Origin of the sequence: Paenibacillus mangrovi, assembly GCF_022898935.1 — a bacterium.
GTDB classification, from domain to species: Bacteria; Bacillota; Bacilli; order Paenibacillales; family Paenibacillaceae; genus Paenibacillus_AQ; species Paenibacillus_AQ mangrovi.
Map to the genome: position 1 here is coordinate 230,687 of NZ_JALIRP010000001.1, position 57,671 is coordinate 288,357.

Genomic DNA, 57,671 nt, shown 5'->3' on the forward strand with positions numbered 1-57,671 from the left:
GATAGTTCACGAGTGCATAGATCTTGCCATCTACTTTAACGCCTTCCCACAGTCCTTCAGGGATACGAGCATAAGTTTGCGGTGCATATTTAGGAATGAGATCAGTCAAGTCAGCATAAGCGCCTTTGGCGGCGTTTTCAAAGAAGTTAATGCCACCCCAGTTAGCAGTGAAGCTGAGATCCCAGTCGTCGCCGGAATTGATCATCAGGTTCATTTTCTCGGCATAAGTACTGCTGTCTACAAGAATTAGATTCAGTTTCGCATTAATTTCCTTGCCAATAATTTCGTTGGCTTTCTTCATGACGCGGTCAAAATCATTGACGGGGCTGTTCATCATGTAGAAGTTGAGCTCAGTCATTTCTTCCTTAGCCGGGTCGGCAGCAGGATCGTTGGTAGAGCCTGCGTCTTTTTTCTGTCCACAGCCAGCCAGCAAGGCAGACAGCATGGTTACGGACAACAGAAGTACTAAAAATTTTTTCATAGTTGTTCCCCCTGGAATTTATTTAATTTTCCGGTTAGTTTCCCGGTGAAATTACTCTTTTACTGCGCCTATTGTCAAGCCTTTTTCGAAGTATTTCTGTAGCAGCGGATACAGCAAAATGATCGGGCCGATGGCGAGTACGCAGGTTGCCATGCGCGCGCCTTCACTAGGCAGCATGCCGAGAGCTGACTCCATCGACTGTGAAGCTTGTGCGTTCGCCTGCAAATATCCGATATTATTCATTAAAGATTGGAGCAGATATTGCAGAGGGCGCAGTTTTGGTGATTCAATGTACAATGAGGCGGTCATCCAGTCATTCCAGTATGCAATGGCTACAAACAAACCGATGGTCGCCAGCGATGGTTTAGAAAGCGGAAGAGCAATCTTGAAAAACGTACGGATTTCACCTGAGCCATCGATTCGCGCTGACTCAATTAATGAATCCGGAATCGTGCGGAAGAAGTTTTTCATAATCAGCACGTTAACCGTCGACACCAGATAGACGATAATCAGCACCCAGATGGTATCTTTCAGATGCAGGATGCGCGTCAGCAAAATGTATTGCGGAACAAGACCGCCGTTGAACAGAACCGGAAGATACACGAAGAAAGTGAGTGCTTTGCGGTGAGTCACTTCGGGACGTGTCAACGAATACGACAGCATGGAAGTAATCAGCAAATGCAAAAGTGTACCAACAACAGTCACAAAAATCGTAACTCCATATGCATTTAGAATAGAGCTTGCTCCGCTGAATACATACTTGTAAGCTGCTGTGCTGAACTCTTGGGGCCAGAAATGATATCCATTTAGCATGAGCGATTGCTCGCCAGTAAACGATATGGATACAACCAAAAGCAGCGGAACAATGCAGGCTAGGCTGAGTGCAATGAAAATGAGATGAATCACTATTTTTGAAAAATGTAGCTTTCTCAGAAGCATGTATTTCCCTCCCATGTACATAAATTGAACTAAAGGCGAATGGTTAAACTTTAGTTCAATTTATATAGAAACGGCGTTAAGTCTTTTTTCAAGACATCATCCGTTTCTGCAGATCGATCAGATCGTGCGAATTCTATCCTTTTTGATCGATTAAAATAGTGCGCTGTCGGGATCTTTCTTTTTAATGATATAATTCGAGATCAACACAAGGAAGAAACCAACTACCGATTGATATAAACCAACTGCTGACGCCATACCGTAGTCATTTAGCTTCTTCAGCGAGCGGAATACAAGTGTGTCGATAACATCTGTTGCTGGGTACAGAGCACCCGAATCATTCGGAAGCGTGTAGAACCCGTTCCAGTCGCCTAGACCACCATTGAACAATTTACCAACCCATAGCAGTGAAAGAACAATGATGGTCGGTTTCAACAGTGGCAATGTGATGTGCTTAATTCGTTGCCAATTTGAAGCACCATCCAATTGGGCAGCTTCATAATAATCGGGATTAATCCCTGCTATCGCCGCAACATACAGCACCGAATAGTAACCGACATTCTTCCATAGGTAGGCAATTGGCATGATGATGCGCCAGTAAGACGGCTCACTGTACCAGTAAACGGCTTCTCCGCCATTTCCGGTAATCACGTTGTTGACAATACCACGGTCAACACTGAGCATGCTGAAAAGAATATACTGGATCACAATCCATGAGAGAAAGGTTGGCAGCAAAATCGAACCTTTATAGGTAGCAGAAACAACTTTGTTTTTTACTTCACTTAATAGAATAGCCAGTGCCAACGCGCAAAGCGTAACGGTAATAGCTTCTAGTAGATTGTAAAAAAGCGTATTGAAGGTAACCGTTCTTGCTGCTTCGGATTTAAAGAAAAACTCAAAGTTTTTGAACAGTGGATCCATCCACGGACTTCCGAAAATACCATCGCGTGGATTGTAATCTTTGAAGGCAATGATAACACCGGCCATCGGAATGTAAAATAAAATTGTAATAAAAATCAAACCAGGTGCCATCATGAAATAGAAAGGTGCCTGACGGCGAGCGCTGCGCAATGCTCTGTAAGACTTGCCGTGATTAGATGGTTTCGTAATCGCCTTCATTTCGTTCACCCCTTTCTTTGCATCATTTGTTTGTCTGTCATCATTGTAGTTAGGAGGATTTTCTTGCTCAACAAACAAATATGTTGTTCTTTTCGTTTTTCAACACAAGGAATCTCTAAAAACTAACGATTTCTACAAAGTGTTATAAATCGTTGAGCCATAATTTACTTAACACTATAATAAAAATGAGTATAATACATAGGAAGATAATACTAGGATGTCCCATTACTAGGAGGTCGCAATGAAGCTCTTAAATCAAAAGACTAATCGTACGAGCTTTCAGCGTAAATCATTTATTTCTTTTTTAGTTATCACCATCATTATTACGGTTTTACTTACGTTTTTTCTAACGATAACTTATTTGCGGACCACGATTACGATGGTTAATCGGTATAATGACAGATTGATAGCGCAATCGAATTATAGTATTACCTATCTTGACGAGACCGCAAAAAAATTAGGCAATGCCCTTTATAGCGACAAAGATATCATTCAATTTCTAAACATGAATGAAAATGATGAGCGCGTGGCTATTTTAACAAGTAAGGTCATTGACAAGCACTTTCTAACACTGAACAACATCGATAGTGTGTATCTTTACAATGCGGGGTTGGATTTGTTTTATTCCTCACGGACCGGTGAACGTAAATCAGCATCTGCATTTTCAGATCAGTCGATTGTCAAGTTGTTAACAGACAAAAATTTTGTAGCAGAGTATCGTGGTCGCCCCATTGTGGCATCTGTAGATGAAGCAACACAATCAGCAAATGTATGCTCATATATATTATTTGAACCTGGTGCCACGGCAGCTGGTTTGAAAAATGCCATTGTTGTCAACATTCAAACGAAAGCGCTTACGGATTCCATCCAAGCCATCAATGGCCATGATCCTGTACAGGAAACGTCTTTTTTTGTGGTAGACACAAACGGTTCTATATTAAGTATGGCACTCTCACCGGAGTTCGGTCATGATATAAGTAAAGTGCGCGCATTAACCCAGAAAGCACAGGAACTGGACGGCAGCATCAATCAGGTGCAAAAAATTGACGGAATCCGCTACCTTGTTTCGAGCAGCAAAAGTAATGCAAACAACTGGTACATCACGGGCGTTACACCCGTTAAAAAAATATTCAAAGATGTCATTACTGCATCCATTGTTGCTACAGGTATAGTAGTAGCCGTATTCATTATTAGTGCGGTGATTTGTCTGTTTTTGGCACGCAGGCTGAACAGTCCTATTCAAGCCATTACTAAAATTATAAATGGGGAAGCCTCCGAACGTAGCGATGCACTTGTGTCTGAAACGGAAGAATTCCAGGCTATTCTATCTGTATTTGAATCCATGAAGGAGCAAAATTTTCAGCTCGATAAAATCATGCGTGAAACAGGCTATGCTGCTAAACAAGATTTTCTAAATGCTCTGTTAAGCGAAAGCACAACCTACTCAATGGCAACAGTACAGGGAAAACTGCATGACTTGAATCTGGATTATATCGTCTCCAATCAGCTGTGTATGTGCCTGTTTAAAATTGACAATTACAGTCAGTTTATGTCCCAAAATAGTCAGAAGGAACGTTGGGCATTGCGCTATGCTATTGTGAATATCGCAACAGAGCTTGCTGAGAATTACGGTAATTGCGAAATTTTCAGCTGTGATTCCGATAAATTTGTGATGCTTATGGACTGTGACACCGTATCGCAATATAAAATGCTGCAGGATAAAGTCGAACGTTTATTACGTGAAATACAGTGGAATACGCAAAAGTTTCTGCATATTTCGCTGTCTATGGCGTACAGCACCATGTTCCAGGGGTTAGAACATTTGCCGAGCATGTATAACAATATGAAGGGCTCGATTCTATTAAAAATGCGCTATGGCCATGGCTCTATCATCACTCCCTATATGATGGATGAAATCAATACCGATGAATTCCACGTTTCAGTCAAAAAGGAGGAACAGCTGATCGAAACAGTGCTGGAGGGTGACGATGAAGAAGCTAGTAGGATCTATCAGTCTATTAGTACACTACTATATCAATATACTTACAATGAGATTTTGTTCTGCATTGTACATTTGATTCACAGAATCTATTCTGGTGTGCTCAGTAAGATGCCCGCTATAAAGGACAATCAGGATCTAACGATGCAGGAGTTTTTGCAAGATATACAACATGCAGAAGTGGGTACAGATATTGATATTTTGATGAATGCGTTTTTACAAAAGCTCTGCAATAAGGTAACCATGCTCAAGAGCACATCGAGTAGCAACGACCTTCTGATGCAGCGCATTATTGAAATTGTGGAACAGGAATATCCAAACGCTGACTTATGCCTCAGTTCCATTGCCGAAAAATTGCGTCTGTCACCGAATTATATTGGCCATTTGTTCAAAACAGCTTACGGGCAGTCGATTGCACAATACATCATTGATTTGCGCATGCAAAAGCTGGATGCATACATGCGTAACTCCAAACTGTCTTTGTCGACCATTATCGAAAAGGTTGGTCTTGAAAAAAACAATTATTTTTATACGCGATTTAAAAAGCATTTTGGCATGTCCCTCAGTGAGTACAAGCTGCAGCTTGGACGAGAAATCGATGGTGATTAACAGCTAATTACCATAATAAACAGCCTTTTTTCCTTATGGAAACTAGGCTGTTTTTTTGTTGGCTAGAAGAAATTAGAGAATGTATTAAAAATATGAGTTACAACACAAAATTTTGAGTAGTAGAAAAAGCAAAAAACATCAAATACTACAGTTTTTGAGATTGCTGATCTAAGATTAGCAGCGCTACAATGCAAGTAACTTAGCTGCATATTTTGACTAATCATAGATTTAATTTAATCAAAAGAATGCAGCCTTAACTAAGGGGGGGATTAATGAATAGGATAAATGCCAGCATCGCCTTTATGAACGTTTAAAAAAGTCAGCCTGAAAAAATGTAAGCGCTACACTCTCGGTTGAATATTCACCAGGCGTATCTAGTAAAGCTGTTAGATACCGAGAAACAAAATACAACAAGAAAGGAAAGGTATGATTATGGCTAAGAAGAAATTCTTTAGTTACATGCTTGTGTTGTGTATGGTATGCACTTCATTATTTGGTTCTACGCAAAATGTTCAAGCAGCAGAAGGGGAAGAAAGTTCTCATAACAGAATACAAGCCGAGTTCTTTGTTTCACCAGAAGGAAAAGATAAAAACGATGGCTCGTATGATAAGCCATTTGCAACTCTGCAAGCGGCAAGAGACGCGGTTCGAAAGATCAATCAGAATATGACAGGTGATATTTACGTATTTATTTCAGAAGGTAAATATTATCTTAATGAAACGATTACTTTCGACGAAAGAGACTCTGGTACGAATGGTTATAAAATCATCTATAAAAACTTAGGTGAATTAGCTAGTGCTGAGATGATCGGCGGTAAGGTTGTTGACACACCATGGAAATTAGTTAAAAGAACCGGTGCTGATGCTGACTTACCAGCTGCTGCAGAAGGTAAAGTATACAAAACTCACGTTGGTACGGATGTTATTTTTGATACTCTTTATGTAAATGATAGACGCGCTACATTAGCACGTACTCAAAATTTAAATAAGTATGAAGATTTCCCATCTGCTTTAACTCCATACATGAAAAGTGCAGGTGGCGGAATTGGTGACTTGATTTATAGAGATGGTGATCTTGATCAAGAGTCAATAAACGGTATCGTAAACGCCCAAGTACGTGGAGACTTGGATGCCTCTGTATATATGTGGGACGGTGGATACTGGGATTGGATGACAGATACGATTCCTATTTCTGCGATTGATCCTGCAAGTCGTAAGCTTGTATACAAGACTGTTGCAGGAAAACCGGAAATATACAGACCTAAATATGAAACAGGTACAAATGCAAGATATTTTGTTCAAGGAAATTTAGGCTTCCTGGACGTTCCAGGTGAATACTATTTTAATAAAACGACTGGTGATTTGTATTATTATCCAGAAGGAAAGATAAAGGATAATGAAATTATCATTCCAACTGTCAAAGAAGTGATCCGTGTTGAAGGTTCAGATCGGGATCATATGGTTTCAAATATTGAATTCAGCGGCTTGCAATTCAAGGACACCAATACGACGGATTGGTATGCATATGGTTGGAACTGGGGAGATGCAGGAGCTGGTCTAGGTTTTTATCCTCCAGAAGCTAAAGGAAGTACGCAACCATCCTATGCCGAGCAATCCGAAAGAATAGAGTTCCAATACGGTGTGATTACACTTACGAATACGAAGAACATTACGATTTCCAAAGCACATATCAAAAATTCAGGCATGTTTGGAATTAATCTCTATTTGGCTAACCAAAACACAGTGATCAAGGATAGCCTTATTGAATATACAGGTCATGGAGGTATAAACGTAGAAGGCGGCTACCCTGGTGTGGCTGGAGATAAAAACGGAGATGGCTATAGCAGAGATAATACGATAACGAACACGATTGTTCATGATATTGGTGAGCTCATTGGTCAGGCTTCAGGGATCACGATTCAGCAGTCAAGCTATAATACGGTATCTCATGTAGAGGTCTATAATTCGCCAAGAAGAGGCATTTTTCTAACTGCCGGACATAGTCGTAATCCGAATGTATCCTTCCCAAATGGTGATAAAGATTTCAATATGATGAGGGATATGTACACTCACCATAATAAATTTGAATATGTATATTTGCATGATGCTCAACAAGATGGTGGAGATGATGGAGCTTTCTTTGCATGTTATTTATACAAGGGTTCACAAAATTACAAGCCTAACTACTTAAACCAAGCTCTTATTGATAACACAGGTCCGAACCCTAGCATGGCCGATTTTGGTCCTAACGACATGAACCTGGATATGGGAGCCTCAGGCATGGAGTTAAGCAATGTTAAAGCAACTAATCCAATGAACTTTAACATCGAAGTGAATACGATTCTTCAATATGGTGATGTCATAAAGTTTGATAATACGAATGTTAATTATGGAAAGATTGCAAATCATATTAAGGAATTTGACGACTCCAAGATGGAGTATGACAAAATTGGAGTAACATCAGATTATCCTGAAGAATACTTGACAGACAGAGATCTGATTACAGAACCAGAAGATATTTATTTTAAAGAAAACTTTGAAAATGGACTAGATGACACGGTTTGGTCAACTCAAAACGATCAAGCAAAAATTTCAACAGAATTTATGTCTGAAGGACCTGTAAACGGAAAACAAAGTCTGGAACTGCTAGATAAATCTCAAGTATTCAAGAATTTCCCGGAAATGCTGAATAAAGTCGTTACGGTCAAGATGTTTGACAGACAGAATAATAATCTGGCTTCGTACGATTCAGGGCATCAGAATTCGGCTAAGGTTACATCCATTGCCCGAGCTGATGATGGTGAGAACATCATTGGTATGGGTCTCGATTATAATACTGCAGATAAATATATCATCCAGATTGGAGATCAAAAGCAAGCTACTGACATCGTTAGAACTTTTGGTTGGCATGAGCTGAAGTTTGACTATACATCAGGCACCGATGTCAAGCTCTATATTGATGATCAACTCGTCAACACCTTGCCTGCAACCGGATTTGATTATATATCTCTTGGTTCTGCGGACGGCAGAGGGCAAGCCTTCTATGATGAGCTTTATGTGTTTGGCGGGAAATCAGCGACATTGCCAATCCCTCCATCCAATATACCAGCACCTCCAGCATATGATGGATCAGATGTGAATAAGCAACAGCTTAAGCTGGATTTTGAGGATGGACAAGTTCCTGCTTTTGACAAAATAGGTGGTATGCCATCTGTAACAAGTGTTGTATATGATACCGGAAATCATGTTTTAAAGGATGAGATCAGAGACGGCAGCGATTTCTATGCGCTCAATGCCCCTTGGAATAATTATCTGGTCAATTTGAGATGGAAATTTGAAGGATGGGGTACAACAGATGTTCTTGGTGGTGCCTATGATAACTTTACGATTTATGTAATGGCATCTAATGAAGGTTTAGCCCCTGGTAAAGCTCCGTTATCCTATCAAGTCGTGTATCGAAGAAATAAAAATGGAACGGCCGGTTTTACTCCTGGTACTCCGTATTTTGAAATATCGAAACATACCACCAGCTCAGATACATCGTTAGGTAAAGTAGGGGTGCCAGAAGGATTTAATGCGAATGAGTGGCATGATCTGCAGATTCAAACCTTTGATGGGAAGATCGGTTTCATTGTGGATGGACAAGAATTGATATCTGTTGATGATGGTCAATTAAAATCAGGTGGATTTGGCTTTGGAGGAATTAATGCAAATGTTTACCTGGATGATATTGAGATCATATCCAATCCGAAATATGTAGATTATGAGGATGATCTCGGACTAGGCAATGCGGTATTAAACGGTAAATTTAACCCGGATTATTATACTTACTATGCCGCCATAACTGATTTTGATAAGCCGGTTACCATTAAAAAACCGAATATCGTACTTGATGGTGTAGAGATCAAACTACAGTTGAATGGTGAAGAAATTCAATTTGTAGGTGACAGTGCATCGATTTCACCAGATCAATTGGTTAATGGAAAGAATGTTTTAGTCTTGTCAGAAATCACTTCAGCAGGAAGTAAAGACTATACCATTTATATGAATAAGGATTATGAGATCATTTCCATAGAAGGTATAGAAGATAATATATCTACTACTGTTGATCATGCTCCAAATTTACCAAAAGAGGTTACAGTTACATTCAAAAATGGTGGTTCTCAGGTGGCTAAAGTGAACTGGGATACAGTGAATCCATCATTGTATAAAAAACCAGGTACGTTTACAGTAAAAGGTCAGCTTGCAGATCTAAAAGGAGCATTAAGCACATTTAACGTCAATGTAACCGTAGATGGTATCAAATCAATAGATAAGCTGGGCAGTGTTACTACGTTATCTGGTGCGGCACCTGAATTGGCTACAACCGTTAAGGCACAGTACTTAAATGATACGAGAGAGCTGCCACTTACTTTTGCAGAATTGGATCCTTCCTTATATGCACAAAAAGGAACCATTATAGCGGTTGGTACTGCTGAAGGATATGCGGGAGATATTTTGCAGGTCGTAGAGGTAAAGGCTAAATAAGATCCGAGCAAATCTGGTTCAAAACATTAGAAGTTTAAAAAGTGAAATCTATACCATTGATATGTGTATAGATTTCACTTTTCTAACAAGATAAGTTTGTAGAGGAGAGGGAGAAAAACCATGAGCAAAACAAAGACAGGATATATCATCGCCCACACGCACTGGGACCGAGAATGGCGTTACCCTATATGGGAAAATAGATTATACCTTGTTAAGCTAATGGACGAATTAATCGAGACCTTAGAAAATAATCCCGATTATAAAACATTTCTTCTAGACGGACAGGTTATTCCTATTTTGGATTACTTACAGGTAAGGCCAGAAAACAGAGATAAACTTGTCCAATTGATTAAGGATGGAAGAATCGATGTAGGCCCATGGTATACCTTGCCTGACTTATATCCAATCAGTGGGGAATCCATCGTACGTAATCTTTTAAAGGGAAGAAGAGAGGCAGAAAAACTAGGAAATTGTTTGGATATCGGCTATGAGTCCTTCGGATGGGGACAGCCATCACAGCTTCCACAGATCTATAAGGGCTTTGGAATAGATACGGTCATCGTATCCAAAAATGTAGACAAGAAACGAGCTCCAAACTGTGAATTCAAGTGGACAGGCAAGGATGGCACAAGCGTCTATGCAACAAGATTAGGTGAAGATGCTAGAGCCAACTTTTTTATGAATGCCTATATTCATATTATGAACGGTGTAGCCTATAAGTCGGATGAGTACAATTTTGACATGGGCAATTATGGTCAAGTCTATCATCAGGCGGATAGCGAGAACTACATACAAGACTATTTCAAGATTGAGGATACAGAAAAAATACACCCAGAGGTTATAAAAGAAGCAGTTACTAGAGCCTGGAATGGTATGAAGGATACTCTCATGCCAGATGATAGAGCGATGATGGATGGTACGGATTCCACAACGGCTCAGCCTCAATTAATGAATCTGATCGAGGCGATAAATGAGCAATTTGACGACATCGAGTTTAAGAGCTCCTCATTAAAAGAATATGTTGATATTCTCAAAGAAAAGCTGGGCTTGGATGAATTGATTGAGATCAAGGATGAGATGAGAGATGGTCCAACAACCTCGTTGTCTGGAAATGCTCTAATGACAAGACCACATATTAAAACACTGAATAAAAAGGTTCAAAACAGCTTATTTAATCAGGCGGAACCTCTATCCGTAGCTCATATGATGACAGGTGGCAAGTATGATGGGGCATTTTTACAATTAGCATTAGACTACATGTTATTATCCCATGCGCATGACTCCATCAATGGAGTAACCCAGGATAAAACGGTAGATGATGTACTTTATCGATTAAATCAAGCTCTGGAAATATCAAATGCCGTATACAATAAAAGCTGCCAGGATCTTATTAAGCAAATGGATCTGTCTCAGTATAATAGCGATGATATTATTCTTGTGGTGTTCAATCCATATGCGAAGCCAAGAAATGAAATGGTAAAGGCCTATATTGATACCCCGCAAGCTCAAAATATATGGGAGTTTGACATTGTGGACTGTGATGGAAATGTATGTGACATACAGCATATATCCAGAACAGAGGTCACATCGCCAGTGGTACAGCTTCAGACTAGACCGTTCCCTTATTACTCCGACCGTCATTGTGTCGTATTTAATACGGGAGAAATACCAGCAGGCGGTTATAAGGTATATAAATTGTGCAATAAAGTAGAGTTCAGTAGAAAAACAGAATTTTGGGCGAAGACGAGAACAACGGATGGAAAAGAAATCGCTACATCTTCTACCTGTTTGCAAAATAAGTATATCAAGGTTGAAGTGAATCCGAATGGAACCATTTCTATTCTGGATAAAGAAAATGGAAACTACTACGAAAATCTCAACTACTTTGAAAGTACGGGAGATGTAGGCGATTATTGGATGTACTATCCTCCATATCATAATCGGACCTACAATAGTAAAGGCAGTAATGCCAGCATTTTCTTAATGGAGAATGGTAATCTTCAAGCGACGATTGGCGTTAAGCTCATCATGGAATTACCTAAATATGCTTATCGCCCAGACAATTATTTAAGAGGCAAGAGTGAGCGGTCAGAACAAACGGAACAACTGACAATCATGACTTATTATACGCTAAAGAAAGACGCTAAAAATGTAGAAGTTAAGGTTGAGATCGATAATAACTGTAAAGACCACCTTATGAGTGTTCTATTTGATACCGGAATCCGAGCGACTAATGCCAATGCACAAGGGCATTTTACAGTAGACAACCGAGATGTTACGCCACTGAAGGATGACAAAGGTCACTATTATAATGAACTACTCACCCAGCCTCTACAGAATTTTGTAAGTATAGCAGATGATCAAAAAGGCTTTGGTATTGTTACCGATTGCTTAGGAGAATACAGTGTATCTCCGGATTGTGAACATAAAGACGGTGGAGATGGAACGCTGTCCATGACGCTGTTTAGAGCTGTGAAAAATATTATCTGTACCGAATGGAGAAGTGCAGGGGTGTTCCCGAATCAAGAGGGTGGACAATTGCAACAAAAGCTGGTGTACAACTATGCAATTTGCCCTATGAATTCAAGTTGGGAAAATAGTGATCTATGCGGAATGGCCGACCGCTTCAATATTCCGTTAAAGCCTGTTCAGACATGTGTGCCAGTGGCGCCAATCGAGAAGACCGAAGTTACGCTGCCACTTAAACATAGCTTCTATCAAGTAACAGGTAAGTTAAGCGTATCCTGTATCAAAAAGGCGGAGGATAGTGACAGCATCATTGTACGTGTGTTCAATCCACATCCTACGGAGCAGAGTGGAAGGATTATTTTTGGATGTGATGTACAAAAGGTGTGCATGACGAATCTGAATGAGGAAGAAGAAGCTGATTCAAACGTAACGATGACAGGTAACAACGTAGAACTGCATGTAAAGCCGAATAAGATCATAACTCTGAAGTTTGATCTGGCGGAAGTTAAAAACGGATGAACGAGAGGTAATGACCATGCTGTTAACGTATGATATGAAGGATGAATTAACGGGCTTTGCCCATCTGGAAACGGGCGGAGATGGACTATTTCAAGTTGGCAAGGATGGAGTTCAAGAAATATTAACTCCCCTGGACAAGAAAGTAGAATTTATTGTATTTGAAGATAAAACCTTATGTTACGTAAAATCTGCAATGGGCTACCCAGCGATATATCCAGTAAATAAGCCAAAATATGAAGGAAATGCAAAGGCAATACTGATGGACTTGGACGGTACGAGCGTGCATAGCGAAAGCTTTTGGATGTGGATTATAGAACAGACTGTAGCAAGGCTGACCAAAAATATTAAATTTACATTAGAAGCTAGTGATGAGCCCCATGTTTCGGGTCATTCGGTATCCGAGCATTTGCAATACTGCATAGACAAATATTGCCCTGATCAAACTGTTGAAGAGGCAAGAAAACACTATTTTGCCATCACTGAATATGAGATGAATGAGATCCTGCATGGCAGAGGAAAGATGAATGCATTTACACCTGCTCCAGGACTCAAAGATTTCTTATACGAGCTAAAGGCCAAAAATATAAAAATTGGTTTAGTAACCTCAGGCTTATATAATAAAGCAATGCCTGAGATCATATCGGCCTTCAAAACGCTGGGAATGGGAGATCCGCTAGATTTTTATGATGCGATCATTACAGCAGGGCAAGCATTGGTAAAGGGACAGGCTGGAACCATGGGCGAGTTGGCACCAAAGCCTCATCCATGGCTATACTCGGAGACTGCAAGAGTTGGACTTGGGCTAACGGAAGAAGATAAGGGACATGTATTAGGATTTGAAGATTCATCAGCGGGTGTTGTATCCATTCGGTTGGCTGGTTTTTCAGCTATTGGAATTAATGGAGGAAATATCAGAAAGAGTGGAGTACAATCCTTGTGCTTAAAAGAATATGATAATCTTTGTGATGCGCTACCATTGATTTTAGCCAAAACATTTTCATGATTTTGGGAATGAATTCCCGTATCCAAACTTTTACCTTTTTTGTCCATATTTATGATAAGATAGTGGTGGTATTTGGATATTAAAAACAGGGGAAGTGTGGGAGACGTGGAACAAACCTTTTTTGTAAACAACCGTCAAAAGTTGATCCAAGCGTTGGCTGACGATTCTATTGTCGTCTTGTTCGCCGGGGAGGCCCCCCATAAATCTGCGGATTGCAAGTATCCTTTCAAGCCGAATTGCCATTATTATTACCTCACTGGATTAACGAAGCCTAGCTCCATCCTGGTAATTACAAAGCAAGGTGCCAAAGTCGAAGAGACGCTCTTTATTGAAAAAGTCGATCCGGTACAGGAAAAATGGACAGGCAAGATGATGACCGTAGAAGAAGCGAAGTTGATCAGCGGCATCGGTAAGGTGCAAAACCTCGATAGCTTCGAACATTTCTTCCATGCGGCCGTGACGAACTATGACTACAAGAGTGTTTCATTCGACCTCGAACGCCGAGGGTTTCATGAGCTTCCGAGCCAAGTGGAGCTGTTTGCGCGCAAAGTGCGGGAGCAATACCCGTGGCTCGCAGTACATAATCTGTACCGGCTGGTCAGCCGCCTGCGCATGTTTAAATCGCAAGAGGAAATCGCGAAAATGAAGCGCGCCATCGAAATTACGAAGGACGGCATCGAGCGCATGGCTTCTCATATGCGTCCAGGAATCAACGAGGCGGAGCTGGAAGCTCACTTCTCGTTCAACCTGCGCGTGTCGGGCGCGAAACATTATGCCTTTGACCCCATTGTGGCCGGCGGTGCCCGTGCGACCGTGCTCCACTATGAAGACAACGACCATGTCGTGCAGGACGGCGAGCTTGTGCTGATCGACATCGGCGCGGAGTTCGACCATTACAACGCGGACATCACCCGGACGTTCCCGGTCAACGGTACGTTCAGCGAGCGTCAGAAGTCAATTTACAACCTGGTGCTGAAGGCTGAGTTGGAAATCATTAAAGCGATCAAGCCGGGCATTCCGTTCGGTAATCTGAACGAGATCGCCAAACAAGTGTTGGCCGAAGGTTGCAAGGAACTAGGCGTAATCGGGAACGATGAAGAGCTGGCCAACGTCTACTACCACGGGGTCAGCCACAGCCTTGGACTCGACACGCACGATGTCGGCGATTTCAAGGGGCTGGAGTTGCAGCCAGGTATGGTGTTGACCGTGGAGCCGGGACTTTACCTTTCCGAGGAAGGCATCGGAATCCGCATCGAGGACGACGTGCTTGTCACGGCTAACGGCTGCGAAGTGCTCTCAGAAGGCATTCTGAAGACGGTCGATGAGATCGAAGCGTTCATGGCGAAAGCTAAGGCGGCAAAATAAAGTACAAACGTAGTCCAATAAAAGGGTTCGACAATCTGTAATGATTATCGAACCCTTTGACTTTAATCTTGATACACTATATGTTTTGAAATTATTGTGCTTGTACGAATTCAGCCGATTTCAAACCAGATTGGCGGCCGAAAATAATAATCTCCGCAACGGAGTTGCCGCCGATCCGGTTTTGACCGTGCAAGCCGCCTGTAACTTCGCCTGCTGCAAACAGTCCCGGAATAGGTTTGTTGTCTTTATTCAACACTTCCGTGTTCGTGTTGATTTTCACGCCGCCCATGGTGTAGTGAATCCCTGGGCCGATTTTGATTGCATAGTATGGCTCGCTGGACAAGTCGTTGTCCATTCCTGTGGTTCTGCCGAATTCGGCGTCCTTTTTATTCTTTACCGCGGCGTTCCATGTATCGAGCGTGGTTTTTAGCTGATCTGCCGGAACACCCATTTCTTTGGCTAAAGCCTCGATCGAATCCCCTTGAAGGACAAAGCCCATTTTTTCATATTGATCAATCGCTTTAACGCGGGATTTTACGCCGGAATCAAAAACAAGATAAGCTGATTTTTCAGGAAGTTTATTGATTGCGGCGGTGACATGGTCACGAGTATCCAGCTCGTTTGTGAAACGTTTGCCTTCACTGGAAACGAGGAGTGCCCCTTCTCCGCGAACAGCTTCCCCAATGAGGTAGGATTTGTCTTGCTGCACCGTTGGGTGAACTTGGATTTGATCCATATCTACCGTTACGCCGCCGAGTTTTTCAATCATCTTAATGCCGTCGCCGGTGCTGCCTTTTTGGTTTGTGGTTACGTACCCTTTCAAATCGGGTCTAACCTCGGCAATCATGTCCATATTGGCTCCGAAACCGCCAGTTGTGACAACGACGGCATCTGCTGCAATATTTTTCTCCTCTTTCTCGTTGAAGGTGACTTTGACGCCGTTTGCTTTGCCGTCTTTTTCCGTAATCTCCGTCACGTTAGCATTTACAAACAGCGGAATTCCTTGTTCTTGAATATTTTTCAGCAAACCGTTGACAAGGTATTGTCCTACCGCTGAGCCATCTTCAGGACGGTGTGTGCGCTTTTCGTTCATACCGCCAGTTATCGTGATATTGTTCAATCGAATTCCCATGGAATCCAGCCAATCGATCGCACTTGCAGAATTGTCAACGAAGAAACGAAGCATGTCTTTGTCGTTTGTACCATGACCGCCTTTTAAGGTCTCTTCATAAAATAAATCATTGCTGTCTTCAATGCCTTGCTCTTTTTGAAACTTGGTTTCAGAAGCATTCATTCCTGAAGATGCTTTTAATGTATTCCCGCCGGCAATCGGCATTTTTTCAAAAATAACCGGGTTCATGCCTTTTTCTTTTGCCTGAAGGGCAGCAGACATACCGGCACCACCTGCACCGACAATGATGATATCGTATTTATCTTTTAGTTGGTCGTACGGTGTATAGCTGGTTTGAGACGCTCCCGAAACGGCTTCTACCTCCTTGGTCGCTTCTTTTTTCGTATTGCCCTGACTCTGGTCTTGGTTCTGGTTCCCGCTGCCGCATCCGGCGATCACGAGCATGAAAGAGAGCACGAGAGTAAGCGTCGCTGCTACTTTCTTTTTCATGTTTTACCCCTCCGCTTTTCTATGTTGTTGAAGCACACCCCATTTTAATATACCTTCGCCTTAAATATAGTGAAATAATTCACAATCAGTTGAATATTTGCAGCCGTAATGGGTTGGTGGGCTCTTCGTATACATATATGATTTTTTACTAAGCAAATGCAATATTTAGAAAGAATCGTGGCAACTTACAGGCTAATTGGGAGGATTTTGTATCTTAATAGAGAAATGAACTACGCTTTATCTTAATGCTATATGCAGTCGCTTCTTCGTTTCATTTTGCCAAAGGAGTCGAGAATATATGACGGTCAGTATTCATGAACATATCCGGTTCTCTTTGTTTCATGTAAGCGATTTTACTTATACTACCCGAAATTTAACACATGAGGCCCAGCCCTTTTTTACGTTTTCGTTTATTTCGGAGGGATCCGTTCGAATAGTTGCGGATGGAAAAACATACTTCGCCAGCACCGGAGACGTCATGGTGCACAGTCCAAATATTCCATTTTCGGTTCATGCCAACAAACCCGGTACACATATGTTTATAAACCTGGCTTTAAGCGTAATGGACCAGGTCGACTTTTTCAAGCTCTACCCTTTACCTAGGGTAATTACCTTGCTCAATCCTATGCAATATCAGAAAAACTTTCTATTGCTCAAATCGGTGTGGAATCACGCGGAAGACGAACTGAGAGATATGAAATCGACGATGTTAGTCTTTCAGCTTCTGTATGAAATGATAGAGAGTGCTGGAATCGGCAAGACATCACAAGTCAACAAAGAGCAGTCTACTCCGGATTATCTTGCGCAAGTTATTCCATACATCGAAATGAACTTGAAGGGGCGGCTTACCCGAGAGGAGCTGGCTAAAGTCGCTCACCTAAACCCGGTATATTTCAGCCGATTGTTTCAGAAATCATACGGCATTACCCCTATGAAACTAGTCCAAAAACTTCGGATGAAACGCGCATTGCAAATGCTAGAGAATTCGGAGTATACAATCGAATTTATTGCTGTAGAATGCGGATTTTACGATGCCGCCTACTTTAATCGAATGTTTCAGCGAATCTACTTGATGACACCTGGTATGTACAGAAGACAACTGGAGGCAAGCAAGAGACGTTTTTATGAGCAGGTACCTGATGTTTAGCCACGACCCAAACAAACCCAAACAGAAGTATCTTTTATACAATCAAGAGTTCCAGACGTACATTGTACGATTCGAACGGGTATTTTACGATGTTTGTATATCCAAAAGGAGGACAAACCAGTGAAAATTTTGTATCTGGACATTGATTCGCTTCGTGCCGATCATTTGGGCTGTTACGGCTATCAACGGGACACTTCCCCTAACATCGATCGAATAGCGAAAGACGGCGTAAGGTTCGAAAATTACTACACGTCGGATGCCCCTTGCGCTCCGTCTCGGACAGCTCTGTTATCAGGACGATTCGGCATTCATAGTGGGCTGATCGGACATGGCGGAACCGCTGGCGATTATCGCCATGAAGGCGCGGGGAGATCGTTCAGCGACCGCTTGGCACGGGAAAGTTTGCCTGCCTTTTTACGGAGGCAAGGGCTTCATACAGCGTTGATCAGTACGTTTGCCGAACGGCATTCCGCCTGGACATTTTACGCTGGTTTCAACGAGATGCATAATATCGGTAAAGGCGGGGGGGAGAGCGCCGAACATGTGACTCCTACCGTAATGAAGTGGATTGAAGCAAATGCGTCCAAGGATAATTGGTATTTGCACGTCAACTACTGGGATCCGCATACCCCTTACCGTGTACCCTTCGAAAATGGTAACATGTTCGAAGATGATCCGTTGCCAGACTGGCTTACGGAAGAAGTGTTCGATGAACATATGCGCAAACGGGGACAGCACACTTTGACCGACATGAACAACCTGGCCCAAACGCACTATTACCGCTATCCGCGGCATGGAAAAATGATTGAGAAGCGTGAGGATCTCCGCGTCATCCTGGACAATTATGATTCGGCGATCCGCTATGTCGACGAGCATATCGGAAAGTTGCTCCAGTGCTTCGAAGAACAGGGCGTTCTGGACGATATGGTTATTATCATCAGCAGCGATCACGGCGAGAGCATGGGTGAACTAGGGATATATTCCGAACATGGAACAGCCGATCAGGCTACCTGTCGAATTCCGATGATCATCCGATGGCCCGGTAAACGAAGCGGAAGTGTCGACGACGGACTGCACTATCAGCTGGATCTTGCACCGACGATCGCTGAACTGCTCGGTGCGGAAGCCCCATCCAGCTGGGACGGCATCAGCTATGCTGGAACAATCGATGGCGGAAAGCAGGAAGGGAGACCTTATCTTGTCCTATCGCAATGCGCGCATGTATGCCAGCGCAGCGTTCGTTTTGACGATTGGCTGTACATACGCTCTTACCATGACGGGCATCATGGATTTCCTAAGGAAATGCTGTTTGATTTGAAGCATGATCCTCATGAACAAATCAATTTGGCGGAAACGCGGCCAGAAGTGTGCCGGCAAGCGATTTATTATTATCAAAGCTGGCACGACGACATGATGGCGTCCATGCCCTTTGATACGGATCCATTATGGACAGTTATGAAGGAAGGCGGGCCTTTTCATGCGAAAGAATATGCTCCAAAACGGGCGGAATAAGCCTGAATAACATTAAAGGGCATCTCTACGATCTTCATGATCTAAGGAGATGTCCTTTTTTTTTGCAAAGACATACTTTATTCAGCCCCTTTACTCCGCCTTTACAAATTCCCTCACATACTTCTGAAACTGCCGCCGAAGCGGCGAGAGCGGCTGGTCCGCGGCATATGCAAGCACGCCGTACACATCAGGATCGGCTTGTCCGGGCAGCGGCAGGGACTTCAGTTCAGCGGAAGCCAGTTCCCTTTGGATGCCTGACAGCGGGAAGATGCTGATGAATTCACCGGACCGCACAATGCTTTTTACAATTTCCGGGGAATCGGTCTGGGCCCGCTCCCACAGGTGAATGTTGCAGGCGGCGGCATAAGAGCGTGCGTAGTCCATCATGTACGAGCCTTCCCCGTGCTGGACGAAGAACTGTTGGGTAATGAGCTGATGCGTCAGTGACTTGAGACCGGCAAAAGCATGCGATCCAGAGAAAATCAAAGCTATATCCTCTTTTACAATTTTTTCTTCTTTTACAGTCTTCATCATTTCTGTTGAGGTTTGTCCTGTATAATAAAAAGCCAGATCGATTTCCTGGCTCAGCAGAAGCTCTCTAATCTCTTTGGTGGATTTGATGTCCAGCTCGATCTGAATGCCCGGAAACTGGCTGCAGAAGCCTGCGATCAGGGGAGGGAGAATATAGGTGCCCATCATGCAGTCCGCTCCGATTTGCAAATATCCTTTATTCAAATCCGCGTAGTCTCGAACCGCTTTTCGAGCCTCCTGCGCCATACCTGTCATCTTTACCGCATAAGGAAACAGCGCCTTACCGGCTTCCGTTAACAAAATTCTGCCGCGCTTCGATTCAAATAGGGAAACTCCCAGATCTTCCTCCAGACTTTTCATATGAAAAGTTACCGTCGGCTGTTTCATATTCATTTCTCTCGCCACATCCGTCACTTTTTTCAGCTTCTCTATCAATACAAGAATTTGCAATTTTAACAAATTCACTGATCTTCCCTCCCCAAAATCATGCTTCTGAATCAAATTATAGAGAAAATCTATGTTTTTATAAAGAATATGTATAAATTTTTGTTTTTTATTTTACAAAACACTTTATTTCACAAAATGATAGAGGACTACAATGAATTTGTCGGCAGCGAGATGACGTTGCTATGACAAACACAGAACAGGGGGAAACAAAAGATTATGAAAATCAAGAAACCGTTACTTATGATTTGTACGTTGGCACTGGTCGTAATGCTGGCAGCCTGTGGTAGCAAGGATACCCAAGGAGGCAGCAGCGCTTCGGGAACGGCGAATAATGATAAATCTTCTGAACTTAGTGGCTCCGTACTGGCAGTAGGTTCCACAGCACTTCAACCACTGGTTGAGCAAGCAGCACAAAAGTTCATGGCTAAACCTGAGTATTCCAAAATTCAAGTACAAGTGCAAGGCGGGGGCAGCGGAACAGGCTTGACACAAGTTGCTGGCGGCCAAGCGGATATTGGTAACTCCGACGTGTTTGCAGAAGAAAAACTGAAAGACGAATCCAAAGACTTAGTTGACCATCAAGTGGGAGTTATAGCTATGGCTCCGGTAACCAATAAAGATGTAGGCGTAGATAACCTGACGCAAAAACAACTGGTTGATATTTTCACAGGAAAAGTAACGAACTGGAAAGAAGTTGGCGGTAAAGACGAACCTATCGTCATTGTAAACCGTCCATCCAGCTCCGGTACACGCAAAACTTTTGAAAAATATGCACTTGGTCAAAAGACAGAGGACCTGAAAGGCTCTATTCAAGAAGAATCTTCAGGCACAGTTAAGAAAATCGTTTCGGAAACTCCTGGTGCGATCGGATACCTGGCTCTTTCCTACCTCGATGACAAAGTCAATGTTGTGAAATACGATGGCGTTGAAGCTACCGTTGAAAATGTAAAATCCGGTAAATATCCGGTATGGGCATACGAGCACATGTACACTAAAGGCGAACCAAAACCAGAAGTAAAAGCATTCCTGGATTACATGGCTTCTGATGAAATTCAAAACAACGATGTAGTAGAGCTTGGATATATCCCAGTTTCCCAAATGGAAGTTAAACGCGACGCAGACGGCAACATCACGAAGTAAGGACGATTGAACTCTTAAAAGCTAGAAAGAGGCGGAAGGTTATTCTGCCTCTATTTTCACTTTAGAAAGAAGGACAACGATGAAAACTATGGATGAAAGGCCTGTTCAGGTAGGCTCAGCACGTTCTGGCCGCTTTAAAAAACATCACGCTGAAGATCTTGCGGGCCGGAGCTATACGTTTATTTGTGTGGCTTTGCTCATTGTCATCATCATCTCAATTGTATTTTTTGTCGCATCCAAAGGACTTTCAACATTCTTTCGTGATGGCGTCAGTGTTAGCGACTTTCTGTTTGGCTCCACTTGGGATCCGGAAGGCAACCAAGGGGATCCGGTATACGGCGTGCTGCCGTTTATTTTCGGTTCTTTTGCCACATCGCTTCTTGCGGCTCTGATTGCCAGTCCGCTCAGCATTTGTGCTTCTCTGTTTATGACCGAAATCGTTCCCGGTTGGGGCAAAAAGCTGCTGCAGCCCGTCATTGAGCTGCTTGCAGGCATTCCATCCGTTGTCTACGGCTTTGTCGGTCTGACGGTTCTCGTTCCGTTTTTGCGAAATGTGTTTCCGGGCCAGGGCATCGGGATCGCCGCAGGTTCACTGGTGCTCTCGGTTATGATTTTGCCGACGATCACAAGCGTAGCGACGGATGCACTCTCCTCGCTGCCGCGGGGATTGAAGGAATCCTCGTTTGCTCTTGGGGCAACTCGCTGGCAAACGATCTCTAGAGTTATTTTGCCAACCGTGCTGCCTTCTATACTTACCGGTATCGTACTTGGGATGGCACGTGCGTTCGGCGAGGCGCTGGCTGTACAGATGGTTATCGGGAATGCGCCGCATATTCCGCGGTCGCTGTTCGAGTCCGCATCCACACTGACCAGTGTGATCACCCTTGATATGGGCAACACGGTGATGGGCTCCGCTCATAACGATGCGCTGTGGAGTATGGCGCTCGCACTGATGTTTATGACCTTTATCTTCGTACTCCTCGTTAGGCTCTTGGAAAGGAGAAATCGGATTTGAAAGCGAAACTGACTGACAAAATTGCTACCTTCTTCATCGTGTTCTTTGCCTTGCTTATCGTCGCTGTGCTTGTAGGACTCATTGGATTTATCTTGGTGCGAGGCCTGGGCTATATAAACTGGTCATTTTTAACCTCGCCTCCTCAAACGATCCGCGCCGGGGGCGGCATTGGTCCGCAACTGTTCAACTCTTTATTTTTGCTTGTTCTGACGTTAATCATAACCATTCCGCTGGGACTTGGCGCAGGTATTTATATGGCGGAATATGCGAAGCCCGGTAAATTCACCAGCGCGATTCGCCTTGTCGTCGAAGTGCTGTCATCCTTTCCGTCGATCGTGATTGGTCTGTTCGGCATGCTTCTCATCGTCAACTTGTTAGGCTTTGGTTTCTCGCTTTTCTCAGGTGCGGTGGTGCTGACCATATTTAACCTGCCTCTGATGGTGCGTATTACGGAGCAGGCGTTCCGCAGCGTACCGAAGGAGCAGAAGGAAGCAGGGCTTGCGCTTGGATTGTCCAAATGGAAGATCATTACCTCCGTCTTGTTCCCGGTGGCGCTGCCAAGCATTGTCACAGGTACGGTCCTGGCTTCAGGCAGAGTATTCGGTGAAGCAGCCGCTTTGCTCTATACGGCAGGTATGTCCACGCCGCGTCTTGATTTTACAGACTGGAATCCGATGAGCCCGACTTCGCCGATTAACCCGTTCCGTCCAGCAGAAACACTTGCAGTGCATATCTGGAAAATCAACAGCGAAGGCTTGGCGCCGGATGCCGCACAAATCGCCGCAGGTGCTTCGGCAGTGCTCGTTATTCTGGTGCTGGCATTCAACCTGTTCGCTAGATGGATTGGCGGCGTGCTGTACAAAGCCTTGACAGCTTCCAAACGTATGGGATAAGGGGGACATCAATATGCAAACAACATCGTTTCGTACCGAGCATCTCAGCGTATTTTACGGACAATATGAAGCGGTTAAAAATATTAGCCTGAACTTTCCCGAACAGAGCGTTACAGCTCTAATCGGACCCTCCGGGTGCGGCAAATCGACGTTTCTACGATCGCTGAACCGGATGAATGACGAAATTTCGCAAGCCAAAATCAAAGGGCGCATCTGGATCGACGGAGTGGACATCAATGATCCCTCCACCGATGTCATCCAGCTCCGCCAGAAAATCGGGATGGTATGGCAGAAGCCGAACCCGTTTTATAAATCCATTTATGAAAATATTGCTTTTGGTCCAAAGTATCACGGCATTAAGAACAAGAAGCAGCTCGATGAGATCGTCGAGTCCAGCCTCCGTAAAGCGGCACTGTGGGATGAAGTCAAGGACCGCCTGAAACAGTCCGCATTGTCCCTCTCCGGCGGCCAGCAGCAGCGTTTGTGCATTGCCCGCGCTTTGTCGGTAAATCCACGCATCCTGCTTCTGGATGAGCCTGCGTCGGCGCTCGACCCGGTTTCGACGTCGAAGGTCGAGGAATTGATCGTCGAACTGAAAAAGGAACTGAGCATCGTCATCGTTACCCATAACATGCAGCAGGCGGCGCGTATATCCGATTACACCGCATACTTCTATATGGGCACTCTGATGGAACATAACGAAACAGAAGTTATTTTCACCAATCCCGAGAATGCCATGACCCAGGAATACATTTCTGGACGGTTCGGGTGAATCGCATGAAAAAAAGGGTATCCCCAACGAACCTTCAGGGATACCCTTTTTGACGCTTCATATGATGTGTATTCCTCTTAGTGGCCTTCTGCTCTGTCTATATGCGTGAGATGGCGACGACGGACCAGCAATGTAACTACACCCAGAAATACCATCACTGCTCCAAAATAAAACGGAGTTTGTGGGTTGTACCATTCGGACAGCTTGCCTGCGAGCCACGGAGACACAGCGCCGCCAAGGAAACGGACGAAGCTATATGCGGCGGAAGCGACGGAACGTTCGACAGGAGCAGCCTGCATAACGGCCGTTGTAATCAGCGTGTTGTTGATACCGAGGAAGATACCGGCCACAATGACGCTAACGATAACCGTTTTAGGAGAATGATTGTAAGTTCCGATCCCCATGATGATCAAAAGGACCGTAAATAAGGTGAGAACCGTACATATGGATTTAACGACGCTGAACCGCTTCTGAAGCTTGGGAGCGACGAATACAGAGGTAAAGGCAAGCAGGATGCCCCAACCGAAGAAAACGTAGCCGAGCCCATGCTCATCCAGTCCCATGACGTATGGAGAATAAGCCATCAGCGTGAAGAACCCAAAGTTGTACAGGAACGCCGTAATGCCGAGTGTCAGCAGTGCCGGATAAGACAAAGCTTTAAAGGGATCGGCAAGAGAACTTGCTTTTTTAGGTTTTGGAACCGAAGGAAGCATAAAAATGATGAAGAAAAAGGCAATTAGCATCAAGCATGCGACACCAAAGAAAGGACCGCGCCAGCTGATGGAGCCAAGCTCACCGCCGAGGAGTGGTCCGACAGAAATGCCAAGACCCAGTGCAGCCTCATACAGGATGATGGCTTTGGCTGTACCGGAAGTGGACAGGCTTACAATGGCGGACAATGCGGTTGCGATAAACAGAGCGTTACCAAGGCCCCAACCTCCGCGGAAGCCAACGAGTTGGGCGATAGAGCTTGAAAATCCGCCGAGTGCGGAGAAAATCGTAATCAGAAAAATACCGGTAAGTAGTGTTTTCTTAATTCCAATCCGGCTCGAAACGACGCCCGTGATCAGCATCGCTACGCCTGTGACCAGGTTATAGCTGGTGAAGAGAAGGGACACCTGGCTTTTGCTGGCATGCAGCTGCTCAGCAATGGCCGGCAGGATCGGGTCAACGAGTCCGAGACCCATAAAGGAAATGACGCAGGCAAAGGCAATGGCCCATACTGCCTTGGGCTGGGATAACAGCCCGGATTTCTTCTGTTCAAGTTCCAGAGGATGTGAAGCTGGGGAATTCATAAAATAGATAACCTCCAAATTTATAAGATTATTTTCAATTGTTCAAATATGCCCATCACAAAAAACGCCCCTTATGTTCTTAATGACATACATCATTGTAATCCTATCTAACGTTAACGTCAACGTTAACTTTTGGTTCTTCGAAGAAATCCCACACGTTCAAGCAGTACTGCACCAGCTAGTCCGGCTGCCGCACCGGCTATACCACCAATACTAACCGTCCATATCACCGAAACGGGCTCAAGTCCGAACAGAAAAGCCAAGCCGCTGGCCATCGTCGTACCCGTGAGCACACCAAATGCAACCCCGGCATCCTTACCAATCTTCATAACAGCGCACCTTCCTTTACTATGAATAATTCCATCATCTAGATTGGAGCTTACTATGCCCAAAATAAAACAGCTCTATAAGCCGGGCGAATACCGGATCATAGAGCTGTTTACCATGGTATGGCTTGGTTTGACGTTTGGCTGAGAATTCAAGAGTCGTGCAGAATGCAGTCCGCAAACAGGATGAATTTCGGGATACGGAAAAAGAGTTCGGCTCGATCCTGGAAGCTTGGAGAAGGAAGAGTTCCCTGGTGCAGCCATTTTCGGAACGTCCCCGGGTGGATATGCATCCATTCGCTGACGTCGCTGACGGATAGATCATGGACCATGCATAGACCCGTGAGAATCTTGTTGTCCACCGGTGAGCGTGTCAGTGTTCTGCGCATAAACCGTGAAGATGATGGTTGGCAGATAATCGGGCTGTTCACCGTAACGGCGCGGTTAAACAGAATATGATGCGGGTAGCCGAGAAACTGACACACCTTGTCGAGATTCTTTTTGCCGGGAATCCGTCCCTCGTAAACCCAAGCACTGACGCTCCGTGAAGAAACGCCAAGCTCTTCAGCCAACTGCGAAAGCTTGATATCATTTGCCATCAATACTGCTAAGAGTACCCGGTTGCGGATTTGGCAGCGGGAAGGCTTACGAAAACGCTTGACGCGTATACCTTTTCCTAAATATTTGCGGTTGATCAGAGACCACGCCTGAATTGAATGTTGTTCTTGTTGTGTAGGCATATTTCCTCCGACAGTTTTTCTTAAAATTCTACATTTTTATGGACCTTATTTCAATAGTAACTATCGCCCATCTCTCCGTCTTTCTTCCTAGTAAAATGCCGCTCACAACGGCAGAAACAGGTTGTTTGGCATATGTCTTTCCCTATCATTCTCCTTTATACCCTTCAATTACCAATAAGGTTACAAAAATGGTTACTGAATTGAAATTGAAACGGCTCACGGATTCAGTTACAATGCAATGGAACTAGATTACTAGATTCGATCGAATAGATTTGAGAGGATCACATGAAGAGCTTCGCGCCTACAAATCTAGTCAAAATAAGCAAAAAAGGTTGGTAGAGAGAATTGAAAAAGCTATTGCAATGCTCTAAATGGGTATTATCGTTTGTGCTTATCTTCAGCTGCGTTTTTTCCGCAGGACAAATCACTGCAACAGCAGAAGGAAGCTCAGTAGATACGGTAAAATATTCCGTTTTTGCTGCGGTTAATGACACGCTAATCACTTATCCGATGTCCCCGGTCATACATAAAGGCACTTTATATGTTCCTATTGTTCAAACAGCAGCGGCTATGAATGTGACTGTACAGTACTCGAAGGGTAATGTCACATTGACTCATAGCGGTGGGAAGTCCGTAACGCTGCCGGCAAATGGCAGCAATACCTTTGTGAAAAACGGCAGAACATTTATCGCGTTCCGCGTCATCAGCGAGAAATTCGGGTTTAAGCTGTCCTATCTGCCACAGCAGAATGTTTATCGTGCCTTGAACAGCGGCGCTAAGCTGACAGATGCGCAGTTTGCTGCCAAATACAGCAGCTATATTCAGCAGCATAAGGCGGTGACGCCTCCGCCAGCCAAACCATCCAAGCCCGAATCAGGTAAAGGCTCCAAAACGATTTACATTACATTTGACGACGGTCCGTCTCCATATACGCCTCAGCTGCTGAATGTGCTGAAACAGTATAATGTGAAGGCAACATTCTTTATGCTTGGCAACCAGATTGCCAGTCATCCTGCTTCAACTGCGCGTATCGTCAAAGAAGGGCATGGCGTGGGACTTCATGGCATGACGCATCAGAAAAACAAGTTTTACGCTTCACCATATTCGGCCTTGAATGAGATGAATATGGACAACAAAAAGCTGCATGATGCAGCGGGTGTATACACGAAGCTGATTCGCGTGCCATATGGCAGCAAGCCGTATTTCACGAAATCATACCGCGATCAAACGGCCGCTGCAGGATATCATCTGTGGGACTGGAACGTCGACTCCAATGACTGGAGATATCAAAGCAACCCGCAAACCATTTATAACAATGTCATGAGAGACATTAAAAATATGGAGAAAAAAGGAGTTACGCCGATCGTCCTGTTCCACGATCAGAAAGCTACCGTTTCCATTCTGCCTAAGGTGATCAAGTCAATCCAGGCGGAAGGCTACACGTTCAAGCCGATTACGAATGACATGACGCCGATGAATTTCTGGCACGACGAGCGTTAAGATTGAAAGCCCCGGTTTCCGGGGCTTTTTGTTTTATAACTTCTCTTTTCCTGTGCGGATGGATATGGTATATTTTTTTTGTAACCTTTTACAAGTAGGACAAGGAGAATGTATGCCATGATTAAACATATTGTTTTCATTAAATTAAAAGACAGAACTCCGGAAAGCGTTGACAAGACTGCAGCGATCCTGCGCGCGATGAAAGGGCAAATTCCGCAATTGCTGGCGATTGAGGTGGGCGTGGACGTGATCCATTCGGAGCGCTCTTTTGATATTGCTCTCGTAACCGAGGTGTCTTCTCTGGAAGATCTGCAGGCTTATCAGGTGCATCCTGTACATCAGGAAGTCATCCGCCATTTGAATGAAGTAAAGGAATTATCCGTTAGTGTGGATTACGAAATCTAGCAGATAGGAAGACTGTTTATGAGCGATTTGGAATACCCGATGGAGACATTGACTTTGCTTGTCGTGTTTGTCGTGGCTATTTTTGTCATGTTTTTCTGGCTCAAGCGCCGCGGTAAAAAAGGCGAATAATATCTGCAGCTTGGAGGTACAGGCCGTGTATTATGTAAATCAGGAACAAATTCAGCATAGACTAGACGCGATTCCGCAAATTGCCCAAAGTTTGACAAAGGCTGCCGAGTCCTGGGACGGAAGCGTCGTGCTCGGTATGGTGCAGGAGCGTGCACTGCATTTGGCGATTGAAGTTGTAACAGATGTAGGGAGCTATTTGATCGACGGCTTCATTATGCGTGACGCCAGCAGTTATGAAGACATCATGGAGATCAACCATGAGGAAAAGGTATTCGATGATGAAATCTTCGATGTCCTTTTGAAGTTGGTTAGCCTCCGCAAGCCTTTGGTGCAGGAGTATTATTCGTGGAACCGGAGCGAGCTGCATCCATTGACACCGGTGCTGCCGGATATTTTGAATAAGTTCGCCGTTCAGGTACGTGAATATATCCAGCAAGAGCTCGTATTGTAAATGGCATCTAAATGATAAGGTTCAATATAAGGTAAGCCCATTCTGACTGCCGGAGTGGGCTTGTTGTTTTTTAATTGCGTCTATAGGCGGTTTTTACACCGTAATATTTTTTTGAAAATAAATGCTGTCTTTTGTGTCAAGACGACCTTCCCCTGCTTATAATATCCTACAAATAGGCATTAGCCCGTAAGGGTGAAGGGAGTGACACACCATGGTGGAATGGGGCGCGGTACTGCTTGCTTGCGGATTCATACTGTTCGCCGCTGCAGCAATGCTTCTGCTACATACCTTGAGAAGAGTACTGCTGCGGACAGAAGACGTGCTTGGCAAGACCGGTCAGGAGATTTCCCAGCTGGCTACCGAATCCAAAGAGCTGCTCGTGCAGGCTTCGGCGACCTTGTCGCTGCTTCAGAAACGGGTAGAGGAAGTGGAGCCGTTCTGCGAATCGCTGAAGCTGGCTGGTGAGAGCCTATCGAAAACGGTGCAGCGGGCCGATTCCATCATGCAGCTCGTGACCGATTCTGCCATGGAACGTTTGGAGAGAGCCCACCGGGAAAATGAGCTCCATTTAGCGGAGGCTTTCCGCTGGCTGGATGCCGGACTCACGGTTTGGCATTCCTTCAAGCGTCAGTCTGAGCCCCTATCGGATGATCATGCCTGAGCCGAAGGAGAGATGAAGCGATGAAGGAAAAGAACAAAAGCTTGTTGTGGGGCGCTTTGATCGGCAGTGTAGTAGGTTCGGTAACGGCACTGCTGCTCGCGCCGAAATCCGGCAAGGAGCTTCGCCAGGATATCACTGAAGGCGCCAGAACGGTTGGAAGTAAGACAACGGAGCTGGCAGGCAAAGTCGGCGAGCAGGGTGCTTTTCTGATCGAAAGGGTTAAAGATACGGCCGGAAATGTCATTCAAGATATTCGCAACTGGCGCACGCCCGGATCCGGGCAGGGGGACGCTGGAGAGAACCTCGAGCTGGCCCAAATTTCTTCTTGTGAGGACGACGGCGAGCAGGATTTGATTATTGCTGAGAATTCGAAGCAGGACGCTGGCGACTTGTAAAACACAGCATTGATCCAGGTGGGCTCTTATTCCTGTTTATGGGAAGCGGAGCCTGCTTTTGCGCGTATTCATGATGGCATAGGCCATTGAACCTCCGGTGGATTTGATTTATGATGTGAGGTACGTTTAATCTTTATTTTTCATATGTTAAAAAAGAAAGAGTATAAATCGAAAAGAAGGAAGCGGTGTGTTCGTGCAGCAAGCAATCGCAATATTAGACTCGGGTGTGGGTGGCTTAACGGTTGTCAAAGAAGTGATGAGACAGCTTCCACGGGAAAAAATCATCTATTTTGGAGACACGGCCCGCACACCTTACGGACCCCGTTCGTCCGAGGAAGTAAAGCATTTCACGGAACAAATCGTGGATTTTCTGATTCAATTTAACCCCAAAGCCATTGTCATCGCTTGCAATACAGCAACGGCTGCGGCACTGGATTATATTTCCGAAAAAGTGTCCATACCAGTGATTGGTGTCATTCATCCGGGTGCCAGAGCGGCGATCAGCGCCACAAGGACAGGGAATATTGGTGTGATCGGTACGATCGGCACAATCAGCAGCGGAGCTTATACGACAGCACTGCACCAGCTTTCGCCATATGTGGAAGTGCTCAGTGAGGCCTGTCCGGCACTGGTCCCGCTTGTAGAGCAGGGACGGTTCCGCTCGGATGAAACGACAGCAATCGTTGAAGATTCCCTGAGGGGCATGAAAAGCTCCCCGATAGACTGCCTGATCCTGGGATGTACCCACTATCCTTTTTTGAAGGAGACCATTCAGGAGGTTATGGGAGAGAAAGTAAAGCTGATCAGCTCGGCGGATGAAACCGCGAGGGAAGTCAGCACCATCCTCTATGATAAGGGACAGCTTGCGAGCAGCAACGAAAGTCCGGTACATCAGTTTTTCTGCAGCGGGGACCCAGATATATTTCAGAAAATCGCCAAGACTTGGCTCGGAGAGCAGATCCAGCGTACTCCGGTGGTTTGGCAGGTTGCCAGGTTTTTTGAATCGTAAAGTTCATATCGGAAAATGAAAAAGAACTCTGCTCAAACAGGGTTCTTTTTTCGCATGGGCCAAGGTACCTTAGTCATACACTTTCCAAAAGAACATCGCAGAGCAGCGGTCAATCATAGGCCGCCGGAAAGGAAGACGTCTATGCAGCAGTATACCGTATGTAAGGGGGATACCTTGGAGCGAATCGCCGCACGCAGGGGATTATCCAAGGCCCATATTATTAATGCCAATCCTTGGGCAGAGGAGCAGCCATATTTGCTTCCGGGACAGATTATCTTTTTACCGTCCTCACCGAGAAGAAGATATGTTATACAGCCGGGCGACAGCCTGGATCAAGTGGCAGAGGCTTTTCAAGTTCAGGAAGCATCACTGCTGGAGATGAACCCGGGAATATCCGGGAGTTATTTTCCAGAAGGACGTATGCTGGTGCTGCCACACACCGAAAAGAACCGAATTGTAGAGCTCAAGGGAGAATACGGGTACCAGCAGCTAACTCAGGATATCAGGAGGCTCACACAGTCCTATCCGCGAATTGCAGGAGGTACGATTGGTGAAAGCGTGCTGGGCAAGCCAATTCCCTACCTGAGGATCGGGGAAGGTGCCAGAATCATTCATGTTAACGCTTCCATACATGCGAATGAGTGGATAACGACACCTTGCATCATGCGTTTTATTGAAGATTATGCTTACGCTCTCAAGGAAGTCAAGCGCTGGAATGGGTATGATCCAAGACTATGGTTTGCCCAGTGTACCTTGTGGGTTGTACCGATGGTGAATCCGGATGGCGTGGAACTCGTGCAGGAAGGAATTCAGCCGAATAATCCCTATTATGAACAGTTAACCGAATGGAATGGAGGGCGTATCGATTATCGTCACTGGAAGGCGAACCTTAATGGCGTGGATTTGGGGGATCAGTTCCCTGCCCATTGGGAAGAAGAGGTGCAGCGCCGCGGGAAAAAATCCCCGGGTCCTAAAGATTATGCGGGGGTTGCGCCACTCAGTGAGCCTGAGGCTGCTGCACTCGCGGCATTTACCGTGAAGACTTCTCCGGATGCTGCCGTTTCTCTGCACAGTCAGGGACAGGAGATCTATTGGAATTATCGCAATTATGAGCCGAAGGAAAGCCGGGAAATGTCGCGGAGACTTGGTCAGGCAAGCGGATACCGTCCCGTAAAGCTAGAAGGCAGCGATGCAGGGTATAAGGACTGGTTTATTCAGGAGTTTAGGCGTCCGGGATTTACAGTTGAGATTGGCCTCGGCAAAAATCCACTGCCGCTTGACGATTTTGAGAATGTCGCACTCGAAACCGGTCTTGTCATCGCCGAACTGTTATCGATATGAAAACACTTTGAAACATTTTCTGTAAAGTTACGTATAATACGTTAGAGGGAGCGGGCGTAGCATGTTTTGTACGATCGTTTCCTCTCTCAAGATACGTCGATAGATATTTTTCTTACGAAAATTTCACATTTAGTTCACAGGAAGGGATTGGACATACATGAAGAGGAAAAAACTGCCTCCAATCCAGCGATGGTCACATATGCCAGGTCAATTGTGGCGTTATCTCAGCTCCTCACAGGTTTCCATCTTGGACAAGCTTTCATTTGTAGTTCCGGTGCTGCTGTACTGGGTTTTGCCGGATGTCATGCCCTTTGTCCCGATTGATGATATTGGAGTCACGCTCATAGTAATGGGCTGGTTCGTTTCCCGCATGGAAAAGAAATACCCATCTTTATCCGCACCCGACATCCATCCCTCGCCGAAAGGGAGAAACAGATAAGTCGTCTTGCGAAGCGCTGAGCGTTTCTTTACAATAAAAGAAGCATTAATTCAATTTATCGTTTTAAAGGATTAGCCGAAATCCTAATCATGTCAAAACAGGAGATGCAGCCCCAATGAAATGCAAAATTACACGTAATGCTGCCAAGGTTCTTCAAAAGGAACTGGAGAAAGAAGAAAACAGCGGACTTAAGCTGCGTGTGTTGGTAACCCATGCTCATGGAGATCACGCACACTATGGTCTGGACCTGGACAAGCCGGGAGAGAACGATGAGGTTGTAAGCACGGACAAGGGCATCGACGTGCTGCTTAACCGCAATGAACCGATGCTTGATGGAGTGAAAGTGGACTATCTCTACTTTCCGAATGAAGGCTTTGTCATTACCAACCCATCCAAGGGGAATCACGGTGACCACTAAAGGTTATTCGAATATGGAAGAAAAGGGTGCGAACCATGGCCAATGATATCCGTATATGTGATAAGTGTAACCATATACAGTTGAAGAGTCTTGTTCCGAAGCTGAAGAAAATGGCTCCGGATAGCGAGATTCAGATCGGATGCAAGTCGTATTGCGGCCCCTGCGGCAAACGGGCGTTTATTTATGTGAACGGTCGATATATCAGTGCACCGACAGAGGCGGAAGTACTCGCGAAGATGGAGCCTTTTATTAAGTCATAGGACCGCATACTGGAAAATGCTTACGGGATTGCTGTGCATAGATCCTTGCAGGAAGCTCCATCCTATATGATGGATAGGAACTTTCGAGTGAAGGAGAGATCAGCCCATGGCATCCAGACATGATTCCAGTCTTCAAACGCAAAATCCGATTTCCCAAGCGCAAAATTCGGTGGAAAAGCTGCATAATGCGGTTTCCCAGGCAATGTCCCACCCCACGGAACAAATGGTGGAGCAGGCTACGAACACGCTTGCTCATACGGAACTGGCGGTTGACCAGGCCGGCGACAGCCTGAATGGACAAGCCGTCGAATTGGTGGAGGAAGCGCTGGCAGAGGAGAAAAGCCGCTTGGCTTCCATAGCCTCTGACAATCACGGAGAATAAACGAAATAAGTTGCCTGTCTGATCCTGCAAAGTATCGAACTTTGCAGGATTTTTGCTTCTATGAAGGAGGGGCTTTTTTGGGAATCATTCTTCTCTATGCTATAATGGACATGCTTTCTTAATCATGCATCTCATTATTCACGGAAGGTTGTGAAGGACATGAAACACATTACGGACTGCGCCACTCTGAACAACGGAGTTACCATGCCATGGTTTGGTTTCGGTACATATCAGGCGAAAGGCAATGAAGTATATGAAGCCGTCAAGGTTGCACTGGAAACAGGGTACCGCAGCATTGATACCGCCGCCGTGTACGGTAATGAGCAGGAAGTAGGCAAGGCGATTGCTGATAGCGGCATTGCCCGAAGCGAAATTTTCGTCACGACCAAAGTATGGAATGATGATCAGGGATACGATTCTACGCTTCGCGCTTTTGAAGATAGCCAGAAACGCCTTGGACTGAATGTGATCGATCTGTATTTGATCCACTGGCCGGGCAAAGATAAATTCAAGGATACGTGGAAAGCGATGGAGCGCCTGTACGATGAAGGCAGCATCCGCGCCATTGGCGTGAGCAATTTCCACGTTCATCATTTACAAGAGCTCATGAAGGACAGCAATGTAGTGCCGGCTGTCGATCAGGTGGAGCTACATCCGGGGCTGACTCAGCAGGAGCTACATGACTATTGCAGAGCTCACGGAATTCAGATCGAAGCATGGGCTCCTTTGATGAAGGGCAAGCTCAGCGATAACACGACGCTGCTCGGCATCGCCCAGAAATACGGGAAATCGCCGGCGCAAATCATACTGCGTTGGGACATTCAGAATAGAATCGTCACGATTCCGAAATCGGTAACGCCTTCGCGCATCCGCGAGAATGCGGATATTTTCGATTTCGAACTGACGCAGGACGAGCTGAAGCTAATCGATGCGCTGAACGAAAATAAGCGGATCGGTACAGATCCTGACAAGCTGTTTTTCTAATCAGTTTTTCGTCATAACCAAAAATCCCGGACTGCCTTTTCAGGCGATCCGGGATTTTTTTAAGATTATAGAATTAATAATTTTTCCGCAGGCTGAACATATGCTTCGCAGTCTTAATGCTTGCGCGGCGGAAGCGGCCCCAGGAACTGATAATATTGGCACTCGATCCGGCCGTTAAACAGCTTGCGTCTCTTATCGGCTTTACGGCCGAAGTAATGCTCAAACTGCTTGGTCGGACTGATGGCGAAGAAGGACCAGGTCGGCAGCTGTGCAGCGGTATGGCCTAACTGGCGAATCAGCTTCTCAACCTCGTTTTTCTCACTCAAGCGTTCCCCGTACGGCGGGTTGGTGATTAGACAGCCATACTCACCCTCAGGCTTGGCTTTAGCTGCAGGGAGGACGTTGAACGTGATTTCACGTCCAAAGCCTGCACTTTTGGCAGCCGCTTTGGCGACTTCAATAGCCTGCGGATCGATATCACTTCCAGTAAGCTGCAAAGGCTCGTCATCCTGAACAGAGTCATAAGCTTCTTCACGCGCTTCTGTCCACAGCTGCTCGGGGATGATGCGCCAGTGCTCGGAAGGAAAGGAGCGGCGCAGTCCCGGTGCGATATTCCAGCCCATCATAGCGGCTTCGATCAGGAAGGTGCCGGAACCGCAGCATGGATCATAAAGTGGCCGGGAAGCATTCCAGCGGCTGAGCTGCAGCAGAGCAGCGGCCATCGTTTCCTTGATCGGCGCTTCCGTCACTAGCTTGCGATAGCCGCGCTTATGCAGGGCCGGTCCCGTTGTATCCAGCGTAAGGAGCGCCACATCTTTATGCAGATTCACTTCGATGACGTAACGAGCGCCGTTTTCCTGGAACCAATCGGTGTGGTAGCTTTGCTTCAATTTTTCGACGATGGCTTTTTTAACAATCCCTTGGCAGGCAGGTACGCTGCTCAGCTGGGAATGATGCGAACGCCCTTCGACAGGGAATTCCCCGTCAGACGGAATCCAGTCTTCCCAAGGCAGCGCCTTGGTTCCTTCGAACAGCTCGTCAAAGGTTTTGGCAGGGAATTCACCCATTTTTACAAGAATCCGGTCCGAGGTGCGGAGCCACAGGTTGCAGCGGCAGATATCCTTGAGATCTCCTGCAAAAGTAACTCTTCCGTTTTCGACCTCAAGGTCGGTGTAACCCAAATCTTTAAGTTCACGCGCGACGATGGCCTCCAGGCCCATCGGTGCGGTTGCAATCAATTGCAAGCGGGGCATATGCGGTTTCAACTCCATTTTCAGCCTTTATTTCAGTTTGTAAGTTATGGATTAACATAGGAATTAGTTCTTGACAATTGTGCGAGGAGTCCGCTGCGGTTACGGATCGTTCTTCCGATCACTGTTGTCTCCAAATTTCTTGATTATAACCTTTATAAGGTTGAAATTCGGAGACAGCCCATGCTTTCGAGGCGAGCTTTCCTTTGGAAAGCTTTCAGGCGACCGCTTCGCTTCTTCAGAACGATTCCGTCCCATTCGCTACCTGTGCTTCTTGTCAAATACTAATCAGAATGTTGAGCCTGTCGTATATAAATGGAATTGAAGCTCGAATAAGTCTTCAAACCATTCTATAATAGTATAGGTGAATGTGAGTTCAGAAACAAACCATAAGTTAACGCCATCAATGATTGAATGTTGAATGTTGAAAGTGAAGGAGAGTCTTAGCCATGAGTCCTGAAGAATACGCGGACCATTTTCTTGAAAATGATGAGCAGCTTGCTCGTGTGAAACAAAATATTGCCGAGAAGGGTATGCCGGAGATTTCGATCGCACCGGGTTATGGCCGGCTGCTGACCCTGCTGGTGTCGGCAACCAAAGCGTCGCAGGTGCTGGAAATCGGGGCACTGGGCGGCTACAGCGGTATTTGTCTGGCCAGAGGCCTGACATCCGAAGGTCTTCTTACGTCACTGGAGCTCAAGAAGGAATTCGCAGACGTTGCCCTTCAGCATTTGACCGAAGCTGGGTTCGGGGAACAAGTGGAATATAGGATCGGCGAAGCCGCAGACAGCTTAGAGAAGCTTAAGCAGGAAGGCCGGAAATTCGATTTCTTCTTTATCGACGCCGATAAGGAGAACTATCCATTATATCTGGAATATGCGATTGAGCTTGCGAATCCGGGAGCCATCATTGCCGGTGATAACACATTTTTGCGCGGAAGAACCTTGAATCCAGACAAAAATGGCCCATCGGTTCAGGCGATCCGCCGATTTAACGAGCAGATGGCCACCGATGAGCGTTTAATCGGCACGATTTTGCCGGCATACGACGGATTGGCTGTCGCTATGGTGAAGCCGCAGGCGTAACAGCAACCAGGTACAAAAAAAGGTGGTGCAGGATGTCATCCTGCCCACCTTTTTTAATCTATTGGAATTCATAATTTCCGGGGCCCCCGCAAAGTTCCTGAATCCGCTTCGAAGCAAAGTCCCCACTTTGTGGGGGTATTTTGCGGGTTAACGGTATTCAGGCGATTTGCGATGTTTGAACAGCTTGAGCCGTACCCAAATCATGTTCAGCAGAAGCATACAGCCTGAGATAATAAACAAGCCTTCAATCCCAATGAAGCCGGATAAGAAGCCTCCGACCACCGCGCCGAGCATGTTGCCGAGCGCAAGCGTGCTCGTATTGAAGCCGAACGCCCGGCTCTCCATGCCGTCAGGCGTATACGAGCGGATCAGGGCATTGACGCTTGGGAGCAAGCCTCCCATGAAAATACCCATCAAAAACCGCACGATAATCAGCTGCCATACGGACTGCACAAAAGCCTGTGGAATCATCGTAAGCCCGGCTCCGATCAGGGCGTAGGTCAAGATGCGGTGAGCTCCCACCTTGTCGCTGACCTTGCCGAGGATCGGTGAGGTAATCATGTTGGACACGCCGGTAACGGCGGTGACCATGCCGGCCCAGAAGGCGAGATTAACTGTCGAACCATGAAGCTTCTCAACATATATCGGCAGCAACGACATTGGGCTCATCATAGCGAACTGCAGCAGGAAGGTCACGGCGAACAAAGCCGGAAGCTGAGGGATTTGCGCCAGCTCTTTGAATCCGGCTAGAACTGAGATTTGCGGGACTTTCGCGGCTTCTTCGCGGTTAAAGTTTTCTTTGACGAGGAAGAGCGCAAGCAGTGTGGCTACAAAGATGAGAATGCCGATAATATAGAAAATAGGGCGGAATCCGAACAGATCCGCAAGGCTCCCTCCAATGAGTGGGCCGAGAATGGTTCCTGCCACGGAGCCGGACTGCATGATCCCCATTGCAAAACCCATCCGTTCTTTCGGGGTCGTGCTGGATACCAGGGAAACCGAAGCCGGGTTGAAGCCCGATATCGTACCGTTCAGCAGCCGGAGGAGCAGCAGTTCCCATGGATTGCGGGCAAAGCCCATCAGTGTAATGACAATCGCCATCCCGAAGCCGGAGCGCAGCAGCATGATTTTGCGTCCGTAACGGTCGGCAAGCTTACCCCAAAAGGGCTGAAAAATAAATGAGGTCAGGAAATTGGCTGCAAAAATCAATCCTGCCCACATGCCGATCTGCTGCTCACCCTGAACTCCCAGATCCTTCGCCAGATACAGGGACAGGAACGGGGTAATCATTGTCATTCCAGAGTTGACCAGAAACTGGCCAATCCAAAGTACAATCAAATTGACTTTCCACGATTTCAATGTGCTTTTCACTTCCTTTCTCTTGTGACTGCAATAGCAACATGAAAAACACAGATTGTTTCAGTATAACATATTTACCCAAGGCGGCCCGGGTAGCAGAATTCATACTATTGTCATGTGATTTAATAGGCAGCCAGTTGTTACTTACTTTTAAAAAGGGCATAATATTGATTAGAGAAATTCTAAAATAATTGGAGGCCTTTTCATGACCTACAACGATACACTCATACGAGCCAGCTATAAAAAGGACGTAGATCATGTTCCTGTCTGGTATATGAGACAAGCGGGCAGGTACGATCCTGAATACCGCAAAATCAAAGAAAAATATACGCTTCTTGAAATTTGCCGTCAGCCGGAGCTTGCAGCAGAAATCACAATGATGCCGGTGCGCAAGCTGGGTGTGGATGCTGCTATTTTGTATTCGGATATTATGAACCCGGTAGCTTCGCTTGGCGTTGATTTTGATATTGTCAAAAATATCGGCCCGGTCATTGACAATCCAATCCGCAGTAAAGCCGATGTGGAGAAGCTGCGTCCGATCGACATCGACAAGGATTTGTCCCACATTATGGAGACGATCCGCATTTTGGACCGCGAGCTTGAGGTTCCCTTAATTACGTTTGCTGGAGCACCATTTACGATTGCCAGCTACCTGATTGAAGGGCGTCCTTCCAAAAGCTATATTTTGACGAAAACGCTAATGTACAGCGAGCCTGAGGTCTGGAACATGCTGATGAACAAGCTGGGCGATATGGTGATTACATATGTGCGGGCCCATATTCAGAACGGCGGCAAGGCATTTCAGCTGTTTGACAGCTGGGTTGGTGCGCTTGCGCCGCAAGATTTTCAAAAATATGTGCTGCCAACCATTACTCGTATCTTTGCCGAACTTTCAGATTTGAATGTACCCAAAATATATTTCCCTGGCGTAAGCTCCGGCGAGCTGCTTCCGACACTTACACAGCTTCAGGCGGATGTCATTGGTCTGGACTGGAGAGTTTCCATCGCAGAAGGACGCAAGCGTACTGGCGGCAAATTTGCAGTGCAGGGTAATCTCGATCCGTATATTTTGACGGCTCCTATGGACATCATCAAGCAGTATGCTAAAGAAATCATTGACGAAGGCATTCAGGAACCAGGCTATATTTTCAATCTGGGACATGGTTTGTTCCCTGAAGCGTCGCTGGACAAACTGAAGGAGCTCACTGAGTATATCCATGAGTATTCGGCCTCAGCTTTGAAGAACGGAAAATAATAAACTATTAAATCTAGACCCATATTAATCAAGAGGTGATCGTTTCGTGAAAACAAAAGTAGGCGTGCTTGTGATGTCCTATGGAACTCCTGAAAGCATCGAAGGTATCGAAGCGTATTATACGCATATCCGCCGTGGACATGCTCCATCTCCTGAGCAGCTTGAAGAGCTGGCTGACCGTTATAAAGCTATTGTAGGCGGCGTTTTCCCGCTGCGTGAAAATACGAACCATCAGGTAGACAGCCTGCAAAAAGCGTTAAATGAGAATCCTCGTTTATCCGAAGTTGAATTTGTCTGCTATCAGGGTCTGAAGCATGCAAGTCCGTTTATTGAAGACGGCGTGGAGCAGATGGCCAAAGACGGCATCAAAAAGGCAGTCGGCATCGTGCTTGCCCCTCACTACTCCACAATGAGCGTGGAAAGCTATATCAAGCGTGCGCAAGCGAAAGCGGATGAGCAGTGCGTGGAATTTACCTTTGTGAAGAGCTATCATCTGCATCCACAGCTGATCGAAGCTTTTAGCCGCCGTGTGAACGCGAAGCTCGATCTTTTCAAGGAAGCGGGAGCCGAACGTGACGACGTACGGGTATTGTTCAGCGCGCACAGTCTGCCAGAGAAAATTCTGGAGCTTGGCGATCCTTATCCGGAACAGCTGTTGGAAACCTCCCGTGCTATTGCTGAAAAAACAGGTGTTACCTCTTGGCAGTTTGCATGGCAGAGCGCCGGACGCACCTCGGTGCCTTGGCTGGGTCCAGATATTCTGGAGACTCTCCGTAATCTTAGCAAGGAACAGGTTGAAAATGTGCTGGTTGCTCCGATCGGCTTTGTATCCGATCATCTGGAAGTTCTCTATGACCTGGATATCGAAGCACAGGAAGTCGCCAAGGAGCTGGATATGCGCTTAATGCGTATCGACATGCTGAACAGCGATCCGCTGTATATGGAAACGCTTTGTGATTCCGTCATCGATCAGCTAAAACAATCAAATTTGGTCTAGAATACAGCTATTTCTCTATGGAACCTCCCGCATTAGCGGGAGGTTCTATTTGCTTGTGCGGCCCTGATATAATAGTATGGATTCTGTAAAACAAATCTATCAAAATATGAAAAAAATTTAGGAGGAACAATGTATCCGCCGAGATCACAGAAAAAACGTTCCGGTCAGAAGAACCGGAAATCAAGGCAAAGGCGTCTGTGGCTGACAATGAATGCCTCATTGCTTTTGATGATTGTCGTTCTATTATCCTACTATTTTATTAATGACAGACAGAGCGCAGCAGGAATGCAGTCGCCGAATCCGGCTCCTGCTGGTATAGAGAAGAAAGAGAACCCGCTGCAAGAACAGGGCTCCTCAGCTGAGACATCCTCTTCTCAGGATCATCATTCAACGAATGCTGCAGATCAGCCGGTTCAGAAGCCTGCCAAACAGTCGGTCAATCAGCCGGTCAAAGAGCCTGATAAGCAGCCGGCAAAAACAGACGTGGATGCCAAGAAGCAGGGTTCGAACCAGGACGGTAAAGACCAGTCATCTAATGATACCCATGATAAATCTCCGGCCGGAGATGAAGGAAATGCTGCAGAAGGCAGCAGCCAGAAGGACGCAAGCGTACCGGAAGAACAAAAGAGCATCGCTTCCGATAACGGCAAGGCCGTCACCATTAATTTTGTGGGCGATATGATCTTCTCAAGCAAGGTGGAGCAAGTTCTGGAGAAAAAAGGATATTCATATCCTTTCGCATATTTGGGAGATACATTCAAGAAGGATGATCTCACGCTTGGAAATCTGGAAACGCCAGTGACTACAGGCGGCGTGAGCGCCCAGAACAAACAGTATGTATTCAAATCCTCGCCTAAGGCGCTGGATGCCCTGCATGCCGCAGGTATGGATGTTGTCAATCTGGGCAATAACCATATCCTTGATCAAGGCGAGGTCGGTTTGCTGGATACGATCAAATATTTGGATCAAAGCGGCATTCAGTATGTGGGTGCAGGCAAGAATGCAGCGCGTGCTTATGAGCCGCAGTATTTCAAACGGGGCGGCATGACCATTGCCGTCGTAGGCTGCAGCCGGGTATATCCTGAGCCGAGCTGGGCGGCTGGAGACAACAAACCGGGTGTGGCGAGCGTTTATGATGGAAAAGGGTATCACGACCGCGTTATGACGACGATATCGAATGCCCGTAAGAAAGCGGACCTGGTGATTGTCATGACGCATTGGGGCATTGAAAGATCCCTGACGCCGAACGCCGTTCAGACCAAGCTTGCACATGATTTTGTAGACGCGGGAGCCGATCTGGTTATCGGCGGTCACCCGCATGTCCTACAGGGACTTGAGCAGTATAAAGGCAAGTGGATTGCATATAGTACAGGGAACTTTATTTTTACGAAATCCAGCACTCCCTCGACATGGAAAACAGCCGTGTTTCAAGCGACCTGTAAACCGAAATCCGGCTGCAGCATGAAGCTTACGCCTTACCATGCCGAGCTGGGTCAGCCGGTACCCATGAATGCCCAAGAGGGAAGCCAGCTGATGAAAGAGCTGCAGGGTTTATCCATCGGCGGCGTGAAAATCTCGAGTGATGGTGTAGTTACTCCGGGATCTTAAGCCCAATAATCTTATTGTTAATTAGCAAAAGTTTGGAGGGAGAAGGATGAATAATCTATGTGTGGCGCATCGTGGATTTTCCGGGAAAGCTCCGGAAAATACGATGGCTGCTTTTCGGATGGCTATTGCAGAACCTTATGTGCAGTGGATGGAAATTGATACCCAGCTTACGATAGACGGGATTCCTGTGGTCATACATGATTTTAGTCTGGATCGAACGACAAACGGCATTGGCAAGGTCAAGGATTATACGTGGCAGCAGATTCACCGCCTAGATGCAGGAAGCTGGAAGAGCAGAGACTTTCATGGGGAACGTGTTCCCTCATTGGAAGAGGTCCTTCGACTTAGCTGCGGCCGCGTGCACCTGAACATTGAGCTTAAAACCTCAGGGGATATGTATCCCGGGCTTGAGCAAGCGGTTATTGACCGGGTTGCTTCATATCACATGGAGCAGGATGTCGTGCTGACTTCTTTTGATACAGGCGCTCTGCTCAAGGCGAAGCAAATCAATCCGGATATTAAGACCGGCCTGATTATCGATGCCCGGCCCAAAGATTTGGTGGAGCGGCTGCAGTCTCTCAGATGCTCCTTCTTGTCGATCGGGTACTCTCACCTGGATCATGATCTTTTTGAACAGCTGAAAGCAGCAGGAATCACGGTCATGGCCTGGACGGTGGATGATACTAGACGCATGAATCGGCTGGCGAATATTTCCCCGGAAATTTTGATATGCACCAACCGCCCTGATGTGTGGAAAAAAACGTTTGTGTACTAGACATCATACTAAACTATCAAAGGATGATATGACGATGATTCATAACGTATATTGTGTGGGTCGTAACTATCAGCTTCATGCTGCAGAGCTTGGAAACGATGTACCTGATGAACCGATGATTTTCATGAAGCCGTCCCATGCAGCTGTTGAACTTGGAGGACAGACTTTAGTACTTCCGCAGGAAAAGGGAGAGGTTCATTATGAAGGAGAGATGGTTCTTCGCGTGAGCCGTTCCTATGAGCCAGGGGTTAAGGTAGATGATCTGGTGGACAAAATGGCGCTTGGCATTGATTTTACATTGCGGGATGTGCAAACGGTGATCAAGAAAAAAGGACATCCGTGGACGGCTGCCAAGGGCTTCAAAAATTCCGCGCCGATTTCCGCCTTTATCGAATTTCCTGGTGTAGCGGCAGCAGGGGAACAAAACTTTACGGTACATAAAAACGGCTCGGAGGTACAGCGCGGGAATATCAAAGATATGATTTTCTCACTGCAGGAGATCGTTGATTATATTGGCACCAATTATGGTCTTGGTGAAGGTGACGTGATTTTCACGGGCACGCCTGCTGGTGTCGGTCCTTGTGCTGCAGGAGACATGTTTGAACTCAGATGGGGAGACCAGCTTCTGGGAAGCTGCGTCATCGGCTGATGATGGATTGGCTGATTGGTGCGCTGTGCGCTCTTGTTGTCGCCGGGGGGGCTTTCTGGAAACGTTCTTTGACTCTGCCGGGGGCGGCAGCCGCCTTTATTATGGGCACCATCTATTTTGGCGCGGGGAATTTGCTGTGGTTTGGCATCCTGCTGGTTTTCTTTATTAGCTCCTCGCTGCTTTCGAAGTTCAAACAGGCCCACAAGGCGGAGCTGGAGAAGTCTTATGCCAAAACTGGCACACGGGATGCGGGTCAAGTATTCGCCAATGGCGGAGCCGGAATGTTGCTATGTATCCTGAACGCGGTATGGCCCCATCCAGGCTGGGTCTACGCCTATATCGGCGTGATGGCTGCCGCAACCGCAGATACTTGGGCGACGGAGTGGGGAGGACTCAGCCGGAGACAGCCGCGTTCTGTGCTTACCGGTAAAATCGTGCCTCCAGGTACCTCAGGCGGTGTCACCCTGCTAGGAAGTACAGCAGCAGCGCTTGGCGGCCTGATGATCGCTTTGTTTGGCTGGCTGTTTGCTGGATGGACCGGCATGGACCATCTGTTACTGGAATTTTTGCTGGCTGGCCTCACTGGTGGCCTCGTTGGCGCATTCGCTGACTCTTTTTTTGGAGCAACTCTGCAGGTTATGTACAGGTGTCCCGTGTGCGGGAAAGATGTCGAGGTGCTGACGCACTGCGGGCAGCCGACCCGGCATATCCGTGGCCAAGCCTGGATGAACAATGACGCGGTGAACTTTCTGTCGTCTTGCATTGGTGGACTGGCAGCATGGGCCATCTCACTTTTAGTGTAAATTCCTTAGCATTACAAATGATTTGTCAAACCGTCTTTTATATCACGAAGACGGTTTTTTGTTTGCTGAAAACTGCCGCCGAGCCTTAGCTTGTCCTTATGGTTTATATCAGTCCGGGCCATATGCTAAAATAGCATTATGTATTCTAATTCCAGAGAGATAAGTAGGGAAAATAAATATGAACATTATGACCGTTGAACATATATCCAAAAGCTACGGCGAAAAGATTTTGTTTGAGGATGCCTCTTTTGGTATGGAAGATCAGGATAAAATCGGTGTCGTCGGCGTAAACGGGACCGGAAAATCGACGTTTTTACGCGTTATTGCCGGCTTGGAGCAGCCGGATGCGGGCGGGATCTCCACCGGGAATCAGATCAGAGTCCGGTATCTGGCGCAAAATCCAGAGTTCAATCCGGGCAATACCGTGCTTCAGCAGGTGTTTGAGGGGAATGACCCTAAGCTGAAAATCGTTAGAGATTATACCGAAACTATGGAGCTACTTGAACTGAATCCGTCGGATACCGGGCTGCAGGAAAAGCTGCTGAAGTTGAATCAGCAAATGGACACACTGCAGGCTTGGCAGATGGAAAACGAAGCGAAAACGATTCTATCTAGGCTTGGGATCGTGAACTTTGAGGCAACCATGGGGTCACTGTCGGGTGGACAGCGTAAGCGTGTTGCTTTGGCCCAGGCCCTGATTGAACCATGCGAGCTATTGATCCTTGACGAGCCTACGAACCATATCGACAATGATTCCGTCATCTGGCTGGAGCAGTATTTGCAAAAGCGCCGCGGTGCACTGCTGATGATTACGCATGACCGTTATTTTCTGGACCGGGTAGCGAATGTCATGCTGGAGCTCGACCATGGACGGCTGTTCAGATATGAAGCCAATTACTCCAGATTTTTGGAGCTGAAAGCGGAGAGAGAAGAGCGGGAGGAAGCATCCGAGCAAAAAAGACAAAACCTGCTCCGGAATGAGCTGGCCTGGATCCGCCGCGGAGCGAAAGCCAGATCAACCAAGCAAAAGGCGCGGATCGACCGTTTTGAAGCGCTGAAGGATCAGCAGGGTCCAACTCGCAGCGGTTCCGTCGACATGGCTGCGGCCTCCACGCGTCTGGGACGCAAAATCATCGAGCTGGAGCATCTCGGCAAAAAGGCCGGGGATAAGGTTCTGATTCATGATCTGAACTATATCAGCGTTCCTGGAGACCGAGTGGGTATCGCCGGACCGAACGGAAGCGGTAAGTCGACGCTGCTGAATATGATATCCGGTAGACTTGCGCCGGATGAAGGCGAGGTCATAACAGGCACAACGGTTAAAATTGGCTACTTCACCCAAGAGCATCAGGATATGGACGGCAGTATGCGTGTGATCGAATACATCAAGGAAGAGGCTGAGGTGATTCGCTCCGATGATGGCAGCAGCATTACAGCCTCCCAGATGCTCGAACGGTTTCTGTTCCCGCCTGTGATGCAGTGGACACCGATTTCCAGACTGTCCGGGGGTGAAAAGCGCCGTCTTTATTTGCTCCGGGTGCTGATGTCCGCACCAAACGTACTCCTCCTGGACGAACCGACCAACGATTTGGACATTCAGACGCTCGCCGTACTGGAGGATTACTTGGATGATTTCCCTGGCGTTGTCTTCGTGGTTTCCCATGACCGTTATTTCCTGGACCGCACCGTGGATAAGATCATGGCCTTCGAAGGAGAAGGACGTATCCGTGTTCATGTCGGCAACTATACGGAATACAGCGAATGGATGGCTAAAAATAGTGAACCGGCGGCTGCGGAGCGTTCAACCGAGAAGTCAAAGCCGGCTGCACAATCCGCCCCTGAAGCGGCTCCGCGTGAAAAGATGAAATTCAGTTACAAGGAGCAGCGGGAATATGAGCAAATCGACGAATTGATCGAGGCCTGTGAAAATAAGCTGGCAGGCATTCAGAAAAAGATGGAGGAGTCCTTCAGCGATTCGGCTCTGCTGCAAGAGCTGCTGCAAAAGCAGCAGGAAACCGAGCAGGAGCTGGAGCATCTGATGGAGCGATGGACGTATTTGAACGAGCTTGCCGAGAAAATTGAAGCAAGCAAAAACTGACATTGAATTTGGCTTCTTGCATCCATAAAGTAACGGCTGTCCGGTCATGATGACCAGACAGCCGTTTTTTTAAGATAAAAGCGGTTATAAATTTCAAGAATCTATGCTCTTACATAAGCCGCGAGGAGTTTAGTTGTGTTGAATACCGCCTGCTTATGGGTGCGTTCCATTGCATGGGACGCGTGGACGCCTGGACCAATGAGCGCAGCGCGGATATTGTTGCCTGCGGACATAGCAGCTGAAGCATCTGAACCGTAATGAGGGTAGATATCCACCGCAAACGGAATGCTTTCCGCTTTAGCCAGTTCAATCAATTTACTGGTCATATCATAATCATAAGGGCCTGAGGAGTCTTTCGCACAGATGGACACGTCGGTTTCCTTGCAGCTGAGATCATCGCCAATGCAGCCCATATCAACAGCGATCATTTCATCGATGTCGGATGGAATGAAGGCAGCGCCATGACCGACTTCCTCGTAGTTGGAGATGAGGAATTTCAGATTGTATTTGGGCTTCCAGTTTTCGCGTTTCATCGATTCCAGCAGGCCGAAGAGAGCCGCAACGCTTGCTTTGTCATCAATATGGCGGGATTTCACAAAACCGCTCTCTGTAATTACCGCACGAGAATCAAACGATACGAAGTCGCCCACGGAAATGCCCAGCTTCAGCACATCATCCTTGGAATGAACCAGCTCGTCGATGCGGACCTCCATGTGATCCTCTTGACGCTTGAAATCACGGGCATCGCTGTAGACATGAACCGAAGGATGCGTACTCAAAATCGTTCCGGTGTAGGTTTTGCCGCTGCGGGTATGGATGACGCAGTATTCGTTTTCGATGCTGTTCATCATAAATCCGCCAACGCTCGTAAGCCGCAGCGTGCCTTCGGATTTTATCGCACGAACCATGGCACCCAGTGTATCCACGTGAGCGCTAAGGCCAATGGTGCGGGAACTGTCCGTGCCCTGAGCTTCGAGAATCGCACCACCTTTTTGGTTCCAGGACAGCTTGACGCCTAAGGAAGAGGCCTCCTGTTCAACAAGCTTCATCACTTGCGCCGTGAAACCGCTTGGACTTGGGGTATCGAGCAGTTTTTTTAAAAAAGTTAATATGTATTCTTCATTCGGTTGTATTGACATGGTCATATCCTCCTTGTAAGAAGCATTTAGTTCGGAAGTTGATCTTTTTCCTTGGCAAGCGTACTACTTGGTTCTTCCGGAATTGGGGCAGTATAGCCGGTTTCGTTCTGAATATGTGTGAGCTGCGAAGTGAGAAGCTTAATTTCCTTTTGCAGCTTAAATTGTCTAAAGATACCGTAAGACCCGACGATGATTCCGCCGATAAGTGTACAGCCGAGGATCAGCAGAATCAGCGGAATATCGACTTTACTGAACATAAAATTGACACTTACCGGCTCCACGTTGATGACGGCAAAGATAGCGGTCAAAAGCGCAAATACCAGTCCGGCAATAAGTGACCACTGGATTTTCATACAGACACCTCCTTTTACAAACAGTATAAAATCCCTTGACCACTACGGACAAGGGATTTTATGCCATGAAACAACTTTATTTCGTCATTTGCTCCAATTGTTCGATGACATTTTCAAAGACACTCATAGCTTCGCGGATTGGCTGCGGCGAAGACATGTCGACGCCCGCCTTTTTCAGGATGTTGATCGAGAAGTCGCTGCCGCCGCTCTTCAGGAAGCCGAGGTAACGATCCACGGCAGGCTGGCCTTCCTCCAAAATTTGCTTGGAGAAGCTTGTTGCGGCAGAGAACCCGGTTGCGTACTTATACACATAGAAGCTGTTGTAGAAGTGAGGGATGCGGGCCCATTCCATTTCGATATCTTTATCTACAGCCATGCCCTTGCCATGGTATTTCATGTTCAAATCATAATAAATTTCCGACAGCGCCTGCGGCGTCAATGCCTCGCCTGATTCAGCGCGCTCATGAATGAGCTTTTCGAACTCGGCGAACATGGTTTGACGGAATACTGTTGTACGGAACTGGTCTGCATAGTACGTCAACAGATACATTTTTTCCTTCGGATCCGTTGATTTCTTCAACAGGTAATCCATCAGGAGTGCTTCATTGGTCGTCGAAGCCACCTCGGCCAAGAAAATGGTATATTGTGCATCCCGGTATGGAAGGGTATTGTCCGAGTAATAGGAATGCAGCGCATGACCCATTTCATGAGCGAGTGTAAACATGCTGTTCAGATTGTCCTTATGATTGAGCAGCACGAACGGGTGCGTGCCGTATGCTCCCCAGCTGTATGCGCCGGTGCGTTTGTTTTCATTTTCATATACGTCAATCCATTTGTTGTCAAAGCCTTCCTGCAGCGATTTCAGGTAATCCTGCCCCAGCGGCTTGAGACCTTCGGCAACGGTTTTCTTAGCTTCATCATATGTAATATCCATTTTGTATTCTTCCACAAGCGGAGCAAACAGATCATACATATGAAGCTCATCGACGCCGAGCAGCTTTTTGCGCAGATTCATGTATCTGTGGAGAAGCGGTAGGCTTTCATGGATGGTGTCGATCAGGTTCGTGTACACTTCCTTCGGAATATTGTCGCCGTAGAGGGACATTTCCAGGACGGAAGGATATTTCCGCACATTCGAATAGAATATGTTTTTGTTTACGTTCGCGTTCAACGTGGCGGCAATGGTGTTTTTCTGCTTGGAGTAAGTCGCGTACACGGCTTTGAATGCGCGTTCGCGAACTTCGCGGTTCGGGCTCTCCAGGAACTGGATGTAGTTGCCGTGGGTCAGCTCGACTTCCTTGCCTTCTTCGTTTTTGATTTTTGGAAACTTGAGGTCCGCGTTGTTCAGCATACCGAAAATCGTTTGCGGCGCCTGGGACAGGTTGCCGACCTGCGCAAGCAGTGCTTCTTCGTTTTTGGACAGGATATGTGCTTTTTCACGCTTCATTTCGGTAAGAGTGAATTTGTAAGCGGCCAGTTCCGGATCTGCAATGAACGCATCGAGCTTGTCGTCCGCAAGGGACAGGATTTCAGGCGTAACGAAAGACAGTGCCTCGCCAACCTGCACGTTCATTTTTTTTGCTTTTTGTGAAAGAGCCTGGTATGTAGGATTTGCTGTATCTTCGTCATGATGTAAATGCGCGTAAATGTAAAGGCGTTCGGTCTTGAGGGAAATCTCGTCTTCCAGTGCGAAGCAGGCTCTAACAGATTTTGCGTTATCCAACTTGCCCTGGAATTCAGCCATTTTCTTTACTTCCTGCTGCAGCTCGGCATAAGTCTGATCCCAGGCTTTCTGACCGCCTACCAAGTCCTCCACATTCCATTTGTTCTCTTCAGCTACTTCAGAGCGCTTCAATAATTGTTCCATGGGAATCCTCCTTAAATGTTGGGATGAAAAGGCATGGGTTCCACTTGACGAAACCGCCGGAGGAAAGAGGGGAACCGCACCCACAGTGAACGCGAATGCGATGGCAAGTCTAAACGTCTTGTTGAAGTTCACAAGCAGGGAACCTCCTTATCTAGGAAAGATACCCCTTAGTATGAACTTTTCCCCATAAAAATATTTACACTTTCCTTTAAGGGTTGGAACCCATGTTGAAGAAACTGTATAGAATAAGGAAAAAGGCAAACAGGATCATGACGACAGCAATGCTGGCCATACCCCGTTTCAGCTTCTCTGGAACCGAGTTTCTCATCATAATGAGAACGGCTCCAAGACAGAATGAGGAAATAATGAAGATCAGAGTGCTATTGGATTCCATTTGAAGGACTATACTCCTTTAAAGGCGGCCATGATCGAACGCCATTCTTCCATATTGTCTTCGTATTCTTCTTTGGGGAAGCGGGTTTCAGCCCACTGCATGAGAGCCGGGCGGCTCATGAAGGTGTGCGTTTCCTCGCCCCACTGATCGGAGATCTCCCGAAGAACGATATATCGGCCTTGAACTTCGACGGTCATCATGTTCCATTTGTCTTTTTTGTATATTTCATGTTTTTTGATCATATGCATTCTCCGTTTAGTCTTTTGGTAAAATGATACCGCAGAGGAAGCTCCAAAAGCAAATAAAAAGATGCAATCCCAAAAAAGAGCGATTGCATTGTCAAGATGCATGAAGTATAATGTACTTATTCGCCACATATGGCGGTATTTTTAGGAGGTTGTTCATTTGAAAGGTACAGTTAAATGGTTTAATGCAGAAAAAGGCTATGGCTTTATTCAAGTTGAAGGCGGCGAGGACGTATTCGTACATTTCTCCGCAATTCAAGGCGACGGATTCAAAACTTTGGACGAAGGTCAAGAAGTTGAATTCGAAATCACTGAAGGCAACCGTGGCCCTCAAGCTGCAAACGTAACTAAATTATAAGATCGACTCCGTGTAACGGATTTCTTATAGCTTTGGTTAAATAAAAGCCTATAAAGCACAGTTCTCATCAAGAGAACTGTGCTTTTTTGTATTTGATTCAGGCAGTGGGGAGTCAAACCTGCAACTCCCTATAATTGTCATTTTCCTTACCGGAAAGACGTGCTTTGTAGCCAATGCTGCTTGCAATCAGAAACTGGGCGGCATAATAAGTTGTCATGATCCAAACGTCCGAGTATTTAATATCCGAGATGAACATGTTCCATGAGAGAATGGAGTCGGAAGCCATGAACAGGACTGCACCGCAGCTGGCCGGCAGATTGCCGGACATAATGGCGAAAAATCCCATCAATGAAATGACGATCAGGTATAACATGACGGGAAGTATCAATCCATCATTGCCGCTGCTCTGTAGGCTGTGAAACAGCTTCCACGCCATATAGGAGGCAAAACATGCGATAGGGATAATGGAGATGATCCGAACGCGTGAAAATGTCCAGCGGATGGTAAAGGCAGACAGGTAGAACAAATGACCTACAAGAAAAGCGGATAAACCAATGAGGAACCATTGTATAAGACCGTCACCCATCATGCAGAAGAAGAGACCTGACAATGTCAGCCATACATATTTACTTTTGGCGGCAGGCGCTCGCAAATAGCCGTAAATCAGAATCAAAGCCATAGGGATCAGCTTGAACGGAATGCTATGAAGCAGAAATATATACAGCAGTCCCATGATGAGAATGGCAGCGGGCAGCAGCCGTTTTAACATACTTTAGACCTCCTTGAATAGGAATCTGTTAAATTTTAAAATGATTTCGGCATGTACTGAAAATATTCCTTTTTTATTTGCTAGAACGCTTACATGCAGTATCCAAGGGAATGAAAACCCTTTCTACACATTGTATTTCTGGCTTTTACCTTCCATGACGTGATCTAGTTTATTTGTGCTATTTTCAGGTCCATATTATAATAAAGACATTAGGATAGATACAAGTAGACAACAATGTGGAGGCACCGTCTTGAATGAAAATGGGCAAAGTCAATATCAAGTTCCCCGGAACCCTATAAGCTTGATGGGACGGGTCTATAAGCATATTTTGCCGGAAGTTAGGAAGGAATTGGACGGTTGGCGCAAGGCCGCTGGACAAATCCCGGATCCCGAGCTTCGGAAGCAAGCACTTGCCAGCATTGAAACCAAGCAGTTTCATTGTGAAGGTGGGGGCATCTATGCTGCCGTCCCATTGCCGGACAGATTGGTTCTGACCAAACTAATTGTTGCTTATCAGACGATTAGCGACTACCTGGATAATTTATGCGACCGCAGTACCTCCATGGATCAGGCTGATTTCAGGCTTCTTCATCAATCCATGCTGGATGCTACCGATCCGGAGGCGGAGACGGTAAATTATTACGCGCTTCGCCAGGAGCAAAATGACGGGGGGTATTTGCACAGCCTGGTAACGACATGCCAGAGCTGTATCCGTCAGCTTCCCGGCTATTCAGCGGCCATGCCTTACATCCGGGATTTAGCGGGCCTGTATACCGACCTGCAGGTCTACAAGCATATCAAGCCCGAACTCAGGGAGCAGGCACTGCTGGACTGGTGGGAGCTTCACCGTGAACGGACCCCCCATCTCCAGTGGAATGAATTTGCTGCAGCCACGGGCTCTACACTGGGCGTATTTATGCTGTTTCTTGCCGCGAGCGACAGGCACTTGAACGATACGGCTGCGGCCTCCATTCATGCGTCATACTTTCCACATGTTTGCTGTCTGCACATTATGCTGGATTACCTGATTGATCAGGAAGAGGATCGGCTTGGCGGAGATCTTAATTTTTGCAATTATTATGATTCTCCCGAGAGTATGCTGGACCGGATTGCCTTGATTGTGGAATCGGCACGCAAGGATGTATCATCCATTCCTGTACCGCCGTTTCACCGGATGATCATTGAGGGATTACTGGCAATCTATTTGTCCGATCCGAAAGTCAGCGAGCAGCAGGAAGTTCGCTCCGTATCCAAACGCTTGATGAAGGGAAGTCCGCTTACCCGGCTCTTCTTCTTCGTCAACAGCCGCTGGATCCGCAAACATTTGTATGAGTGATTACGAGGAGGAATTTTTCATGACAGTGAAAAAGATAGCAGTATTAACCAGTGGCGGAGACTCCCAAGGGATGAACGCGGCAGTTCGTTCAGTTGTCCGCAGCGGGCTTTATTACGGACTTGAAGTATATGGCATTCAGCGCGGTTACCAAGGATTATTAAACGATGATATTTTTTCAATGGATCTGCGCAGCGTAGGAGACATCATTCAGCGAGGCGGAACGGTCTTGCAGTCGGCACGTTGCAAGGAGTTCATGACACCCGAAGGACAGCAGAAGGGCGCTGAAATCCTGCGCAAGCACGGTATTGACGGCCTGGTTGTAATCGGCGGCGACGGATCTTACCATGGTGCCAACAAGCTGAGCAAGCTCGGCATCAAAACCATGGCACTGCCTGGCACCATTGACAACGACATCTCCTTCACGGACTTCACCATTGGATTCGATACCGCCGTGAGCATCGTCGTAGACGCAGTGAACAAACTGCGCGATACGATGTCCTCCCATGAACGCTCCTCAATCGTTGAGGTTATGGGTAGACACTGCGGTGATATCGCCCTTTATGCAGGTCTGGCTTCCGGCGCGGAGACTATCCTCGTACCTGAGGTTCCGCATGACATGGACGAAATTACCGAACGGATGAAGCAGAACTTTGCTCATGGCAAACGCCACAGCATTGTGATCGTTGCTGAAGGTGTAGGTAGCGGGGAAGATGTAGCCAAAGCGCTCACAGACCGCTGTCCGACGCTCGAGCCGCGTGTTACGGTGCTCGGTCATATCCAGCGCGGTGGTACGCCAACGCCTGCTGACCGGAATCTGGCCAGCCGTCTAGGCGATTTTGCTGTTCGCAAGCTTATTGAGGGCGAGTCCTGTAAAGCCTGCGGAATTATTAAAGGTGAGCTTGTTCTTACGGACATCGATAAGGTGGTTAACAGCAAGAAAGATTTCAACATGGAATTGTACGAATTGGCATCCCGGTTGTCCCAATAATCAGGAGCTTGCTATGTTATAGCAAAAAGCCTTGCAGAGAATCCTCTCTGACAAGGCTTTTTTGTGTATATGTTATGCGGCCACAGTGATGCTTTCCGAATGTGTCCGTTGAACCTTGATCAGCCGTGCCAGTAGCAGAACCGCGCCGACGGCGAGCCCTGTGATGAGTCCGATCCAGAAACCGTAGGCTCCAAGCGTAGTATAGGTGGCCAGCAGGTAACCGATCGGAAGACCGATAACCCAGTAAGAGATAAAGGTAATGATGAATGCGGGATTCACGTCCTTGTATCCACGCAGCGCCCCCTGAACCGGAGTTGCAATCGCATCGGATATTTGAAAGAAGATCGCATAGATCAGAAAATGCTGGGTCAACGCAATCACGTTGCTTTCATCCGAATATAGTCCTGCAACGAACTTTCCTGCCGCGAGCAGCACCACGGCCGTCACGAGCGACAAGGCTATGGCGGAACCGATCCCTAGGATGCTGTACTGGCGCGCGTCCTTAAGCCGTCCGGAGCCTTTTTCAAAGCCGACCAGAATGGTAAGCGCCATGCTGATGCTGAGCGGAATCATATACAGTGTTGTAGCAAAATTCATGGCTGCCTGATGTGCAGCGATCGTAATGGTGTCAAATCGGCTCATAAGCAGGGTCGTAGCCGCAAAAACCGCCGTTTCGAAGAAAATAGAAAAGCCGATCGGCACCCCGATTTTCAGAAGCTCCTTCCATACTTTCAGAGATACCCCGTGAAAGGTACGGAAGATGCCAAAGGAAGCGAAGGGCTTAAGACGGGTCACGAAGATGACCGAGATGATAAAGACGCACCAATACGTAATCGCGGACGCGATCCCTGCTCCGGCGCCTCCAAGCCGCGGAAATCCCCAGTTGCCGAAGATGAGCAGGTAGTTGAGAAAAATATTGATTGGCAGGGAAATCAGCGTAATGGTCATGGAAATTCTCGTTTGACCAAGAGCATCGATAAAACTTCGCAGCACCGTATAGCCAAACATCGGAATAATGCCGATCGAAAGATAGCTCAGAAAATGCAGTGCAATGCTCCGGACATGTTCATCGAGATCCATGCTGCCGAGAATCGTCGGGACCAGGAGACTTCCTGCGACCAGAATGGCAACGGCCAGTATGAGTGCAAGCCACAAGCCCTGCATCACATGAAAAGCGACCTTTTTGGCTTGGCCCCCGCCCATGAGGTGTGAAACAATGGGCGTCATGCCCATTAAAATACCGCTCAGACCGGTTTGCAGCGGCACCCACAGGCTCGAGCCAATCGCGACGCCGGCCAAATCGGTGGAACTGGCCTTACCCGACATGTTCGTATCGAAAAAGGTAATGGCGGAAAGGGCGATTTGGGTGATGAGTATGGGCAGTAAAATAACGAGAAACTGTTTTGATTTTTGCTGAAGCGATAATGTTGGTTTCATCAAGATGTCCTCACAGTAATTGATTTCTGACATGATGCAATAGTCTATTGTAGAATATAAGCTCTTATTTGAACAGGAAAACTCCGAAGAGCTAGCAGAGCGTGTGAAGGATATATGCGATTAAAATATAAAAACCCGGCTTGATCAACCGGGCTTTACGTATTGGCGCGATGCTTATTTGTAATCTACTCCCTGGGAATAACGATTGGTCGCATTCCAGAGCAGGTATTCATCGACATTCATGTCCTTCAAGGCGCGGATCTGTTCCTCGACTTCGGTCTTGCCGTATTTTATATAGTGTCCGCTGCCAAGCCAGCTCGCCGTAAAATCCTGAATCCATGGACGCACGATCGGCTTTTGGTCCTCAAGCGGAGTCAGCTTTTTAATCGTGTCCGACATTGAGCCTTTGATGGTTTTGTACGGCTCTTTGTCGGGATCCTTGGCACCAAACCAGCCTTGGGTGTAGTGACTTGGGTATACCATCGGACTGATGACATCGACGTTTTCGGAGATTTTGTTAAAGTCCTGTCCGATTCCCTCTGCCGCCGGCACAGAAGCCGCATAACCGAAAATATCAACGGATACACGGACACCGAGTGGAGCTAGCTGTTTGCGCGCATATTGAACGAATTCGGCTACGGTATCCACACGGGATTTTCCGTTCTTGATGTATTTCAATGAATCAGCGCGCTTTTCAAAGCCTTCAGGAAAACGAACGTAATCGAACTGGATTTCCTTAAATCCGAGCTTGGCCGCTTCTTTGGCAATTTCTATGTTGTAATCCCATACTTCTTTGCTGAACGGATTGACGAAGCTATCGCCTTTGCCATTTTTCCATACGGTCCCATCATTGTTAACAAAGGAAAGATCAGGACGTTTTTTAGCAAGAACCGTATCTTTGAATACGACAACGCGCGCAATCGGATAAACATTATGTTCTTTCAGACGATCCATCAGCCCGTGAATATCATGGATAAACGGCTGTGGATTACCCATTTTGATCAGGCCCGGGTTGTCCGTCTTATAGGTTATGTATCCAGCGTCGTCTTTGATGTCGATTACCATCGCGTTCAGTTCTGTATTGTCCATTAGATCGATAAGCTGGTTCATTCGGGAGCCGCCGGCGCTATATGCCGTCACGTATACACCTTTGACCTTGGGAGCGGTCGTCTGGGGATCAACTTTGACTGGTGGATTGTCAGCGCTTACGGTAATGTCTTTTTGCTGGGAAGTGATGATGGCTGAGTTAATGGATGACTCAATGATTTTGGCGACTTGATGATTGTCGTTCTGCGGATGATGAGCCGCGCTGCTGCCCAAAATGATCAGCAGAGCCCAGATGATATTCATAACAATTCTCTCCCTTGTTAGCGTTCACATAACTGATTATATAAAAACAAATAAGCTTAAAAACAACAGGTTTGTAACAATTTGGAGGAGTTCTTCGAATAGAGGCTATACCTCCTGTTTTAATAAACCGAATGGCTTTGACTTTAACCTTTTTGGTATCCTGTAGCTTTACCTGTAAGCACTGGAAATACGTATGCAGCAAGGGATTGGCAAAATTTTTACTTTATTGAGAAGTTAGGAAAAAACAAAAATGCCGCCAGCTTTTCAGTGTGAATTAGTGACTGAAAAACGGACGGCATGATCCATCTTATACTTCCGAACGATTAATGAAGAGGCGCAGAGCTTTGATGTTCACAGATACTGTACTGGATAATCTCCATAGCATCGTCCTGTTCCAGGATACCCAGTCCGTCCCGCAGCACAATGAGTGAATTCAGTTCATTGTGCTTCAAGAAAGGCATCATATCAGGGAACCACTTCATGACGATTTGGGACAATTTTACCGTTTCCATTTCCACAAAAATCACCCTTTCCTCTCAAGATTCTTTAAGCCCTAATACTCTAAAGCCAAGGAGAATCGGAAAAGCGTTTAAGTGCTTTGGAAAAATCGGGTCGATCCTAATCTCATGGAACTCATGCAGGAACCGCGCACCATTAATATACCACAAAACACATCTTATTTACACAGCGCTCCTGAAAATCAGCTTCTGCGGAAG

At 46.4% G+C, this 57,671-nt stretch carries 54 protein-coding genes (2 of these 54 running past the window's edge); 34 read left to right on the forward strand and 20 right to left on the reverse strand.

Annotated features, from left to right (window positions below):
* The 3 genes from MUG84_RS00980 to MUG84_RS00990 all read right to left on the reverse strand — a co-directional run.
* A protein-coding gene (locus MUG84_RS00980; protein ID WP_244717929.1) for an ABC transporter substrate-binding protein crosses the window boundary here: on the reverse strand, nt 1-481 show its 5' end (the start). Its footprint begins 1,103 nt before the window's first position; only the first 481 of its 1,584 coding nucleotides appear in the window; it begins with the start codon at nt 479-481; its stop codon lies beyond the left edge, outside the window.
* Nucleotides 482-532: 51 nt separating this feature from the next.
* Nucleotides 533-1,420 carry a carbohydrate ABC transporter permease gene (locus MUG84_RS00985; RefSeq protein ID WP_244717932.1) on the reverse strand — a complete coding sequence of 296 codons (888 nt, stop codon included), beginning with the start codon at nt 1,418-1,420 and terminating at the stop codon, nt 533-535.
* Nucleotides 1,421-1,570: 150 nt separating this feature from the next.
* Nucleotides 1,571-2,536 carry an ABC transporter permease gene (locus MUG84_RS00990; RefSeq protein WP_244717935.1) on the reverse strand — a complete coding sequence of 322 codons (966 nt, stop codon included), beginning with the start codon at nt 2,534-2,536 and terminating at the stop codon, nt 1,571-1,573.
* Between the two features lie 241 nt (nt 2,537-2,777).
* Between MUG84_RS00990 and MUG84_RS00995 the strand changes: the two genes are divergently transcribed.
* The 5 genes from MUG84_RS00995 (at nt 2,778) to MUG84_RS01015 (ending at nt 15,027) form a co-directional block, all read left to right on the forward strand.
* Nucleotides 2,778-5,144 carry a helix-turn-helix domain-containing protein gene (locus tag MUG84_RS00995; RefSeq protein WP_244717938.1) on the forward strand — a complete coding sequence of 789 codons (2,367 nt, stop codon included), beginning with the start codon at nt 2,778-2,780 and terminating at the stop codon, nt 5,142-5,144.
* Between the two features lie 432 nt (nt 5,145-5,576).
* On the forward strand, nt 5,577-9,671 hold the full coding sequence (locus MUG84_RS01000) for an Ig-like domain-containing protein (RefSeq protein WP_244717941.1): 4,095 nt from the start codon (nt 5,577-5,579) through the stop codon (nt 9,669-9,671).
* A gap of 120 nt (nt 9,672-9,791) precedes the next feature.
* Nucleotides 9,792-12,659, forward strand: a complete 2,868-nt coding sequence (locus MUG84_RS01005; protein ID WP_244717944.1) for a glycoside hydrolase family 38 N-terminal domain-containing protein — start codon at nt 9,792-9,794, stop codon at nt 12,657-12,659.
* Nucleotides 12,660-12,675: 16 nt separating this feature from the next.
* The gene (locus MUG84_RS01010; protein ID WP_244717947.1) at nt 12,676-13,662 is read left to right on the forward strand and encodes an HAD family hydrolase; all 987 of its coding nucleotides are present in this window, start codon (nt 12,676-12,678) and stop codon (nt 13,660-13,662) included.
* A gap of 105 nt (nt 13,663-13,767) precedes the next feature.
* Complete coding sequence (locus MUG84_RS01015) at nt 13,768-15,027, forward strand: aminopeptidase P family protein (RefSeq protein ID WP_244717950.1); 1,260 nt, start codon at nt 13,768-13,770, stop codon at nt 15,025-15,027.
* A 91-nt stretch (nt 15,028-15,118) separates the two neighbouring features.
* Here MUG84_RS01015 and MUG84_RS01020 read toward each other — a convergent pair whose 3' ends face one another.
* Nucleotides 15,119-16,648, reverse strand: coding sequence for a flavocytochrome c (locus MUG84_RS01020; protein WP_244717953.1), 1,530 nt, complete (start codon nt 16,646-16,648; stop codon nt 15,119-15,121).
* A gap of 298 nt (nt 16,649-16,946) precedes the next feature.
* Here MUG84_RS01020 and MUG84_RS01025 point away from each other — a divergent pair, with 298 nt between their 5' ends.
* Complete coding sequence (locus MUG84_RS01025; RefSeq protein WP_244717957.1) at nt 16,947-17,795, forward strand: helix-turn-helix domain-containing protein; 849 nt, start codon at nt 16,947-16,949, stop codon at nt 17,793-17,795.
* Between the two features lie 120 nt (nt 17,796-17,915).
* Entirely contained in the window at nt 17,916-19,307 is a 1,392-nt protein-coding gene (locus MUG84_RS01030) for a sulfatase family protein (protein WP_244717960.1), read from the forward strand.
* 90 nt (nt 19,308-19,397) lie between these two features.
* Here the strand turns inward: MUG84_RS01030 and MUG84_RS01035 are convergent, their stop codons facing one another.
* Entirely contained in the window at nt 19,398-20,303 is a 906-nt protein-coding gene (locus MUG84_RS01035) for a LysR family transcriptional regulator (RefSeq protein ID WP_244717963.1), read from the reverse strand.
* 198 nt (nt 20,304-20,501) lie between these two features.
* Between MUG84_RS01035 and MUG84_RS01040 the strand changes: the two genes are divergently transcribed.
* The 4 genes from MUG84_RS01040 (at nt 20,502) to pstB (ending at nt 24,105) form a co-directional block, all read left to right on the forward strand.
* A complete protein-coding gene (locus MUG84_RS01040; RefSeq protein ID WP_244717966.1) occupies nt 20,502-21,425 on the forward strand; it encodes a phosphate ABC transporter substrate-binding protein in 924 nt (307 codons plus the stop codon).
* Nucleotides 21,426-21,513: 88 nt separating this feature from the next.
* Nucleotides 21,514-22,440 carry a phosphate ABC transporter permease subunit PstC gene (gene pstC, locus MUG84_RS01045; protein WP_425313134.1) on the forward strand — a complete coding sequence of 309 codons (927 nt, stop codon included), beginning with the start codon at nt 21,514-21,516 and terminating at the stop codon, nt 22,438-22,440.
* A complete protein-coding gene (gene pstA / locus MUG84_RS01050; RefSeq protein WP_244717972.1) occupies nt 22,437-23,333 on the forward strand; it encodes a phosphate ABC transporter permease PstA in 897 nt (298 codons plus the stop codon). Before pstC ends, pstA begins: the two co-directional genes overlap by 4 nt.
* 13 nt (nt 23,334-23,346) lie before the next feature.
* The gene (pstB, locus tag MUG84_RS01055; RefSeq protein ID WP_244717992.1) at nt 23,347-24,105 is read left to right on the forward strand and encodes a phosphate ABC transporter ATP-binding protein PstB; all 759 of its coding nucleotides are present in this window, start codon (nt 23,347-23,349) and stop codon (nt 24,103-24,105) included.
* 77 nt (nt 24,106-24,182) lie between these two features.
* On the opposite strand, the gene MUG84_RS01060 is transcribed toward pstB, so the two are convergent.
* From MUG84_RS01060 to MUG84_RS01070, 3 genes are all read right to left on the reverse strand, one after another.
* Nucleotides 24,183-25,400: an MFS transporter gene (locus MUG84_RS01060; protein ID WP_244717995.1), complete on the reverse strand. Its 1,218-nt coding sequence runs from the start codon at nt 25,398-25,400 to the stop codon at nt 24,183-24,185.
* A 125-nt stretch (nt 25,401-25,525) separates the two neighbouring features.
* Nucleotides 25,526-25,729 (reverse strand): hypothetical protein, encoded by a 204-nt coding sequence (locus tag MUG84_RS01065; RefSeq protein ID WP_244717998.1) that lies wholly within the window; start codon nt 25,727-25,729, stop codon nt 25,526-25,528.
* A 149-nt stretch (nt 25,730-25,878) separates the two neighbouring features.
* Complete coding sequence (locus tag MUG84_RS01070) at nt 25,879-26,466, reverse strand: helix-turn-helix domain-containing protein (protein ID WP_244718001.1); 588 nt, start codon at nt 26,464-26,466, stop codon at nt 25,879-25,881.
* Between the two features lie 345 nt (nt 26,467-26,811).
* Here MUG84_RS01070 and MUG84_RS01075 point away from each other — a divergent pair, with 345 nt between their 5' ends.
* The 12 genes from MUG84_RS01075 (at nt 26,812) to MUG84_RS01130 (ending at nt 34,840) form a co-directional block, all read left to right on the forward strand.
* The gene (locus MUG84_RS01075; protein WP_244718074.1) at nt 26,812-27,966 is read left to right on the forward strand and encodes a polysaccharide deacetylase family protein; all 1,155 of its coding nucleotides are present in this window, start codon (nt 26,812-26,814) and stop codon (nt 27,964-27,966) included.
* 117 nt (nt 27,967-28,083) lie between these two features.
* Nucleotides 28,084-28,371: a Dabb family protein gene (locus MUG84_RS01080; protein ID WP_244718077.1), complete on the forward strand. Its 288-nt coding sequence runs from the start codon at nt 28,084-28,086 to the stop codon at nt 28,369-28,371.
* A gap of 154 nt (nt 28,372-28,525) precedes the next feature.
* Entirely contained in the window at nt 28,526-28,951 is a 426-nt protein-coding gene (locus MUG84_RS01085; RefSeq protein WP_244718097.1) for a DUF86 domain-containing protein, read from the forward strand.
* 211 nt (nt 28,952-29,162) lie between these two features.
* A complete protein-coding gene (locus MUG84_RS01090; protein ID WP_244718100.1) occupies nt 29,163-29,612 on the forward strand; it encodes a hypothetical protein in 450 nt (149 codons plus the stop codon).
* A gap of 20 nt (nt 29,613-29,632) precedes the next feature.
* The gene (locus MUG84_RS01095; protein ID WP_244718103.1) at nt 29,633-30,007 is read left to right on the forward strand and encodes a YtxH domain-containing protein; all 375 of its coding nucleotides are present in this window, start codon (nt 29,633-29,635) and stop codon (nt 30,005-30,007) included.
* A 193-nt stretch (nt 30,008-30,200) separates the two neighbouring features.
* Nucleotides 30,201-31,016: a glutamate racemase gene (racE, locus tag MUG84_RS01100; RefSeq protein ID WP_342346083.1), complete on the forward strand. Its 816-nt coding sequence runs from the start codon at nt 30,201-30,203 to the stop codon at nt 31,014-31,016.
* Between the two features lie 141 nt (nt 31,017-31,157).
* Nucleotides 31,158-32,357: a M14 family metallopeptidase gene (locus tag MUG84_RS01105; RefSeq protein ID WP_244718110.1), complete on the forward strand. Its 1,200-nt coding sequence runs from the start codon at nt 31,158-31,160 to the stop codon at nt 32,355-32,357.
* Nucleotides 32,358-32,556: 199 nt separating this feature from the next.
* Nucleotides 32,557-32,796 carry a hypothetical protein gene (locus tag MUG84_RS01110; protein WP_425313135.1) on the forward strand — a complete coding sequence of 80 codons (240 nt, stop codon included), beginning with the start codon at nt 32,557-32,559 and terminating at the stop codon, nt 32,794-32,796.
* A 115-nt stretch (nt 32,797-32,911) separates the two neighbouring features.
* Nucleotides 32,912-33,214, forward strand: coding sequence for a HesB/IscA family protein (locus MUG84_RS01115; RefSeq protein WP_244718116.1), 303 nt, complete (start codon nt 32,912-32,914; stop codon nt 33,212-33,214).
* Nucleotides 33,215-33,249: 35 nt separating this feature from the next.
* Nucleotides 33,250-33,474, forward strand: coding sequence for a YuzB family protein (locus tag MUG84_RS01120; RefSeq protein WP_244718119.1), 225 nt, complete (start codon nt 33,250-33,252; stop codon nt 33,472-33,474).
* A 106-nt stretch (nt 33,475-33,580) separates the two neighbouring features.
* Nucleotides 33,581-33,856, forward strand: coding sequence for a hypothetical protein (locus tag MUG84_RS01125; protein WP_244718122.1), 276 nt, complete (start codon nt 33,581-33,583; stop codon nt 33,854-33,856).
* Between the two features lie 159 nt (nt 33,857-34,015).
* Nucleotides 34,016-34,840, forward strand: a complete 825-nt coding sequence (locus MUG84_RS01130) for an aldo/keto reductase (RefSeq protein ID WP_244718125.1) — start codon at nt 34,016-34,018, stop codon at nt 34,838-34,840.
* Between the two features lie 113 nt (nt 34,841-34,953).
* Here the strand turns inward: MUG84_RS01130 and MUG84_RS01135 are convergent, their stop codons facing one another.
* Nucleotides 34,954-36,093 (reverse strand): THUMP domain-containing class I SAM-dependent RNA methyltransferase, encoded by a 1,140-nt coding sequence (locus tag MUG84_RS01135; RefSeq protein WP_244718146.1) that lies wholly within the window; start codon nt 36,091-36,093, stop codon nt 34,954-34,956.
* Nucleotides 36,094-36,539: 446 nt separating this feature from the next.
* Here MUG84_RS01135 and MUG84_RS01140 point away from each other — a divergent pair, with 446 nt between their 5' ends.
* The gene (locus MUG84_RS01140) at nt 36,540-37,175 is read left to right on the forward strand and encodes an O-methyltransferase (protein ID WP_244718149.1); all 636 of its coding nucleotides are present in this window, start codon (nt 36,540-36,542) and stop codon (nt 37,173-37,175) included.
* A gap of 147 nt (nt 37,176-37,322) precedes the next feature.
* On the opposite strand, the gene MUG84_RS01145 is transcribed toward MUG84_RS01140, so the two are convergent.
* On the reverse strand, nt 37,323-38,534 hold the full coding sequence (locus MUG84_RS01145) for an MFS transporter (RefSeq protein WP_244718152.1): 1,212 nt from the start codon (nt 38,532-38,534) through the stop codon (nt 37,323-37,325).
* A 205-nt stretch (nt 38,535-38,739) separates the two neighbouring features.
* Between MUG84_RS01145 and hemE the strand changes: the two genes are divergently transcribed.
* From hemE to MUG84_RS01180, 7 genes are all read left to right on the forward strand, one after another.
* On the forward strand, nt 38,740-39,789 hold the full coding sequence (gene hemE, locus MUG84_RS01150; protein ID WP_244718155.1) for a uroporphyrinogen decarboxylase: 1,050 nt from the start codon (nt 38,740-38,742) through the stop codon (nt 39,787-39,789).
* 46 nt (nt 39,790-39,835) lie between these two features.
* A complete protein-coding gene (gene hemH, locus MUG84_RS01155) occupies nt 39,836-40,786 on the forward strand; it encodes a ferrochelatase (protein WP_244718158.1) in 951 nt (316 codons plus the stop codon).
* 129 nt (nt 40,787-40,915) lie between these two features.
* Nucleotides 40,916-42,394 carry a CapA family protein gene (locus MUG84_RS01160; protein ID WP_244718163.1) on the forward strand — a complete coding sequence of 493 codons (1,479 nt, stop codon included), beginning with the start codon at nt 40,916-40,918 and terminating at the stop codon, nt 42,392-42,394.
* 46 nt (nt 42,395-42,440) lie between these two features.
* Nucleotides 42,441-43,169: a glycerophosphodiester phosphodiesterase gene (locus MUG84_RS01165; RefSeq protein ID WP_244718166.1), complete on the forward strand. Its 729-nt coding sequence runs from the start codon at nt 42,441-42,443 to the stop codon at nt 43,167-43,169.
* A 28-nt stretch (nt 43,170-43,197) separates the two neighbouring features.
* Nucleotides 43,198-43,818, forward strand: coding sequence for a fumarylacetoacetate hydrolase family protein (locus MUG84_RS01170; protein WP_244718169.1), 621 nt, complete (start codon nt 43,198-43,200; stop codon nt 43,816-43,818).
* Between the two features lie 2 nt (nt 43,819-43,820).
* The gene (locus tag MUG84_RS01175) at nt 43,821-44,621 is read left to right on the forward strand and encodes a DUF92 domain-containing protein (protein WP_244720858.1); all 801 of its coding nucleotides are present in this window, start codon (nt 43,821-43,823) and stop codon (nt 44,619-44,621) included.
* Nucleotides 44,622-44,799: 178 nt separating this feature from the next.
* Complete coding sequence (locus MUG84_RS01180) at nt 44,800-46,719, forward strand: ABC-F family ATP-binding cassette domain-containing protein (protein WP_244718172.1); 1,920 nt, start codon at nt 44,800-44,802, stop codon at nt 46,717-46,719.
* Between the two features lie 101 nt (nt 46,720-46,820).
* Here the strand turns inward: MUG84_RS01180 and MUG84_RS01185 are convergent, their stop codons facing one another.
* From MUG84_RS01185 to MUG84_RS01205, 5 genes are all read right to left on the reverse strand, one after another.
* A complete protein-coding gene (locus tag MUG84_RS01185) occupies nt 46,821-47,858 on the reverse strand; it encodes a M42 family metallopeptidase (RefSeq protein ID WP_244718175.1) in 1,038 nt (345 codons plus the stop codon).
* A 26-nt stretch (nt 47,859-47,884) separates the two neighbouring features.
* A complete protein-coding gene (locus tag MUG84_RS01190; protein WP_244718179.1) occupies nt 47,885-48,211 on the reverse strand; it encodes a LapA family protein in 327 nt (108 codons plus the stop codon).
* Nucleotides 48,212-48,287: 76 nt separating this feature from the next.
* Nucleotides 48,288-50,078, reverse strand: a complete 1,791-nt coding sequence (gene pepF, locus MUG84_RS01195) for an oligoendopeptidase F (RefSeq protein WP_244718183.1) — start codon at nt 50,076-50,078, stop codon at nt 48,288-48,290.
* A 208-nt stretch (nt 50,079-50,286) separates the two neighbouring features.
* The gene (locus MUG84_RS01200) at nt 50,287-50,472 is read right to left on the reverse strand and encodes a hypothetical protein (protein ID WP_244718187.1); all 186 of its coding nucleotides are present in this window, start codon (nt 50,470-50,472) and stop codon (nt 50,287-50,289) included.
* Nucleotides 50,473-50,480: 8 nt separating this feature from the next.
* A complete protein-coding gene (locus MUG84_RS01205) occupies nt 50,481-50,714 on the reverse strand; it encodes a hypothetical protein (protein ID WP_194231625.1) in 234 nt (77 codons plus the stop codon).
* Between the two features lie 163 nt (nt 50,715-50,877).
* Here MUG84_RS01205 and MUG84_RS01210 point away from each other — a divergent pair, with 163 nt between their 5' ends.
* Nucleotides 50,878-51,075 (forward strand): cold shock domain-containing protein, encoded by a 198-nt coding sequence (locus MUG84_RS01210; RefSeq protein WP_127599896.1) that lies wholly within the window; start codon nt 50,878-50,880, stop codon nt 51,073-51,075.
* A gap of 112 nt (nt 51,076-51,187) precedes the next feature.
* On the opposite strand, the gene MUG84_RS01215 is transcribed toward MUG84_RS01210, so the two are convergent.
* The gene (locus MUG84_RS01215) at nt 51,188-51,844 is read right to left on the reverse strand and encodes a lysoplasmalogenase (RefSeq protein WP_244718190.1); all 657 of its coding nucleotides are present in this window, start codon (nt 51,842-51,844) and stop codon (nt 51,188-51,190) included.
* Nucleotides 51,845-52,148: 304 nt separating this feature from the next.
* Between MUG84_RS01215 and MUG84_RS01220 the strand changes: the two genes are divergently transcribed.
* Nucleotides 52,149-53,180, forward strand: coding sequence for a tetraprenyl-beta-curcumene synthase family protein (locus tag MUG84_RS01220; protein WP_425313137.1), 1,032 nt, complete (start codon nt 52,149-52,151; stop codon nt 53,178-53,180).
* A 19-nt stretch (nt 53,181-53,199) separates the two neighbouring features.
* Nucleotides 53,200-54,168 carry a 6-phosphofructokinase gene (pfkA, locus tag MUG84_RS01225; protein WP_244718196.1) on the forward strand — a complete coding sequence of 323 codons (969 nt, stop codon included), beginning with the start codon at nt 53,200-53,202 and terminating at the stop codon, nt 54,166-54,168.
* A gap of 72 nt (nt 54,169-54,240) precedes the next feature.
* On the opposite strand, the gene MUG84_RS01230 is transcribed toward pfkA, so the two are convergent.
* The 4 genes from MUG84_RS01230 to MUG84_RS01245 all read right to left on the reverse strand — a co-directional run.
* A complete protein-coding gene (locus MUG84_RS01230; protein WP_244718199.1) occupies nt 54,241-55,605 on the reverse strand; it encodes an MATE family efflux transporter in 1,365 nt (454 codons plus the stop codon).
* Nucleotides 55,606-55,779: 174 nt separating this feature from the next.
* Nucleotides 55,780-56,955 carry a putative glycoside hydrolase gene (locus tag MUG84_RS01235; protein ID WP_244718202.1) on the reverse strand — a complete coding sequence of 392 codons (1,176 nt, stop codon included), beginning with the start codon at nt 56,953-56,955 and terminating at the stop codon, nt 55,780-55,782.
* A gap of 323 nt (nt 56,956-57,278) precedes the next feature.
* Complete coding sequence (locus MUG84_RS01240; protein ID WP_244718205.1) at nt 57,279-57,467, reverse strand: hypothetical protein; 189 nt, start codon at nt 57,465-57,467, stop codon at nt 57,279-57,281.
* Nucleotides 57,468-57,655: 188 nt separating this feature from the next.
* Nucleotides 57,656-57,671: the 3' end of a YitT family protein gene (locus tag MUG84_RS01245; RefSeq protein ID WP_244718208.1), read on the reverse strand. The gene runs 809 nt beyond the window's last position; 16 of the gene's 825 nt are visible here — the last part of the coding sequence; its start codon lies beyond the right edge, outside the window — the gene reads right to left on this strand; its stop codon occupies nt 57,656-57,658.

Bases quoted from the DNA above. Each gene is read 5' to 3' on its own strand.
- pstC (WP_425313134.1), top strand. From the start codon at position 21,514: ATGGATGAAAGGCCTGTTCAGGTAGGCTCAGCACGTTCTGGCCGCTTT.
- MUG84_RS01160 (WP_244718163.1), top strand. From the start codon at position 40,916: ATGTATCCGCCGAGATCACAGAAAAAACGTTCCGGTCAGAAGAACCGG.
- pstB (WP_244717992.1), top strand. From the start codon at position 23,347: ATGCAAACAACATCGTTTCGTACCGAGCATCTCAGCGTATTTTACGGA.
- MUG84_RS01080 (WP_244718077.1), top strand. From the start codon at position 28,084: ATGATTAAACATATTGTTTTCATTAAATTAAAAGACAGAACTCCGGAA.
- MUG84_RS01120 (WP_244718119.1), top strand. From the start codon at position 33,250: ATGGCCAATGATATCCGTATATGTGATAAGTGTAACCATATACAGTTG.
- MUG84_RS01115 (WP_244718116.1), top strand. From the start codon at position 32,912: ATGAAATGCAAAATTACACGTAATGCTGCCAAGGTTCTTCAAAAGGAA.
- MUG84_RS01040 (WP_244717966.1), top strand. From the start codon at position 20,502: ATGAAAATCAAGAAACCGTTACTTATGATTTGTACGTTGGCACTGGTC.
- MUG84_RS01220 (WP_425313137.1), top strand. From the start codon at position 52,149: ATGGGACGGGTCTATAAGCATATTTTGCCGGAAGTTAGGAAGGAATTG.
- MUG84_RS01235 (WP_244718202.1), bottom strand. From the start codon at position 56,955: ATGAATATCATCTGGGCTCTGCTGATCATTTTGGGCAGCAGCGCGGCT.
- MUG84_RS01175 (WP_244720858.1), top strand. From the start codon at position 43,821: ATGGATTGGCTGATTGGTGCGCTGTGCGCTCTTGTTGTCGCCGGGGGG.
- MUG84_RS01010 (WP_244717947.1), top strand. From the start codon at position 12,676: ATGCTGTTAACGTATGATATGAAGGATGAATTAACGGGCTTTGCCCAT.
- MUG84_RS01090 (WP_244718100.1), top strand. From the start codon at position 29,163: ATGGTGGAATGGGGCGCGGTACTGCTTGCTTGCGGATTCATACTGTTC.
- MUG84_RS01005 (WP_244717944.1), top strand. From the start codon at position 9,792: ATGAGCAAAACAAAGACAGGATATATCATCGCCCACACGCACTGGGAC.
- MUG84_RS01105 (WP_244718110.1), top strand. From the start codon at position 31,158: ATGCAGCAGTATACCGTATGTAAGGGGGATACCTTGGAGCGAATCGCC.
- MUG84_RS01190 (WP_244718179.1), bottom strand. From the start codon at position 48,211: ATGAAAATCCAGTGGTCACTTATTGCCGGACTGGTATTTGCGCTTTTG.
- MUG84_RS01065 (WP_244717998.1), bottom strand. From the start codon at position 25,729: ATGAAGATTGGTAAGGATGCCGGGGTTGCATTTGGTGTGCTCACGGGT.
- pfkA (WP_244718196.1), top strand. From the start codon at position 53,200: ATGACAGTGAAAAAGATAGCAGTATTAACCAGTGGCGGAGACTCCCAA.
- MUG84_RS01110 (WP_425313135.1), top strand. From the start codon at position 32,557: ATGCCAGGTCAATTGTGGCGTTATCTCAGCTCCTCACAGGTTTCCATC.
- hemE (WP_244718155.1), top strand. From the start codon at position 38,740: ATGACCTACAACGATACACTCATACGAGCCAGCTATAAAAAGGACGTA.
- MUG84_RS01060 (WP_244717995.1), bottom strand. From the start codon at position 25,400: ATGAATTCCCCAGCTTCACATCCTCTGGAACTTGAACAGAAGAAATCC.
- MUG84_RS01070 (WP_244718001.1), bottom strand. From the start codon at position 26,466: ATGCCTACACAACAAGAACAACATTCAATTCAGGCGTGGTCTCTGATC.
- MUG84_RS01200 (WP_244718187.1), bottom strand. From the start codon at position 50,472: ATGGAATCCAATAGCACTCTGATCTTCATTATTTCCTCATTCTGTCTT.
- MUG84_RS01240 (WP_244718205.1), bottom strand. From the start codon at position 57,467: ATGGAAACGGTAAAATTGTCCCAAATCGTCATGAAGTGGTTCCCTGAT.
- MUG84_RS01165 (WP_244718166.1), top strand. From the start codon at position 42,441: ATGAATAATCTATGTGTGGCGCATCGTGGATTTTCCGGGAAAGCTCCG.
- MUG84_RS01230 (WP_244718199.1), bottom strand. From the start codon at position 55,605: ATGAAACCAACATTATCGCTTCAGCAAAAATCAAAACAGTTTCTCGTT.
- MUG84_RS00985 (WP_244717932.1), bottom strand. From the start codon at position 1,420: ATGCTTCTGAGAAAGCTACATTTTTCAAAAATAGTGATTCATCTCATT.
- MUG84_RS01025 (WP_244717957.1), top strand. From the start codon at position 16,947: ATGACGGTCAGTATTCATGAACATATCCGGTTCTCTTTGTTTCATGTA.
- MUG84_RS01185 (WP_244718175.1), bottom strand. From the start codon at position 47,858: ATGTCAATACAACCGAATGAAGAATACATATTAACTTTTTTAAAAAAA.
- MUG84_RS01135 (WP_244718146.1), bottom strand. From the start codon at position 36,093: ATGCCCCGCTTGCAATTGATTGCAACCGCACCGATGGGCCTGGAGGCC.
- MUG84_RS00995 (WP_244717938.1), top strand. From the start codon at position 2,778: ATGAAGCTCTTAAATCAAAAGACTAATCGTACGAGCTTTCAGCGTAAA.
- MUG84_RS01000 (WP_244717941.1), top strand. From the start codon at position 5,577: ATGGCTAAGAAGAAATTCTTTAGTTACATGCTTGTGTTGTGTATGGTA.
- MUG84_RS01130 (WP_244718125.1), top strand. From the start codon at position 34,016: ATGAAACACATTACGGACTGCGCCACTCTGAACAACGGAGTTACCATG.
- MUG84_RS01205 (WP_194231625.1), bottom strand. From the start codon at position 50,714: ATGATCAAAAAACATGAAATATACAAAAAAGACAAATGGAACATGATG.
- MUG84_RS01125 (WP_244718122.1), top strand. From the start codon at position 33,581: ATGGCATCCAGACATGATTCCAGTCTTCAAACGCAAAATCCGATTTCC.
- MUG84_RS01095 (WP_244718103.1), top strand. From the start codon at position 29,633: ATGAAGGAAAAGAACAAAAGCTTGTTGTGGGGCGCTTTGATCGGCAGT.
- MUG84_RS01170 (WP_244718169.1), top strand. From the start codon at position 43,198: ATGACGATGATTCATAACGTATATTGTGTGGGTCGTAACTATCAGCTT.
- MUG84_RS00990 (WP_244717935.1), bottom strand. From the start codon at position 2,536: ATGAAGGCGATTACGAAACCATCTAATCACGGCAAGTCTTACAGAGCA.
- MUG84_RS01215 (WP_244718190.1), bottom strand. From the start codon at position 51,844: ATGTTAAAACGGCTGCTGCCCGCTGCCATTCTCATCATGGGACTGCTG.
- MUG84_RS01180 (WP_244718172.1), top strand. From the start codon at position 44,800: ATGAACATTATGACCGTTGAACATATATCCAAAAGCTACGGCGAAAAG.
- pepF (WP_244718183.1), bottom strand. From the start codon at position 50,078: ATGGAACAATTATTGAAGCGCTCTGAAGTAGCTGAAGAGAACAAATGG.
- MUG84_RS01020 (WP_244717953.1), bottom strand. From the start codon at position 16,648: ATGAAAAAGAAAGTAGCAGCGACGCTTACTCTCGTGCTCTCTTTCATG.
- MUG84_RS01140 (WP_244718149.1), top strand. From the start codon at position 36,540: ATGAGTCCTGAAGAATACGCGGACCATTTTCTTGAAAATGATGAGCAG.